At 35.2% G+C, this 41392-nt stretch carries 44 protein-coding genes, 1 pseudogene, 1 riboswitch and 1 other annotated feature; of the genes and pseudogenes, 14 read left to right on the forward strand and 31 right to left on the reverse strand.

The genetic code is table 11. From position 1 onward, the window contains the following. Nucleotides 1-251: 251 nt before the first annotated feature. The 10 genes from CN326_RS20230 to phaZ form a co-directional block, all read right to left on the reverse strand. Complete coding sequence (locus CN326_RS20230) at nt 252-1631, reverse strand: sensor histidine kinase (RefSeq protein WP_098310773.1); 1380 nt, start codon at nt 1629-1631, stop codon at nt 252-254. A gap of 1 nt (nt 1632) precedes the next feature. Beyond that, on the reverse strand, nt 1633-2304 hold the full coding sequence (locus CN326_RS20235; protein WP_098310774.1) for a response regulator transcription factor: 672 nt from the start codon (nt 2302-2304) through the stop codon (nt 1633-1635). Nucleotides 2305-2400: 96 nt separating this feature from the next. Continuing rightward, complete coding sequence (locus CN326_RS20240) at nt 2401-3648, reverse strand: DUF1015 domain-containing protein (protein ID WP_098310775.1); 1248 nt, start codon at nt 3646-3648, stop codon at nt 2401-2403. 93 nt (nt 3649-3741) lie between these two features. Then, nucleotides 3742-4914, reverse strand: a complete 1173-nt coding sequence (locus CN326_RS20245; RefSeq protein ID WP_098310776.1) for a phosphoglycerate dehydrogenase — start codon at nt 4912-4914, stop codon at nt 3742-3744. Nucleotides 4915-4926: 12 nt separating this feature from the next. After that, on the reverse strand, nt 4927-6009 hold the full coding sequence (gene serC, locus CN326_RS20250) for a 3-phosphoserine/phosphohydroxythreonine transaminase (RefSeq protein WP_098310777.1): 1083 nt from the start codon (nt 6007-6009) through the stop codon (nt 4927-4929). A gap of 427 nt (nt 6010-6436) precedes the next feature. Then, nucleotides 6437-6628 carry a DUF378 domain-containing protein gene (locus tag CN326_RS20255; RefSeq protein WP_098310778.1) on the reverse strand — a complete coding sequence of 64 codons (192 nt, stop codon included), beginning with the start codon at nt 6626-6628 and terminating at the stop codon, nt 6437-6439. Between the two features lie 137 nt (nt 6629-6765). Further along, on the reverse strand, nt 6766-6966 hold the full coding sequence (locus CN326_RS20260) for an NETI motif-containing protein (RefSeq protein WP_098310779.1): 201 nt from the start codon (nt 6964-6966) through the stop codon (nt 6766-6768). 4 nt (nt 6967-6970) lie between these two features. Continuing rightward, on the reverse strand, nt 6971-8146 hold the full coding sequence (locus CN326_RS20265) for an MFS transporter (RefSeq protein WP_098310780.1): 1176 nt from the start codon (nt 8144-8146) through the stop codon (nt 6971-6973). A gap of 111 nt (nt 8147-8257) precedes the next feature. After that, complete coding sequence (locus tag CN326_RS20270) at nt 8258-8560, reverse strand: hypothetical protein (protein WP_098310781.1); 303 nt, start codon at nt 8558-8560, stop codon at nt 8258-8260. A 78-nt stretch (nt 8561-8638) separates the two neighbouring features. Then, nucleotides 8639-9535, reverse strand: coding sequence for an intracellular short-chain-length polyhydroxyalkanoate depolymerase (phaZ, locus tag CN326_RS20275; protein WP_098310782.1), 897 nt, complete (start codon nt 9533-9535; stop codon nt 8639-8641). Between the two features lie 199 nt (nt 9536-9734). Here phaZ and CN326_RS20280 point away from each other — a divergent pair, with 199 nt between their 5' ends. The 3 genes from CN326_RS20280 to CN326_RS20290 all read left to right on the forward strand — a co-directional run bounded on the left by CN326_RS20280 (nt 9735) and on the right by CN326_RS20290 (nt 12718). Further along, nucleotides 9735-10151, forward strand: a complete 417-nt coding sequence (locus tag CN326_RS20280) for a MarR family winged helix-turn-helix transcriptional regulator (RefSeq protein ID WP_098310783.1) — start codon at nt 9735-9737, stop codon at nt 10149-10151. A 17-nt stretch (nt 10152-10168) separates the two neighbouring features. Beyond that, nucleotides 10169-11368 (forward strand): MFS transporter, encoded by a 1200-nt coding sequence (locus CN326_RS20285; protein WP_098310784.1) that lies wholly within the window; start codon nt 10169-10171, stop codon nt 11366-11368. Between the two features lie 93 nt (nt 11369-11461). Further along, on the forward strand, nt 11462-12718 hold the full coding sequence (locus CN326_RS20290; protein ID WP_098310785.1) for a serine hydrolase domain-containing protein: 1257 nt from the start codon (nt 11462-11464) through the stop codon (nt 12716-12718). Between the two features lie 45 nt (nt 12719-12763). Here CN326_RS20290 and CN326_RS20295 read toward each other — a convergent pair whose 3' ends face one another. From CN326_RS20295 to CN326_RS20305, 3 genes are all read right to left on the reverse strand, one after another. Continuing rightward, nucleotides 12764-13132: a group-specific protein gene (locus CN326_RS20295; protein ID WP_098310786.1), complete on the reverse strand. Its 369-nt coding sequence runs from the start codon at nt 13130-13132 to the stop codon at nt 12764-12766. Further along, on the reverse strand, nt 13129-13704 hold the full coding sequence (locus tag CN326_RS20300) for an NAD(P)H-dependent oxidoreductase (protein WP_098310814.1): 576 nt from the start codon (nt 13702-13704) through the stop codon (nt 13129-13131). The genes CN326_RS20295 and CN326_RS20300 overlap by 4 nt, the downstream gene beginning before the upstream one ends. A gap of 291 nt (nt 13705-13995) precedes the next feature. After that, a complete protein-coding gene (locus tag CN326_RS20305; protein WP_176524715.1) occupies nt 13996-14295 on the reverse strand; it encodes a hypothetical protein in 300 nt (99 codons plus the stop codon). A 68-nt stretch (nt 14296-14363) separates the two neighbouring features. Beyond that, nucleotides 14364-14462, reverse strand: a riboswitch (SAM riboswitch). A 145-nt stretch (nt 14463-14607) separates the two neighbouring features. Between CN326_RS20305 and CN326_RS20310 the strand changes: the two genes are divergently transcribed. After that, nucleotides 14608-14799, forward strand: coding sequence for a hypothetical protein (locus CN326_RS20310; RefSeq protein WP_098310788.1), 192 nt, complete (start codon nt 14608-14610; stop codon nt 14797-14799). Between the two features lie 66 nt (nt 14800-14865). On the opposite strand, the gene CN326_RS20315 is transcribed toward CN326_RS20310, so the two are convergent. From CN326_RS20315 to rraA, 8 genes are all read right to left on the reverse strand, one after another. Continuing rightward, the gene (locus tag CN326_RS20315) at nt 14866-15588 is read right to left on the reverse strand and encodes a YwiC-like family protein (protein WP_098310815.1); all 723 of its coding nucleotides are present in this window, start codon (nt 15586-15588) and stop codon (nt 14866-14868) included. A gap of 220 nt (nt 15589-15808) precedes the next feature. Next, complete coding sequence (locus CN326_RS20320; protein ID WP_098310789.1) at nt 15809-16273, reverse strand: VOC family protein; 465 nt, start codon at nt 16271-16273, stop codon at nt 15809-15811. Between the two features lie 484 nt (nt 16274-16757). Further along, complete coding sequence (locus CN326_RS20325; protein ID WP_098310790.1) at nt 16758-17444, reverse strand: ECF transporter S component; 687 nt, start codon at nt 17442-17444, stop codon at nt 16758-16760. Beyond that, the gene (locus tag CN326_RS20330; protein WP_098310791.1) at nt 17420-19072 is read right to left on the reverse strand and encodes an ABC transporter ATP-binding protein; all 1653 of its coding nucleotides are present in this window, start codon (nt 19070-19072) and stop codon (nt 17420-17422) included. Before CN326_RS20330 ends, CN326_RS20325 begins: the two co-directional genes overlap by 25 nt. Next, entirely contained in the window at nt 19051-19929 is an 879-nt protein-coding gene (locus CN326_RS20335; protein ID WP_098310792.1) for an energy-coupling factor transporter transmembrane component T, read from the reverse strand. Before CN326_RS20335 ends, CN326_RS20330 begins: the two co-directional genes overlap by 22 nt. Before the next feature lie 6 nt (nt 19930-19935). Next, complete coding sequence (locus CN326_RS20340; protein ID WP_098310793.1) at nt 19936-20721, reverse strand: DUF4430 domain-containing protein; 786 nt, start codon at nt 20719-20721, stop codon at nt 19936-19938. A 55-nt stretch (nt 20722-20776) separates the two neighbouring features. Next, the gene (locus CN326_RS20345) at nt 20777-22429 is read right to left on the reverse strand and encodes a DUF4430 domain-containing protein (RefSeq protein ID WP_098310794.1); all 1653 of its coding nucleotides are present in this window, start codon (nt 22427-22429) and stop codon (nt 20777-20779) included. A gap of 466 nt (nt 22430-22895) precedes the next feature. Next, nucleotides 22896-23381 carry a ribonuclease E activity regulator RraA gene (gene rraA / locus CN326_RS20350; protein ID WP_098310795.1) on the reverse strand — a complete coding sequence of 162 codons (486 nt, stop codon included), beginning with the start codon at nt 23379-23381 and terminating at the stop codon, nt 22896-22898. A 121-nt stretch (nt 23382-23502) separates the two neighbouring features. Here rraA and ybaK point away from each other — a divergent pair, with 121 nt between their 5' ends. Beyond that, complete coding sequence (gene ybaK / locus CN326_RS20355; protein ID WP_098310796.1) at nt 23503-23976, forward strand: Cys-tRNA(Pro) deacylase; 474 nt, start codon at nt 23503-23505, stop codon at nt 23974-23976. Between the two features lie 343 nt (nt 23977-24319). Next, on the forward strand, nt 24320-25618 hold the full coding sequence (locus tag CN326_RS20360; protein WP_098310797.1) for a histidine--tRNA ligase: 1299 nt from the start codon (nt 24320-24322) through the stop codon (nt 25616-25618). Between the two features lie 159 nt (nt 25619-25777). Here the strand turns inward: CN326_RS20360 and CN326_RS20365 are convergent, their stop codons facing one another. The 8 genes and pseudogenes from CN326_RS20365 to CN326_RS20395 all read right to left on the reverse strand — a co-directional run bounded on the left by CN326_RS20365 (nt 25778) and on the right by CN326_RS20395 (nt 32436). After that, nucleotides 25778-26374 (reverse strand): hypothetical protein, encoded by a 597-nt coding sequence (locus CN326_RS20365; protein ID WP_098310798.1) that lies wholly within the window; start codon nt 26372-26374, stop codon nt 25778-25780. Nucleotides 26375-26582: 208 nt separating this feature from the next. Continuing rightward, entirely contained in the window at nt 26583-27377 is a 795-nt protein-coding gene (locus CN326_RS20370; RefSeq protein ID WP_098310799.1) for an SDR family oxidoreductase, read from the reverse strand. 57 nt (nt 27378-27434) lie between these two features. Then, nucleotides 27435-29090, reverse strand: coding sequence for a putative ABC transporter permease subunit (locus CN326_RS20375; RefSeq protein WP_098310800.1), 1656 nt, complete (start codon nt 29088-29090; stop codon nt 27435-27437). Then, nucleotides 29083-29808, reverse strand: a complete 726-nt coding sequence (locus tag CN326_RS20380) for an ABC transporter ATP-binding protein (RefSeq protein ID WP_098310816.1) — start codon at nt 29806-29808, stop codon at nt 29083-29085. Before CN326_RS20380 ends, CN326_RS20375 begins: the two co-directional genes overlap by 8 nt. A gap of 302 nt (nt 29809-30110) precedes the next feature. After that, entirely contained in the window at nt 30111-30305 is a 195-nt protein-coding gene (locus CN326_RS20385; RefSeq protein WP_098310801.1) for a hypothetical protein, read from the reverse strand. A gap of 323 nt (nt 30306-30628) precedes the next feature. Then, nucleotides 30629-30796: pseudogene (locus CN326_RS24370) on the reverse strand (tyrosine-protein phosphatase); the annotation flags it as partial. Beyond that, complete coding sequence (locus CN326_RS20390) at nt 30793-31632, reverse strand: hypothetical protein (protein WP_098310802.1); 840 nt, start codon at nt 31630-31632, stop codon at nt 30793-30795. The gene CN326_RS20390 and the pseudogene CN326_RS24370, both read right to left, overlap by 4 nt. A 51-nt stretch (nt 31633-31683) precedes the next feature. Beyond that, nucleotides 31684-32436, reverse strand: a complete 753-nt coding sequence (locus CN326_RS20395) for a GNAT family N-acetyltransferase (RefSeq protein ID WP_098310803.1) — start codon at nt 32434-32436, stop codon at nt 31684-31686. 337 nt (nt 32437-32773) lie between these two features. Here CN326_RS20395 and CN326_RS20400 point away from each other — a divergent pair, with 337 nt between their 5' ends. The 4 genes from CN326_RS20400 to CN326_RS20415 all read left to right on the forward strand — a co-directional run bounded on the left by CN326_RS20400 (nt 32774) and on the right by CN326_RS20415 (nt 35433). After that, nucleotides 32774-33601 (forward strand): DUF2785 domain-containing protein, encoded by an 828-nt coding sequence (locus CN326_RS20400; RefSeq protein ID WP_483295658.1) that lies wholly within the window; start codon nt 32774-32776, stop codon nt 33599-33601. Between the two features lie 16 nt (nt 33602-33617). Then, nucleotides 33618-34385, forward strand: coding sequence for a GNAT family N-acetyltransferase (locus CN326_RS20405; protein ID WP_098310805.1), 768 nt, complete (start codon nt 33618-33620; stop codon nt 34383-34385). Between the two features lie 25 nt (nt 34386-34410). Continuing rightward, entirely contained in the window at nt 34411-34866 is a 456-nt protein-coding gene (locus CN326_RS20410; RefSeq protein WP_098310806.1) for an NUDIX hydrolase, read from the forward strand. Nucleotides 34867-34965: 99 nt separating this feature from the next. Further along, entirely contained in the window at nt 34966-35433 is a 468-nt protein-coding gene (locus CN326_RS20415) for a GNAT family N-acetyltransferase (RefSeq protein ID WP_098310807.1), read from the forward strand. Between the two features lie 204 nt (nt 35434-35637). Here CN326_RS20415 and CN326_RS20420 read toward each other — a convergent pair whose 3' ends face one another. Continuing rightward, nucleotides 35638-36609 carry a tryptophan--tRNA ligase gene (locus tag CN326_RS20420; RefSeq protein ID WP_483295659.1) on the reverse strand — a complete coding sequence of 324 codons (972 nt, stop codon included), beginning with the start codon at nt 36607-36609 and terminating at the stop codon, nt 35638-35640. Nucleotides 36610-36665: 56 nt separating this feature from the next. Beyond that, nucleotides 36666-36879 (reverse strand) — a binding site (T-box leader). A gap of 140 nt (nt 36880-37019) precedes the next feature. Here CN326_RS20420 and CN326_RS20425 point away from each other — a divergent pair. Next, nucleotides 37020-38174: a 1-deoxy-D-xylulose-5-phosphate reductoisomerase gene (locus tag CN326_RS20425; protein WP_098310809.1), complete on the forward strand. Its 1155-nt coding sequence runs from the start codon at nt 37020-37022 to the stop codon at nt 38172-38174. 63 nt (nt 38175-38237) lie between these two features. Further along, complete coding sequence (locus CN326_RS20430) at nt 38238-38687, forward strand: GNAT family N-acetyltransferase (protein WP_098310810.1); 450 nt, start codon at nt 38238-38240, stop codon at nt 38685-38687. 61 nt (nt 38688-38748) lie between these two features. On the opposite strand, the gene CN326_RS20435 is transcribed toward CN326_RS20430, so the two are convergent. After that, the gene (locus CN326_RS20435) at nt 38749-39270 is read right to left on the reverse strand and encodes a CGNR zinc finger domain-containing protein (RefSeq protein WP_255258171.1); all 522 of its coding nucleotides are present in this window, start codon (nt 39268-39270) and stop codon (nt 38749-38751) included. Between the two features lie 139 nt (nt 39271-39409). Between CN326_RS20435 and CN326_RS20440 the strand changes: the two genes are divergently transcribed. Beyond that, nucleotides 39410-40597 carry an MDR family MFS transporter gene (locus CN326_RS20440; protein WP_098310812.1) on the forward strand — a complete coding sequence of 396 codons (1188 nt, stop codon included), beginning with the start codon at nt 39410-39412 and terminating at the stop codon, nt 40595-40597. Between the two features lie 259 nt (nt 40598-40856). Next, nucleotides 40857-41231, forward strand: coding sequence for a DUF5391 family protein (locus CN326_RS20445; protein WP_255258172.1), 375 nt, complete (start codon nt 40857-40859; stop codon nt 41229-41231). Nucleotides 41232-41392: the final 161 nt, after the last annotated feature.

A 41392-nucleotide genomic window follows, 5' to 3' on the forward strand; every position in this document is an offset into this window, starting at 1 on the left:
CCTTAAGTTGATGGATGTGTGGTGGTACCCCTATCGTATAGAGCAACCTAAATAAAAGGAGCCTATATCGAAAGTTACTTAGTAATTTTCGATATAGGCTTTTAATTATAATACTTAATTGTAGTTATACATCTTTAACCTCATAGCTCCTTTTTTGTTGTTAACTAAGTGTGTAATGCACTGCTAAATTGTACACTTAGTTATTATTTGTATCTTCAAATCAAAACCATTACATAATTTGTAGAATCTTTTTACGCTTTTGGAAGTTGAATTGTAAACGTGGTACCTTCTCCTTTTATACTATGTACAGTAATAGTGCCTTCATGAAGATCAACAATTTTTTTCACAATCGAAAGACCTAACCCACTTCCTTCTATTGTTCTATTTCGCGCTTCATCAGCTTTGTAGAACCGCTCAAAAATCTTTTCTATCTCCTCTTCACTCATACCTAGTCCTGTGTCAGAGATAGTAAAATGCAATTCCGTTTCTTTCTCTTCCCCGTAAAACGAAATGGTCCCACCACTTTCTGTGAATTTAATGCTATTCGTCAATAAATTTGTCCACACTTGATGGAGCAAATTTTCATCTCCATACACTTGTATACTTGGAACATCCAATTCAATCGCGACATCTTTTTCACGCCATTGCCACTCTAACATAAAAATAACATCTCTTATTTGCTTTCCGGCATCAAACATTTTCTTATCCAAAACTTGTTCTTCTTTATCTAGGGATGCAAGCGTTAATAATTGTTTACACAAACTAGACATACGTCTACTTTCAGATTCAATAATTTTCAAATAACGCTTACGTTCTGATTCACTCATATCATTTGTTTGTAACGTCTTTGAAAACCCTTGAATTGACGCAAGAGGTGATTGAAATTCATGCGAAACGTTTGAAACAAACTCTTGCCGCATCCGCTCTAAATCCTTTAAGCTTTTTGCCATTTTACGAAAGCTGACAGCCAGTGTTCCAATTTCATCTTTTCGATATTCCGGCAGGGCTATTTCATACTCTCCATTTGCAATTTTCTTAGTTGCACTCGTAAAAAGTTGAATAGGACGTACAATAAACCGTGCTGCAATTGCAATACAAATAATACTTATCACGACAGTTAAACATATTAATGCAGCAAAGAAAATGCGCATTTCTCCAAATTGCTGTTGAATATCAGGACGAATAAAGAGCGCATAGTTTGTCCCATCATGTTGAATCGGAATCCCAATACTATTTATCAGCTCATTATCAAAAAAACCCGTTATAAATAACCGTGCAGGGTAAGTTGAAATACCATTGTATGTGTGCCCTTTTAATACACTATCTATTGTTTCTTCACTCACATTAATTTTTCGAAATGCATTCCCATATCGCTTTCCTTGTTTATGATCATCTACAACATAAATTTCAAAACCAAGTTTAGAAATAGACTGTAAATACTCCTCTCGACTATGTTCATCCGACTTTTCATATAAATGCTTAACTTCTTGAGCGTATTTTAAAATCTTTTCACTGTTATATGGTTTCAAATAAATATGATAATACACATTCGATAATAAAAAACCAACTATACTACTAACTAACATAATAACAATAGAAATTATAACAAATCGTGAATACAATGATCGCATTTTATTTCAACTCCAATTTATATCCAAGACCACGCACCGTCTTAATTTGAAAATCATCTGTCCGTTTAGAAAAACGATCACGCAATCGCTTAATATGTACATCCACGGTACGTTCATCTCCCGCAAAATCAACTCCCCATACAAGTTCAATCAATTCTTCCCGAGAAAAAATTCGTCCCGGATAACTCGCAAGCTGTGATAGTAACTCAAATTCTTTTAGCGGTAATAAAATAGTTTGTTCTTGACAACGTACTTCATAGCTTTTCCGATCGATTGTCGTTCCATGTAATTGAATAATATCTGCATTTAACATTTGATAACGACGTAACAATGCTTTCATTCGAAATAATACTTCCGCCGGTTCAAACGGTTTTACAATATAATCATCCGTTCCAACAGAAAAGCCCTTTTCCTTATCTATTAACTGATCTTTTGCCGTTAACATAATAACTGGTATATCATAATATTTTCTAATTTCTTCACAAAGTGTATAACCATCCATATGCGGCATCATAATGTCAACAATCGCCAAATGAATTGTTTCTTTCTCTAATATAGACTGTGCTACTTTTCCATCTTCAGCTTCCCACACTGTATAACCTTCTTTTTGAAGGTGATAACGTAGAAGTTCTCTTATATGTAAATCATCATCAGCTAATAAAATATGTATCATATATCTCGAGTCCTTTCCTTCAGTTAGTACGACTTTACATTATAAGATTGATACAAAATATGCAAGAAAAAAAGAGAAAGCAATCTGCCCCCTCTTCTACTCTAACGAATGAATAAATAAACCGCTGCGAAGCTTCGGTTCAAACCACGTTGATTTCGGCGGCATAACTTCTCCTGCATCCGCAATATTCAATAAATCTTCCATTGTTGTTGGATACATGGAGAAAGCAACGGCCCATCCTTCCTCATCAACCATTCTTTCTAACTCTTTCAGCCCTCGTATTCCTCCTACAAAATCAATTCTGTCATTTGTACGAGGGTCATCAATATGTAAAATTGTATGTAACAACTGTTCCTGTAAAATTGATACGTCTAATCTTTTTACAACATCCTCTGCATCAAACATATTTGCTTTTGCAGTCAGCTTATACCATACTTTATTCAAATACATCCCAAATGTATGACGCTCTGCTGGTTTATATGGTACTACATTTGCTTTTTCTACATAAAAAGCTTGAGATATTTCTTGTAAGAATTGTTCTTCTGATAACCCGTTTAAATCCTTTACAATGCGATTATAATCCCAAATCGATAATTCATCTTTCGGGAAAAGTACAGATAAAAAGTAATTAAATTCTTCTTCACCTGTATAACTAGAATATGCTTCGCGGCGCATCATTCCAACTTTCACAGCAGACGCTGAGCGATGATGACCATCAGCAATATATAAAGAAGGTATTTCCTCAAACTGCTCTATTAATGTAGCAATAACTCTTTCTTCATGAATAACCCATGCTTTATGCCTAATTGCATCATCTGCCGTAAATTCATAAACTGGGCTATGCGCTGCTTTCCAATTCGCAATGACATTTGCAATTTCACTTTTCCCGCGATATGTTATAAAGATTGGTCCTGTGTGAGCATTACATACGTCAACATGACGAATACGATCTTTTTCTTTTTCAGGTCTTGTCTTCTCATGTTTCTTAATGGTGTCGTTTATATATTCATCAATTGATGTACAAACAACAAGTCCAGTTTGAGAACGACCATTCATTGTAAGTTCATAAATATAAAAACATGCTTTCTCTTCTTGTATAAGTACGCCTGTTTCAACCATATGTTGTAAATTTTCCTTTGCTTTCTCATACACGGCGTCATCATAAGGTGAAATAGATGAACTTAAGTCAATTTCAGCCTTATCAATGTGCAAAAATGAATAAGGATTATCTTTTGCAATTTCTCTTGCTTCACTACTATTGAGTACATCATACGGAAGAGCAGCCACTTCTTTTGCGCGCTCTTGTACAGGGTGAATTGCCCGAAATGGTTTAATTGTTGCCAATGAAATCTCTCCTTTATCTCGCATTAACAGGTAGTGAGCCCGATTGGTTCAACTACCCATCAGTGGGGATGCCCCACTGATGGAAGTTTCACTTTATACAATCATCCGTACTGCTATGACACCTGCAATGTTTCTAATCGTTGCAATAACATCTTCTTTAATAAACTCATCTATCCCATTATCAATATCAATCATTGTATATGCAAAAGAACCTTTACTACGGTTGATCATATCTGCAATATTAATATGATGCTCTGCCAAACACGCTGTAATTTGGCCCACCATGTTCGGAATATTTTGATGCGCAACTGTAATTCGTTTCTTTCCGATGTAAGGCAGTTCTACATTTGGATAATTAACCGAATTGCGAATATTACCAGTTTCTAAAAAATCTCGCAGCTGCCGGGATGCCATAACCGCACAATTTTCTTCTGACTCATTTGTAGATGCTCCGAGATGCGGCGTTGCAATAACATTTTTCATTTGTAGCACACGTTCATTAGGAAAATCTGTTATATAATGCTTCACAATATCCGCCTCAAGTGCTTGCCCTAACGCCGTTTCATCAACAAGCTCTCCACGAGAGAAGTTTAAAATACGAACTCCCTTTTTCATTACTTGAAATGCATGTTCATTTATTATGCCTTGCGTTTGTTCAACTAACGGAACGTGCAAAGTAATATAGTCACATGTTGCAAAAATTTCCTCTAAACTAAATGCTCGCTGCACTTGTCTAGATAACCGCCAAGCTGTTTCAACAGAAACATATGGATCATAACCAACAACATCCATCCCTAATGATAAAGCATCATTTGCAACAAGAGCTCCAATTGCCCCTAGTCCAATAATGCCAAGTCGCTTTCCTGCAATCTCTGAGCCAACATATTGCTTTTTCCCCTTCTCGACAAGCTGCGGTACCTCTTCCCCTTGCAAGTCTTTTGTCCACACAATCCCATCTACAAGATTACGAGATGACATAATTAAACTTGCAAGTATAAGTTCTTTTACCGCATTCGCATTAGCCCCTGGTGTATTAAAAACAACAATGCCTTTCTCTGTACAGCGCTCAACTGGTATGTTATTTACACCTGCACCCGCTCTAGCGATGGCTTTTAACTGCTCAGAAAACTCCTCATGATGCAATGAATAGCTTCGCAATAAAATACCATCAGGCTGCTCAATTGTTTCTCCTACTCTATATGTATCTGTTGAAAAAGTAGAAATCCCTTTTTCAGCAATTTGATTCAACGTTTGAATATGAAACATTTCTTCATCCCCTTATTTGTGTTTCTTTTCAAATATATGCATAAAATCCACAAGCGCTTGTACGCCCTCTATTGGCATTGCGTTATAAATACTAGCACGCATACCGCCAACAGAACGATGCCCTTTTAATGTTTCAAAACCAAGCTTTTTTGCTTCTTGTATAAACAATGCATCCCGTTCATTTGAAGATGTTGTAAATGGAATATTCATTAAAGATCGATACGTAGCATTTACTGGTGAAGTGAATAAACTTGACTCATCTAAAAAGTTGTATAAAATTGCTGCTTTTTCGTGATTTCTTTTCTCTATTGCCTGCACGCCGCCTTGCGCTTTCAGCCATTGTAAAACTAACTTTGTTACATAAATGCTAAAGGATGGTGGAGTATTATAAAGTGAATTATGTTTACTGTAAGTTTCATAGTTTAACATCGTCGGACAAGCAGAATTTGCAGAGCCAATTAAATCTTTACGAACAATAACAACTGTTAATCCTGCAGGCCCTAAATTTTTCTGTGCTCCGGCATAAATAAGGCCGAATTTTGTTATATCATACTCTTCGGATAAAATATTTGAAGACATATCAGCAACAAGTGGGATTTCTCCTGTTTCAGGAATATTGACATAACGTGTACCTTCAATTGTATTGTTCGTTGTAATATGCACATAATCTATTTCTCGTGAAAAAAGTGTGCTATTTATCTCTGGAATGGATTTAAATTGATCATTTTCTGAAGATGCAACAACCGAAACAGTTCCGATTTTTTCCGCTTCTTGAATCGCCTTTTTTGACCAAGAACCTGTATGTACATATGCCGCTTGCTTATTTCGGTGCATTAAATTTAGTGGAATCATGGAGAATTGTAAAGATGCGCCTCCTTGTATAAAAAGCACTTCATAATTTTCAGGGATATTCATTAATTCACAAAGTAGATCTTTCGTTTCGTCTATAATGTCCTGAAATGCTGTATATCTATGGCTCATTTCCATTATAGACATACCTGTTTCATGATAGTTCAATAGTTCTTTTTGTACCTGCTCTAAAACGGGTATTGGAAGTATAGATGGTCCAGCTGAAAAATTGTATACTCGATGCATCTCATTCTCCTCTTTCTTTTATATTTATAAATTTTTAAACTTTCTGAATTATAACGCATATAAAATACTCGGTCAAACTGTTTTGCTTATTTTATTCTAAGACGTATTGGAACCGTTCGCACAAGTAATTTTTCATAAAGTGAAACTTCCATCAGCAGAGAGTTTTCCTCATCCTCCACCGATAAAAAATCCATCCAATTGGACTCTCACAGCTGTTATCTCTCACTTATCTCCTTTTTCTTCAGATGGGAGCCTTACTCCCCGTTAATGCGAGATAACGCAAAATTCTCCACTAACACTCAGTTGAATCCATCAAACCACACGATCCCTCCATCTTCTATCCTTCTAAACATTGAAGCAATCGAATGAAAATACAAAAAGTGTTAAGCACGTCTGCTTAACACTTTAAATAATAGTTGTATAATTGCTAATTACTTGCAAAAAAACGGTCGTAAATTTGGTACAGAGCAGAAAGACCAAAAAGCCAATAAACGGTGTCAACAAGTGCTGATACAGAACCAAAAAGTTTTTCTACGAGATTAAAATCTAGCGCAACAAATAACCAATTCAAACCGCCAATAATCACCAGAATTGCTGTAAGGTAAGACAAAAATTTCATTATGATTGCCCCCTCGGTGAAAAATGGTGAAAGGCCTTTCGCTATATTATATGTGGTATATTCTTAAATTTGCACATTTTTTCTAAAAACATTTTTAAATATTAAAACAGAAATAGAAAGTTCTTCGCAAGACCTCTTTATTTTACCTTTCCTTCAAATACTATTTTTCGTCCACACGGCTCTACAACAGTTTTCCCCTCTCTTTTCACCTCATGAAAAATAGGCTCTTCCATTCGACGGGAAGGTGTATATCCTTCTTTTTCCATTCTCTCTAAACACTGTGCAATTGTTTCATCTGGTAATACTTCAAATTTTTTCTTTTTTAATTGTTTTGTCATTGTTTTACCTACTTTCTACTTTCCTTACCATTGATTGACTTCTCATATATGTCATATAAATAATCGATATAACTGCCATGACGATCATAACAGCAAGAAAAAAGCTTGTATACTGTATTTTCTCTATAAACAGTCCACCTAATACAGGACCCGTAATGCTTCCGACACTAAAAGCAATTCCGCACAAAATGTTTCCTGCTGGTAGTAAGTGCCTTGGTAATAAATCTGTCATATAACCGAGCCCCAGTGAAAAACATGATCCAATGACCATACCCCCAATTAACATAAACGCAAATACAAACCCATAATACTCATCAAATACAGCTGCTAATAGAAAAATCAATGTACTAATGCTAAACGACCATGTTAGAATACGCTCCCTTCCAAATCGATCGCTAAGCATACCAAGTGGAATTTGCGTAACAATTCCACCAATAGCAAACGCTGGTAATAAAAATGAAATTTGTTCAACTGACCAACCTTTCCGCATTGCATATACAGGCAAATTACTATTAAGCATCGCTTCCAATGCACCATAAGCTAATGGTGCAAGCAGTGCAATCCAGCCAATCATCAACACTTGTTTATAGCGCTGCAAAGAAGATTCACTTTCTTGATTCACTTCACCTTGATCCGGGAATGTATTTTGCGTCGGAATCAATAATAACCAGCCTATTAAACAAAGAACTGTCGATACAATAAACGGAGTTGTAATACCATATTGTACTGTACTTGCTAGGTATGGTCCGATTGCAAAACCGATACCGAAAAATGCTCCGTAAATGGAAACCTGTTTTCCTACTTTATGCGGACTTGCAGTCGTTGTAATCCATGTTTGCGTCCCAACATGAAGCATATGATCTCCTACTCCAACTAAAAAACGAAGAACAAACCACACCCAAAAAGAAAATGTTTGTGTAAATAAAAATAGTGCTCCAACAACAATAAAGCCCCCAATTACAATAAGAGGCTTCATCCCAAACTTTTGCATCGGTTTCTCAAGCCAAGGTGAAATAACAAGAATGCCAATATATAATGCCGTAGCATGAATACCATTAAAACTTGAGCTAATCCCTTCCTTCTCAAAAATCATTGCAATTGCCGGCAACAACATACCTTGTGAAAGTCCAGATATTGCAACAATTCCAATCATAACCCAAAATGTATACCTTCTCCCCATTTTATTACGCTCCCTCTTTGAACTCACATCCTTTATTATAGCTGTTTTATCCATAAATCGCATACTCTCAATTTTCACAAAAATTAAGCTAGAAGTCCAAACTTCTAGCTCTCAGCCGTTCCATATTTGAGCTTTCACATATTTCTGCATATGATTTGAAAATGATTTCAAATTTTGGGTATACACAGCGGGTTGCTGCACAACTACACCTTGTACTGGATTCGAATAGATTACATAATACTTCGTTCCATATACTGGAGGGAATGTTTGAAAATATAATTTCTGAATATGCATATTAGTTCCATTTAACAAAGGCTGCATATGCACAGCTCCATAACGAATAGATGGGTAAACAGATGCTCTTGGAACATTTGGCGATATAAATACAACTGGTTCAATATAAAAAACATCCATAATACTTCTCCTTTTAGAAACCGTAACTCTACATTATATGTTATTTATTCATAAAAGGAAGTGGATAGGAACCATTTACTACCTTTCCAAAAACGTAATCGTTTCATTTATAAATACCCCTAGACAATCAATAAAAGGAGAATGTCCACAATCTTTTAGCACGACTAATTTTGCATTTGGCAGATGCTTTGCTAGCTCTTCACCAACCGCTTTTGGAACAACATAATCACGATCACCTTGGAGAACTAATGTTGGTACTTGAATGCGATTAATATTCCCATTCCCAGCTACAACTCCATTATGTTCATCTGATATATTGAATGTTACAAGCGCATAATTTACATCAACAAAATTACGCTGCGTTAACATATCATCAAGATATTTTTCATACCGCTCTGGATCAGGTTGATGCTTAGTGTAGATAAGCAAATTCCATATAGTGCGATAATATTGCTTATTCATTTGTTTTAAAGCTTCCACAACAGGTACAATTTGAACAGGATCTTGCGAAATTTCTTCTTTTGTTTTCAATAAGTTTGAAACAATTGGCTGACCGTTTATATCCTTCTTAAAAATCGGATATCCTTTCATCCCTACAGATTCAACTAGTATGAGTTTTTTCGCATCCATCGGATAAGAAGCAGCAAACTGCATTGCAACTCCTCCACCCATTGACCATCCTACCAATGAAAAATCTTTCAATTGCAATTCATCCACAAACAGCTTTACATCTTGCGCAAAATCGTTTAATGAATCTATAGGCTGATGGTAAGTTGAAAAGCCAAAACCACGTAAATCAAGAGCAAAAATATGATAAGAATCTTGTAACTGTTCTATAACTAAATCCCAATGCTGTGAAGATGTCATATTCCCGTGAATAAGCACTAATACTTCTGTTCCACTTCCCACTTCTTGATAGGCAATTGTTTCGCCATTTGATAATACTACTGACTTCATAATTGTAGGTTTAATCATCCTCTTTCCCCCTCAAAATTATCAATAACACATAATTTAAAAGACAGAAAATTCTCAACTTTATAATACCATACGGAATATACGTTCTCAATCTAAAAATTAACGTACTTTTAACATAAGCGTGGCGCACAGACTACTAGACAATTCAGAAAAAAAGGGATATAGTTAGCTAGGCAACTAATTAGGAAGGAAGAAATATATGGACGAAAAACAACATTTTTTTCACGTCGTCAGTCAAACTTCTCGGAAATTTTCCAAAAAGTTTAATGAACGTGTTTCTCCAACTGGTTTATACAGTGCACAGTGGGCTGTAATCTTCAGATTGCATCAGACTGGACCTTGCACACAAACTGAACTATGCCAATATTTAAACGTTGAATCACCAACAATGACTCGCACTTTAACACGCATGGAATCGATGGGCTGGATCACTAGAAAAGAAGGAACGGATCGACGCGAGAAGCTCATTTCTTTATCAGAAACAGCACTAGCAATGATTCCAATGTGGCAGGAAGAGGTAGACTCATTTGAGGAAAAAGCACTGCAAGATATTAACGATGAAGAACTTCGTCGTGCTTTTCACGTACTACAAAAAGTAATTCGTAATCTAGATTAGAAATTGGAGGGATGACTATGAAAAGTCAAAGACTTTGGGCGAAAGACTTCATCGGAACATGTTTGAGTAGTCTATTTCTCTTTTTAACATTTTATATGCTCATGACAACCTTACCCATATATGTCATCGACGGACTAAAAGGAAAACCTGGAGAAATGGGTCTTGTTGCAACAGTGTTTCTAATTTCTTCTGTACTATGCCGACCATTTACAGGTAAATGGCTCGATGATTTAGGAAGAAAGAAAATTTTATTTATCTCTCTTTCACTCTTTTTAGCTGCAACAGTAATGTATTTCGGTGCTCAAAGTTTATTTTTATTACTAGCTTTGCGCTTCTTACATGGTATCGGATTTGGGATGGCAACGACAGCTACTGGTACAATCGTAACAGATGTAGCCCCGGCCCATCGACGCGGTGAAGCACTTGGTTATTATGGAGTATTTATGAGTTTACCAATGGTTATTGGTCCTTTTTTAGGATTAACTATCATTTCTAAATTTTCGTTTACAGTTTTATTCATTGTTTGTTCTATATTTTCTATGCTTGCTTTTCTATGCGGACTACTAGTAAATATTCCTGACGAAAAAACAACTGTAAAGAAAGAAAAGAAACATATGCAATGGAAAGATTTAATCGAGCCTTCAACAATTCCAATTGCTATCACAGGCTGCGTACTTTCCTTTTCCTATAGCGGTATCCTTTCATTTATCCCGATTTATGCAAAGGAACTTGGCATGGCTGATATTGCAAGTTATTTCTTTGTCGTATATGCAATTGTAGTTGTTATTTCTCGTCCTTTTTCAGGTAAAATATTTGATCGATTCGGAGAAAATGTTCTCATTTATCCCTCTATTATGATATTTATGATTGGAATGTTCACTTTAAGTCAAGCGCAAACGCCATTTTGGTTACTTGCTGCCGGTGTACTTATCGGTATAGGATACGGAACCTTAATTCCGAGCTTCCAAACAATTGCAGTTAGTGTCGCTCCGCACCATCGACGCGGATCTGCAACAGCTACTTATTTCTCATTTTTTGATACAGGTATGGGTATCGGATCTTTCGTACTAGGTATTATCGCAGCACATTCAAGTTATCATAATATGTATTTTATCTCTTCTATTATCGTTGCATTTACATTACTTATTTATTATGTTCTTCACGGGCGAAAACAAAAGTTCAAAAAGCAAACAACACAAGGGAAATTATCTGCTTAATGTTATAAGAGAGAGTAAACTTCTATGTTTACTCTCTTTTTTTTGCTTATTAAGAAACTTATACATTATAATGAAAGCATAAGGAGGCTTGTTATGAGATTCAAAAAATCCCCTCTAATTTTAATCGTTTTGATTTTTTTATTTACATTAACCTGTATAGGCTTTACGTTATTCAAACAAAATAAAAGTTTTTCCTCAAAACAAATAGTAACAAAAAAAAACTGGTTAAAGGATCCGTATCTTCGTTGGTCGTATACACATATGCGCGAATTTGCTTCCACAAAAGTTGTCGCTAAAAATCCAAATTATGTATCTTCTCTCCCAACTAACTCGCAAAATTTGGATAATTTACATATTACAGATGAAAATAATAATAATACGACAGTTCTTCAATTATTAGAAAAATACAAAACAGATGCTTTTATTGTCCTGCACGATGGTAACGTTGTATATGAACGGTATTTTGATGGATATAAAGAAAATGAACCACACGGTATGGCTTCGTTATCAAAAGTATTTACAGGATTTCTCATTAGCGAACTCATTGAAGAAGGAAAGTTACAACCCGATATAACTGCAGAAACTTACGTAAAAGAATTACAAGGAACACCATTTGGAAAGGCAACAATTCAGCAACTACTAGATATGCAGGTTTCAGTAGAATACCCAACTCACGGCTTTAAACAAGCTGGATTAGATAATCAAGATGCACAATTATATTTAGCGAGCAACCTTCTTCCTCGCGGCAAAAACTATGATGGACCGTTAAAAATTTATGACATGTTACTAGAAGCACACGAAACTGCTGCTCCTGGAGAGAATTTTTCATATGATAACGGTTCCTCCGAAACACTTGGATGGGTGATTCGTACTGTGACAGGAAAATCCCTAGCAGACATGGTAAGTGAACGTTTTTGGTCACAAATTGGAGCAGAAGAGGATGCTTATTATGTTGTTGATGAAACAGGGGTGGAACAAGCCAGCGCAGGATTAAATGCGACTGCTCGAGATATGGCAAGGTTCGGAAAAATGGTTTCAGACAATGGAATATATGATGGAAAACAAATTATTTCTTCTACTATCATTGATGAAATTAAGAATATTAAAAAATATGAACTTCCGGTTGGTGATGGTGAAGCATTTTCTTATCATAATCAATGGTGGATTCCCCATAATGAACATGGTGGATTCGAAGTACATGGAAGTTATGGACAACGCCTATTTATTTATCCACCTGCGCATATGGTTATCGTTCATTTCTCATCAAATGCGAATCATAACGGAGAAATACAATCTGCATATGGAGATATGTATTTACAAATCGCTAAGTATTTACAGCAAGAACACTAAAATTAGACTTAAATCCTCAAAGTTTTTGTTACGAAAAGAGCTGTCTTACGGCAGCTCTTTCTCTATGATCGTAATTATATTTTTCCATTGTTCTTCTGAAAAACATAAAGGTTCTAACTGAAATACCATCGAACACAACTCTTCTATATAATGGACATTTTCCTGTAAAAATTCCCATCGGAGCAACTTAGGTATATATAAATCTGCAACCTGTTTATTTTGTTCTACTAAAATGTCTACTTCTCTCTCACAAATACCCCTTATAAGATATTCTTCTCGCACTTCTTGTTTAACTTTAGAAAATTGCTTGCTATTCTCTTTTATCCTAGATAAACAAGAAAGATAAGAATAAAACAAATCATCTTCTCTTTTAAATACATTCATAATTTTATAAATCTGTTCCTTATTTTTCATAATTTTGCCGCCTTCTCATATATCTTTTGCAGCCATTTCTCTCTTTTTTCTTGTTTACTATTTTTCACAGATTGAAATACAGAACGCTTTATGTTACGTATCCCACAAAAGTATAATATTCCTTTCTTCATTACAATCCATTCAGCTGATCGATATAAAAGAGCTACATACCATAAAGGAGAATCTAATGAATAAATCACCCATGCTTGTTTTCCTGTGAGCAATCCTTTAGGCATTATCCCTTCATATTTATAAGCAAAACCTGAAACAAATACTCGGTCAATAAATCCCTTTAATATCGCCGGCATACTCCACCACCAAACTGGATAAATAAAAATGAAGTAATCTGCCTCTGCAACTAATTCCCTATATTTTCTTGTTTCTTCCTCATGCACTAAATCTCTTCTCTTTTTTGTCTCGTTAAAGGTTAGAACAGGATTAAATTGTTCCTTATACAAATCAAGAACGGTTACAGAGTGATTTGTTTTTTGTAACCCTTGTTCCACATGTTTCAAAATAGCAGCGTTGAAACTTGACGGATTTGGATGCGCGTATACAATCAATATGTTCATTGTAAACAATACCTTTCCTTTAATTACCTTTTGACTTTTCGTGGGCCCACATGCTATTCTAATACATGTCAAAGGGCAAGTCCCTTCGACAAAAACAACGACACCTATTCGGCGATGGTGTCTTTTTATTTGTTAGCCGAGAATGCCCATCTTTCGGGGCACATTTAATTTTTGAACACTACACACTCAGCACCATTTCCTTATAAAAAGACTGCATAGTACAGTCTTTTTATCTACATACCTCAAAAGTAAGTGAATTTTCAAATAAATTATAACATAAAAAAAGAGAGATCAACTCCCTCTTTTCTCTTTTACTATGTAGTAAATCCCCTTATCATCTATATATTTGTGTGGCTCTGCTAAAGTAATTTTCCCATCCAGTTTTAATTCATCAAGTAACCGTAATAAATAAAATTGCTGAAGCATCTTTTTCGCAAATTTCCCTTTATGTTCAGAAGCAATATACTCTTGAATATCCAATAACGTAATCGGCTCTTCTTGTTCTTCCATATATTCGTAAATTGCACTTCGCAATGTAATATATTTCTCGATTGTCACAGCTATGTCCACTCCTTTCTTCTCGTTGTCCATCTTTCATTATCGGTTTTTTTGCAATAAAAAAACCTCTTCGATAAGAAGAAGCGGAACATATCTCTTCCTTCTTATCTTTCAGAACAAAACTGTTCTGCTGGAATTAGCACCTGCATTGCGGTTGCTGGGTTTCATCGGGCCAGTCCCTCCACCTCTCTGGATAAGAAAATATTCACTTTAACCCTCACTATAATGAATATAACCAAAAAAGTCAATTCTTATAAGAATTATCAGGATTTATTTTTTGAAAACTATTATATTTTGTTTCGTTTTGCTCATACTACAAATGTATAGACCAAAGGAGGTGCAATCATGCAAAAAAATGCACGTGGTCATGTTCAAGATTCTTGCCAAGCTTTACATGAAGCAAAAAACTGTTTACAAAGCGCCTTGCAAACAGTCGAGAAATCAGATAATCGTCAACGTATTGAACAATCTTTACAAGCTGTCCAACATGCGCTGCAACAGTGCGATAGTACGGCAGATATTTTATCTCAGGAATAAAAAATTCCCAACAATAAAAAGTAAGCACGTATGAATCATGCTTACTTTTTATTCATTAACTTAATATCAACCCTTTAATTGAAATAATATTGTAGTAGCAATGAAAAAATAAACTGAATTGACGATTTCCCACACACCAACTTTTAAAACAGTTACTTTTTTACCATACAACACAATAGCGCGAATGCAACTTGGAATAAACGCAATGACAAACCAAGGAGACACAATGAACATACCGACTACAAGTGATAAATGGTATCCCCATGAAATCCAACGATATGTTGGATTTTTCTTTTCTCGAATCATCGTTTTCACATAGAACGTACTTCCCAAAAAGTATAAAAATGAAACAAGTGCGATTAGCCATGCTGTTTCATCAATTGTTTTCATTGTGAAATAATAACTGATCATTCCACCAATACAAAAAACGATAATAGCACTAACATCATTCAGTAATGCTCGCTCATTCTTTTGACACGCAAAAAAAATGTTTACAAAAAATAATGGAAGCATATATATTGCAAAAAAAAGAATACGCCATTCGTATGTAAGTGGAACTATACCAAACAAAATAGCAAGACTAAAATAAATGAGCGTCCAGTGTAAATAGCGCTTTTGTCGCTTTTGTTTCATATACATCAAAAAGGGATATGTTGCTAGATAGACAAATAGCCATGCTAAAAAAAGTGGTATGTGCTGCCATGTCGCTTTGCCATTTAAAGCACTAAGCAAAAACGGGATAAGAAGCATCGCCCATGCACCGTGCTGTTTTGGAATCACTGGCTTTATCATATAGACACCTCATCTTCGAAAATCATTCTCAACGTTTATTATATATAATCAATCCTGCTGTTTCTGAGGGAATTTTGTCTATAATCAAACATTTTGTGGGTTAAACATCCTAAAGAAAGGATCAACCCTATTGAACTCGCCAATTGATTCATTGAAAAGTAATTTTATAACACCGTAGCTCCATATTTTTAAATTCTACACCATTAGAATTTTGTTTTTAAACGTTTCGATTAGCAACTTCTTTTTCCCACTCACTTAAGTATGGTACATATCCAAGGTCATTTGGTTCATCTGATAATAAAGAAATAAACTCCAGCTTATTTCCATCATAATCGAGAAAGTAAACACTCGCTGCCGGCATCCAGCTTTGGACAATGGGTTCTTGATTCCCTTTTCCTTGGCTTCCAATCACTTCTATCCCTCTCTCTTCCAGCCATATTTTGGACTGTTTTAAGAAATTCAATTCTACCTCGAAAGCGAAATGATTGAGCTGAATAGAAGCATCTGTTGGCACTTCCCATAATCCCAGCATTTGTCGTCTATCTTCTCCTATCCAAAAAAAGGCCACTTTCCTTTCAGGTGATTTTCTCGCTAGCTTTAATCCAAGTTTATTTTGGTAAAAATCAACTGCTCTCTCTAAATCCCTTACATGTAAATGTGTTTCATATATACTCTTTATCATGTTTTACATCCCTTCTTCGTACTAATGCAATAAATTTCAACTGCTGGCAATGGGGGTTTTCCCCACACGTTAATTAGTTGCAGCGATTATGCCAAGCCAACAGTTATCACGCATCTCCCACCTTGTTTTTACTCAATTTTCCGATAGGGAATTTATATACAGAAGGGGGAAATCTGAAATATCACTCTCTTTATCACTACCAGTATATAGATATATCATTATTGCAACATCCATCTGTTGTATCATCTTTCTATCTATGAGTGTAGTACCATAGTATGAGAAACAAAGTATGAATTGGATTCTAATTCATAAATAGTTAATTAAAAATGCACTTACTTATACATAAAAAAGACACCCCTTACATCATGTAAGAAGTGTCTCAAAAGGCGAACGAATATGTAAGTCGCGATCCTACTGTATATATTTATGTCTTATAAGAAAAACTTATTCCCTATTTACTTGAGAAAATGCGGGTTACATTTCATCATTCTAATATACCGTACTTCTTCTTAAAGCGTGTCAATATTTTAATCCAAGATGTGCTAAACACCAAAAGAAAAAATACATTGGAAAGTGCATGTGCAAGATCAAAATAAAAGCTTGTAATGTATGCCTTTATAAAAGTATCCCATGTTAGTTCTTTCAAAAAACCAATAAGAAACCATAAATTCATAATCCAGTTAAAAGCAAATCCTGCTATAAATCCAAAGAGAACTCTTCCCCATAATGTTTTCATCATCCACGTATGACGCAGCAGTCCAGCTGAAAAACCCATCATACCCCAGCAAAACATTTGCCACGGGGTCCAAGGTCCTTGTCCTAGGAATATATTAGAAACTAACGCAGCTGTTGCACCGATAAGAAAACCCGTCTCACTACCAAATACAATTGCAGATACAATAATAACAAACGAAGTTGGTTGTACACTCGGAATAATAGAAAATGGAACGCGGCTAATCGCAGCAATTGCCGCTAGGACAGCTACAAGTACAATTTCACGCGAAACAAAAGCTTTTTTCTCGAAACGCACATAAAATGGCAACATAATCACAATTAAAAAGAAAAGACTGCACCATATATAATATTGATCCGTCACAAAAGACGTAAATAAAAGTGTAATAATCAACACTAAAAAAACGACTACAACTATACCAACATATCTTTTGGACACGCCTCAAACACATCCTCCCATGTTAAAGCATACGGCAGTTGTTTACGAATAAAACGATTAACAGACGTTGTATAAAAAAAGTTTTCACTAAAAAAGCGTGCCGGTGTGTCTTCCATAATAATTTTCCCATCAAATAACATGATACAGTTATCCACATATTTTGCTGCAAACTCAATATCATGCGTCGCCATAACAATCGTCGTTCCTTCTCTTTGTAATTGCTGAAACAACTCGCCAAGCTCTTCTTTCTTTCCTGGATCTAGTCCCTTTGTTGGTTCATCTAATAATAATAGATTCGGTTTTGATAGCAACACTGTACAAAGCGCAATTAATTGCTGTTCTCCGCCGCTACAATCATGCGGATGCCGCTTACGAATATGCAAGATTGAAAACTTCCGAAGCATTTCTTCTACTTTTTCATTCGCTTCTCTTTTATATAATTCTTGCGCACGGCTAAAAAGCTCGTCCCAAACAGTATCATGTGTAAAATGATAGTGAGGGTGCTGCGATACATAACCGATTTTTTTAAAGCGCTCTGTTACTTCTGTTTTATGGATTAACTTACCTTCCCAGGTCACTTTTCCTCTACGACATTTTTGCAGCCCTGCTAAAAGCATTAATAAAGTTGATTTTCCGGTACCATTTTTTCCAACAAGTGCTGTCCATTGCCCCTGTTTAACCGCCAACATCAAATCCTGTAAAATAAACGATCCATGCTTTTCATATTGAAATGAAACGTGTTTTGCTTGTAATAATACATGTACCTTTTCTGTATGCTGCGATGATATATCATATTGAATTTCATTTAAAATAGGTCGAATTTGTTTCTGTGCATCACGCACTGTAAATGGAACTTGTTCAGCCTTCCATTCTAAAAACAAACGTGGAATTTGCGGGATATATGGGCGAAACTCTTCTACTTTCCACATTTCTAGAATTACTTCACTTGGATTTCCATCATAAACAATTGTACCTTCATCCATAAAAACGATTCGGTCTGCCAGAGGAACCACTTCGTCTAAACGATGTTCACTCATAATGATTGTAATTCCTAATTCTTCATGAATTCGTTTCAATAGTCCTAAAAAATCTTTTGCTGCAATTGGATCTAGCTGTGCTGTCGGTTCATCTAATAGCAACAATTTAGGCTGTAAAACAAGTACAGCAGCTAAATTTACAAGCTGCTTTTGTCCTCCAGATAACGTATGTACAGATTGATGCAACATATCTTGAAACCCTAAAAAACTGATTAATTCAGCAATTCTTTTTTGAATGACCGTTGTTTCATAGCCAACATTCTCAAGCGAAAATGCAAGTTCTTGAATAACAGTATCCATCACAAGCTGATTCTCTGGGTTTTGAAATACCATGCCGATTTCTTGAGCCGATAATAAGTCTGGTATTGTATGTAAAGATTCCCCATCATAATACATGCTGCCTTCTCTCATTCCAATTGGGAGAAGTTCTTTTTTGAAATGTTTTAATAACGTCGTCTTGCCGCAACCAGAACGTCCTGCTAACACGATAAATTCTCCATGGGAAACCGATAAAGATACATTACATAAAGCGGCAGACTCCTCGTCTGAATATGTAAATGAAAGCTGTTTTATTTCTGCATGCGCCACCATAACCACTCCCTTCCTTCTACTAAAATTGGTAGACTTATATACATAAGAAATGGAATAAACAAAAACAGATCATTTTGTTGCAAAAGGAGTGATTCTACTTTTGGATAAATCGTTAAAACACCATATCCTATACTTACTCCGAAAAGGCAATATACAAATAAAATTACTAACAAAGTAAGGACAAGCCAATCTCTATGTTCCATACGGTATCGAATATATGTACTTCGTTTTGTCACTCCAAATCCTCGTGCCTGCATAGAATCGGCGGTTTGAAGGGCTTCTTCTAATGAACAAACTAATAATACTTGCAAAAGCTTCATGCCGTTCTGTGCCCTTTCTTTCAGAGAACCCGCATCCACTTGAACTCCTTTTGTCTTTTGCACAAGTGTAATATTGGTGAGACGTCTCATAAATAAAGGTACGAAGCGAACTGTAATCATTGTAAGCAATGCTACTTTCGGAGAAATACGGGAAAATAAATATAAAAACTTATGACTCGATATCATTTCATTATAAGAAGTAAACGTAAACATAATACCAACCAACGATAACGCCATTGTGCATCCATATGTTACAGCTTCTAATGTAATTGGATTATAACCAATATAAAATAAAATCGTACTGCCTCGATGTGTTAATAACGGATTAGCTATCGTAATAATAAAAGCGAATAAAAGTATACTAGGCAACATTTTTCTCAATTTTTCTCCATTACCTTGTATAATATTTAATATAAGAATCATACAAATTGCACCAATTAAAAAAACAGGGTGAAGACATACCATACATAGTATAATCACCCCTACATAATACAGAAAATTAACGAGCGGATGCATAGAAGAAAACGCTAGTTTCATTGACCTTTACCGATCTTCTTTCCTATAATCTAGCGTATAAAACCATTCAATTTTATCTCCTTGCTTCACTTTATACCTGCCAGCACCCATTTTAACATCAACACCATTTACACTATATTTCCAGCCACTTCCGCTACCTTTATCTTTCTCATATAAATTATTAATCCCTTGAACATATACACCATTTCCTGAACCAGTATATTCCATTTGAATTCCCTTTTGCTTCATTGTACGAGCTAATACTTTAAAAACAGTATCTCCCTCTTGAAGTTCTACTTCCGTTCCCCCTAAGATCGTACTTTGATCATCACGTACGGATATCGTAACCGTCTTTACCTCTTGTTGTGGTTGTGATTCCGTTTTTGGCTCTGGAGCAGGTTGTACCGGTGAAGGAGTCCCTTCAGAATGACCCTGTGCAGACTGTTGGTTTTCAGCTGTTTGTTGTACATTTTCCTGCTTCGGCGTTTCTTTCGGCTCATTTACAACTTTAGATTTTTCTTGAGACTGTGCTTTTTGCTCTTGATTTTGTGATTGTTCTGCATTTTGTTTTTGCGCTGGATTCTGTTCGGTAGATTTTGAATCTGCAGCTTTTTCTTCTTGAGATTTCTCTTCTTGTTTCTGTTCTTCTGAAGATTTCTTTTCTTCTGAAGATTGCTGTTCCTGTTTCTTTTCATCTTTTTGCTCTGTTTGTTTTGCGTCTGTCTTTTTATCTGTCTTTACCTCATTTTGACTACACCCAGTGATTAAACTAAATGAGAAAACAAACAACACAAGCCATTTCAGCATTTTCATAATTTCTCACACCTTTCGCAATAAAATTAGGAGCAAATATTTGCTCCTAATTTTGTCAAGCCGCTTTTCTTCTCCATAATACATATGCAGCGCCAATGCACAGTACGCCAAATGCAGCTGGCATAGCAGTATTTAATCGAGACATACCTGTTTCTGGTAAACTATGTTTTTCTACTTTCGCTTCCTTTTGTTCAGCTTGATCCTCTGCAGCTACAATTGACTGTTTATCCGCTTGTTTTTGAGGTTCCTCTGTTACAGATTGCTCATCACTAGTTGGTTGTTTCGGCTCTTCCGTTGAGTTATCCTCTTCATGGATTGGTGTTGAAGCGTTTGTCCAATCGAAAATAGACCCTTTACCATTTAAATAGTTCTTATACTGAACAAGCGCTAACATCGCTTGCTCAGTTGCCATACTATCTTCCTCAGTATCGTTTGCCAACCATTTAAATCCACCATTCTCTAATTGATAAGATAGTAAATTTTGAACCGCATTATAATTATTTTTTGTATATGTAGTACTTGTTGGATCTATACCAGCTGCTGCAAGTCCAAGAACAACTTCTGCTACACTGTTGGCATTTTCTACACCGCCGGATGTAAATCCACCTTTATCTGTCTGTATACTCGCTAAATATTGCTTCGCTTTATCTAATGCTTGCTTTACTTCCGCTTGATCTTGATATGGTGCTAATGCTGAGAAAACCATTCCAGTTACATCTGCATCACTTGGTTCCTCTAATTTCCCCATATACGCCCATCCGCCATCTGTATGCTGTGATTTTAAAATTGCATTTACTAATGTATCGCGGTTCCATTTCGCATCAGCTGGCACGTCATATTTTTTTGTATCTAATGCAAGTAAACTAAAAGTATATCCTGTAATAGAATCTATTTTCTCAAAGTTATATAATTTTGAAATTAAGTTATTACTAGCAATATTTGTTGGGTCACCTTCTACCGCTGAAACTGCTAAAATTGTACGTGCTAACTCAGTGGAAGAGAATTTATTTTCCTTCTCTTTAATACGCTCTTCTAATGATTGTAAATAGTTTGATTTTATCTCTTTAGAAACTTCTTGACCTGATTGAGTTAGACCAATTACAACCCAGTCACTATCTATACCATCTTTCATCATCTTTTGTGCAGTTTTTACAATTGCTTCATCAACTTTCTTCGTTACATCACCTTTTATAGGTTCTTGCGGTTTTGGTGCATCAGGTTTGTCTGTACCTGGGTTGTCTGTATCAGGCTGTTTCTTACATGTACCAAGTTCATCTAACACTTGCTGCAAAGTTTGTTGACTCATATTGTTCCAGTCTAAAACAAAACGATAAGCCACAACATCTCCATCTTCTAGCTTATAGCTATCTGCACCAACCATCGGTGATTTGTTATTCACTTCATAAGACCAGCCGCTCGTTTCACCAGACATTAATCCATCAATGCCTTTCACGTATACACCATACTTCGTGTTTTCTGCGGTTACTTTACTCCCCATTTCTTTTTGCAGTAAACTATAGGCCGTTTCTCCCTCTTGAATTGCAACTTCTTTTGGACATAGCATAATCCCTTTTTGTGAATCTCCAACAATTGCTAACGTTGCTGTTTTGCCTTCAGCAAAGGCAATGTGTACGGTATTTGCAAAAGACAAGAAAACTAATGCAATCGTCATGAATGACATGAATAACCATTTTTTCATGTTTGCCATACTATTTATTCCTCCCCTTTCCTAAAAATCGCATAAAAAAATACCCTCAAAGGGGCGCGCATAAACACGCTTCAAACAAGCGTTCAACGGATGCACAGCACCTCTATCTCATAGGTTATTGTATTTGCATAGGTAAGGTACCCCGTTTATGAAATAATGACTTTTTGCATCTTCTGATAAAAAAGGTACAAAGTCTTCTCATTTACAGTAGCGAAATAACATTGAAACTCCGCCGAACTTCCTCTTTTTTTACCTAGTGAAACACTATGATCCTATACAATTCACAATATTACAAAATTCTGTACTATTTTACTATTTTTATATTTTTTTGTCTATCATTTATCGTATTTGCTTTTTAAGAATACCAATATTCTTGTAACGCTTTTTTTAAAGCCTTATATTGATGTGCATTTGTATCTGAAAATATTTCTATCATTATTTACATTCGAATTTCCTTTTCTTCACATCATAACTCATGGTGAATTTCTTTTTTACTTAGAATCACACCATCTTCATCAACATAGACATAATCTCCTGGAATCCAAGAAACCCCTCCAAAGGACACAGGAATATTTGTTTCTCCATTCCCTTCTTTCACGCTTCGCTTTGGCATCGTTGTAATCGCTAAAATACCAAGCTCGATTTTACTAAGCTCTACACAATCACGAACACAGCCATATATAATAATACCTGCTAAATTTCGTTCCTTTGCAATGTTTGCTAAATTATCACCAAGTAACGCACAATTTGTTGAGCCTTCTCCGTCCACAACTAATACTGTACCCTCAGGTAACGTTTCTAGCGCTTGCTTCACAAGTACATTATCATCTTTTACTTTCACCGTTGCAATTTTTCCGTGAAACTGCTTTTTCTTTCCGTATGATTGAAACAGAGGCTTACATACTTGTACTTCAGTTTCATATGCATCATAAAGATCAGTTGTTCTCCACATCTTTTTCCCTCTTTCCTTTTCAAAATATATGTTACATATTCTTGTCCTTTCTCATTTTCCCTGTCTTATTTTGCAAAATTTTGTATACTAAAAATAAGAACCAAAAAAGGAAGTGTGGAAAATGAGTAGTAAAACAAACGCTTGTCGTTTATTAGATAAGCATAAAACTCCGTATACAATACATGAATATGAGTGGGACGAAGAGAATTTAGATGCAAAACATGTTGCTGAGCAAGTTGATTTACAATTAGAACAAGTCTTCAAAACTCTTGTCCTTCGCGGAGATAAAACTGGGGTAATTATGGCTTGTATACCTTCACATAAAGAGCTCACTTTAAAAGCATTAGCGTCTGCAAGTAAAAATAAAAAAGTAGAGATGGTTCCAATGAAGGAAATACTAGGATTAACAGGATACATACGTGGCGGTGTTTCACCGCTTGGCGTGAAAAAAAATTATCCGCTCTTTATTGACGAATCTGCTGCAAATTTAAATCCAATCAGTATTAGCGCTGGAAAAAGAGGATTACAAATCTTTATTGATGGTGCAGACTTTATTAAAATAAGTAATGGAACACTTACATCGATTACTTCATGAAAAATCTGTCTCATACATGAGACGGATTTTTTACCCTCACTACATTTTTTAATAAAGTGAAACTTCCATAAGTGAGAAGCTTACTACCCGTCAACAGCGAAACGGAAATTGCTTGATAATTCAAATTAATTTTGGTATGATATAAAAAAATTTAAGGAGAGATTGCTTATGTTAAAACGTAATACTTCTTTCCAACTTCATCATCATATATAACGCCTTGTATCCGAAGAATTTTTTCTTCGTGGGTACAGGGCTATTCCTGTTACCCACGAAGCGACTATAAAGCTATGTGGGTATTTTTATACCTACATAGCTTTTTTTATTTCAAAAAGGAGTGATAAACATGAACTTACAAAACATAAAAGGAACAAAAGACTATTTACCAGAAGAACAAGTACTGCGTAATACAATTAAACGAACTTGTGAAGAAACATTTGAAGCTTACGGCTGTAAGCCATTAGAAACACCTATTTTGAATATGTACGATTTAATGGCTTATAAATATGGAGGAGGTGCTGAAATTTTAAAGGAAATGTATACCCTTCGTGATCAAGGCAATCGTGAACTTGCACTGCGTTATGATTTAACAATTCCTTTCGCAAAAGTTGTAGCTATGAATCCAGAAATCCGTCTTCCATTTAAACGTTATGAAATCGGGAAGGTATTTCGTAATGGTCCAATTAAACAAGGCAGATTTCGAGAATTTGTACAGTGCGATGTAGATATTGTTGGAGTTGAATCCATTATAGCGGAAGCTGAATTAATGGTAATGGCACTCGATATATTTAACAAATTAAACCTAGATGTAACTATTCAATATAACAACCGTAAGCTATTAACAGGAATATTACAAGCTATTCAAATCCCTCAATCACAAATACAAGATGTTATTTTATCTGTAGATAAACTTGAGAAAATCGGCATTGAAGGTGTAAGAAATGATTTAATAAATCGAGGATTACAAGACGAAACAATTGATATATTATGTAAGACGTTGGAAACATGTATGTCTATGCAGCTCTCTGAATTTGATAAAACATTCTCTGATCCACTTGTAAAGGAAGGCGTTACTGAGCTTCAAGAACTTGAGCAATACTTAATTGCACTTGGAATTGAATCTAATACAGTATTTTCTCCTTTTCTCGCAAGAGGTCTTACAATGTATACAGGAACAATTTATGAAATCTTTTTAACAGATGGTAGTATTACCTCTAGTATTGGTAGCGGTGGTCGCTATGATGATATTATCAGTGCCTTTCGAAGCGATAATAAATCTTATCCAACAGTTGGAATTTCATTTGGTTTAGACGTCATTTATACTGCGCTTATACAAAAAGAACGTGCCTCCTCTTCTGTCGATATCTTTGTCATTCCACTCGAAACGCAGGCAAAATGTTTAAAAATTGCACACACATTGCGAACAAATGAAAATTTAAAAGTAGAACTTGAACTAACAAATCGTAAATTAAAACGTGCCCTTAACTATGCAAACAAAGAAAACATTCCGCATGTACTTATTGTCGGTGAAGAAGAAATAAATAACAATGTAGCGGTTTTACGAAATATGAAGGAAGGAACTGAACAAAATATACCTCTTGCTTGTATTGAAAATGGTACGTTAAAACAATATTTATATCGTTAATCGCACCAATCTCTCACATACCATATTTTTTATAAAAAGGTTGTGTTATGTATTTGTTGCAACTAATCATAAAAGGAGAAACGTACACATCTGCTACGTTTCTCCTTTTATTACATAGGCTATATATAAGATAAGATTTAATTTCATCTTCATTTTTTATTAAAGCTTATTCAAAAATTGATTTAAATCTTGCTTTGTTTTCGTAGTTAACGTTTTTAACTTTTTTAAATCCTGCTTTTGTTTTTCCATTTCAACAATTAGTGGGTATAAATTTTGTTCGATTGTTTTATAATCGGATGGATGTTTTGTTTCAACTTCCTTCTCAACTACATCCCATTTATCAGCAATCTGCTTTCCTAGTTTATTTACAGTTTCTTGTTTCGGATTTGCTTTCAATTGCTTGTCCACTTCTTCTATTAACTGTACAACTTCTGTTACTCCACTTTTCATACTAGCATTTTGCTTTGCATTTGTTGATTTTGTTTCTTTTGTTCCGTTTTTCTCATTTTTCGTTTGTTCTGTATTCGTTGATGTCGCTTCAGTTTTCCCATCTGCACTTGTTGTTTTTGAGTCCTTCTCCTCATTTTTACTCGTATTTGTTTGGTCTGCACTTGTTGTTTTCGCTTCTTCTTGAGCGTTTGTTTGTTCCTTTTTACTTTGATTTGCTTGATCTTTTTCTGTTGAGGTACCGCAAGCTGTAATGGAGAGCATCGCTCCAATCGCCAATGAAGCAATCGATATTTTTTTCAAATTCATAATAAGCCTCCTAAAATTACAATTTCACCTCCCAAATAGTTTTCTATATCCTGACAAAAATTCCTTTTATTATTTATTACAAACACAAATTTCTCAATAAAGTGAAACTTCCATCAGTGGGGGTTTTTTCATCCCCAACTGATGGTTAGTTGAACCAATCGGGCTTTTACGGACAGTTAGCCCCCACCTATCTTCTTCGCTTTTTTCTTCATCTTGAGGTGGGGGTCTTACTGTCCGTTAATGCGGGATAAAATCCTCCTGTCGAATGAATAACCTGCCCCGTTACCCATGCTGCTTCTTCACTTACTAAAAAAGCAATCAACTGAGCTGCATCCTTCGGCTCCCCAACTCTTCCTGTTGGAAACCTTGTTGCAAGATATTGTTTCATTTCTTCATTCATCCACCCTGTATTGGTTGGTCCTGGATTAACTGCATTTACTGTAATCCCCTTTTTCGCAGCAGCAGGTGCAACTGAAGCTGTAAATGTTTCGATAGCCCCCTTTGTTACGGCATATGCAAGTTCATCTGGCATCGGCGCTAATGATTGCCCCGACGTAAGGTTAATAATTCTTCCTCCTTTTTCTTTTGTAAAGTGCTTCATAAATAGTGTACTTAACAAAATCGGCGCTCTTATATTTACTGTATAATGCGAATCTAACTTTTCCACATCGATTGAATCATAATTTGTATTTATAGAATACGCAGCATTATTTACTAAAATTGTCGGCTCTCCAAAATGTTCTGATACCATATATAACAAACGGTTCGGTGCATAAGACTGCGCCAAATTAATCTCAGCCATATCACAACGTACGCCAAAACTTTCAACTTCTTCTTTTAATAAAAACGGTTCATCTCTTTCCATCCCCCAAGGCATTGTTTTATCATAGCGAGGCCAATAAGTAAAAAAGATATCTGTCCCTTTCTGAGCTAATTCTTTGCAAACCGCTGCTCCAATACCATTTAACCGAGTTGCACCTGTGACAATTGCAATTTTCCTCATAGCGACTTCTTCCCCTCATATAATAAATCCTCTGTATAGTAACAGAGGATTTACAATTTATTTAATATTTGCTAGGATACGTTCAGCACCCAGTTGTAAACTACGAGATACAATAACATTTACAATAGTAAAAACAACTAGGATACTTAAAAACATACCCCACATTCCAATTCCTAATAAGAAAAATAACGCACATACTCCACCAACAGTAATACCAACTAATAATACATTAACAAGCCAATTCCAAAGCGTAGTATAACGACCTTTAAACATTTTTTGTTCAGAATCCCAATGAATATCAGCTGTTTGTGCATCCCAGCGTGTGCCAATTAAATTGTTTAACCATAACCCATTTGCACAAAGCAAGAACCAAAGTAAGATAAATACTGGCGACACACCACCTACAATGATAAGCACAAGACCAAAGATAGCTAAAATAGTGGTATTAATGAGCCAAGCTGTAAATACTTTCGCAAAGAAAATGCCGTCTGCCTTGACTGGTACATAGCGATTGATAAACCAAGTGCGACCTTCTCTTGAAAAAGATGTTGTCGCAATAACGTTTGATCCCATTAAAAACATACCTGCACAAAAAGCAAGACCAAGCGCAAGACTTGCTGTTTCACTATCTTTTGCAAATTTATTTAACCAAGCTAAGTTGCCGTCTTGCACAAAAATAATAAAGAAAAACATAATTGGCATAACAAATGTTTGCACAATACAGTTAATAAAGAATTGTGGCGTGCGAAACAAAATACGAAACTCTTTTTTCACATATGCTTTCCAATGTGAATTTTGTATAGTAGCTTTATTAAAATTCTCAGAAGAAATTACTTCTTTTTTCGCAGTACTATTCGAAAGTCCAATAACTCCTTTTAAATATGTACGCTCCGCAACATAGAAAAACAGTACATAAAACGCAAATGAAATGGCAGCGAAAAGAAGTAAATATAAAATTCCTTTCCACGAAACACTTTCTATTAACGCCATTGCCCCAAAATATGTTGTCGGAAAATAGTTTGTCATTTCTACTAGAAACGAAGATTGATTATTTGCAAAATAGTCTGCTGCCATTTGTCCGGAAGCAGCACTTCTATTTTTCCATTGAATAAATACATTAATGCCTACAATCATCAACAAAGTAAATAAACCCATTAACATATTACTTCGATCTTTATTTTTTGCGATATTTGTATAACGCATAATTACTGTCATGAGAAGCGAAGCGAGAACTAACGGAATGATCGGGAAAAATATGTAAACAATTAGAGCGTATACATAATATGTAATAAAAGCACTACTTTGCAACCCATATACAATAAAGATTGGAAATAAAACAAAAGAAGCCATCACATATTGTGTAATTAAAACCGTAATAAACTTTGCAGTAATAATATGGGCTGGCTGAAGTGGTAATGGTAATAACATTTCAACGTCATCATTATAATAAAATACTGTTAAAATTGTCGTAATACTAACCACAAACACCCATATACTTCCAATCGATAACCCCATGCCAATAAGTAAATTTTCCTGACCAACTTGTTTTAATCCCCCATACATTCCATATGCAAGCGGACCTATAAACAAAAATCCAACACACATAAGGCCCAAAAATGAAAACAAATATACAGCACGTTTCTTCTTATCGGTTAACATGTCGGCATAATTCATTTTTAATAATATTTTTGTTAACATCCAAATCTTATTCATTTTCTGTCATCTCCAAGAACATTTTTTCAAGAGATTCATTAGATTCAAAATGCTCTCGCATTTCTGCTAAATTCCCTCGAAATTGAAGTGTTCCTTTATTAATAATCGCAACTTGATCACATAACTTTTCAGCCACTTCTAGCACGTGCGTCGAAAAAAATACCGTTTTCCCTTTATCGGCATGTTCACGCATCATTTGTTTTAATATAAATGCTGACTTGGGATCTAATCCTGTCATCGGTTCGTCTAATACCCATACGTCTGGATCATGCAAAAGAACTCCGATAATAATAATTTTTTGACGCATTCCATGTGAATAACTTTGAATTTGATCGGACAATGCTTCGTATAAACTAAAACGTTCTGCTAGTGTTCGAATCTTTTCTTGACGCACATCTTTCGGAACATCGTACATATCCGCCATAAAATTTAAATATTCAATCCCTTTTAAGCGTAAAAACATATCGGGACTGTCAGGAACATACCCAAATAACTTTTTCGCTTCAAGCGGCTCTTTTGTAATGTCTTTTCCATTTACAGAAATCGTCCCGCTATCAAGAGAGTGAACACCCGTTATCATCTTAATTGTCGTTGATTTCCCCGCACCGTTTGGGCCTAAAAAACCAAATATCTCTCCACTCGGCACTGTTAAATCCAAATTTTTTACCGCAAATTTACTACCATTATAGCTCTTTGATACATTAACAATTTCAATCATCATTATCCATTCCTTCCCTGGTTTTCCAATAATCACTACCTAATTATAGCATAATACTTTTTTTAGATTTTTATAACTTTTTAGATTTATTAATTATTAATATCCTAGACTTTTCATTTTCAACTTACATACTTTTTCCCGCATTAAAGGGCAGTAACCCCCCACTGATGGAAGTTTCACTTGATTAAAAATGATAAAAAACGAAGAGGATTATCTCTAAAAAATTCCCATCAACACAAAAAAAGAGAGTGCTTATATGTTGCACTCTCTTATTCTTTATTTTTTCTACTACACCCTATTTTTTATCCATAAAAATATATATACGAAGCTACTCCAACTACTAAAATGACCCCTAAACAAAGATAAATGATAGAAAGTCTCGTTATATTTCCTTTTGTCGAAGTTCCATAATCTTCTTGCTCAGTTTTCCCAACCATTACCGTTCCAATAACCGTTAATCCTACTATTATTAATATTACTAATATCCATAGTAGCATGTCCCTATCCCCTCCCTTAGTTACAGATTTTATACTATTTATAGTGTTAACAACGTGGATATATTTGTAAATGTTTTGACAATTCTTGAAATAACTACAAATACTATTAGCATCTTTTTTTCATAACAATCGGTTTTGTTTGTATCCATTGCACAATCAATCTCGGAAAAATGTGAGTGCGCAAAATTTCTTCGTCCTCATTTCCAGAAAGCCTATACCTATCTTCTTCAACTTCCTAAAATCCTGAGATGAGAGTCTTATAACATAAAGCATACTCTGTCTACAAGTGAAGAAAAAAAAGAGAGCGATTCTAAAAATCGATTTCATCGCTCTTTAGACCCTCTCTCCCTTAAATTTTCTCTTTCTTCTAACTTGTCTTTCGTAAATCCAATCCCTTGTTCAGCATATCGCTCCACAGAACCATAAATAATGTTAATTTCATTAACGACTGCTTGTAAATACTCCACTCTTATCTCGAACATTGCACCTAAAGAGTAAAGATTGCTTGTACTTTTCCAAAGGACGTGCACGGCGTTCCTCGAAATACATAGGTAATTTGTTCATCTCCAAAATCTTGATATACAACTGTACCTCTTTGTGGATGTGTATAGTATTCACAGTTTCCAATCTTTAGCGGGGAACTATAGTTTCTGATCCATGAGGATACAGGGCGATAACTATAATTTGTATGACGACATGCCCATAGCGCATATAACTGCTCTTTTGTATCCCAGTATATATACTGTGTTTCACGATTACCAAAACCAACAGACTCTAGCTTCCAGGAACTCGGAACTAGAAGCGGTAATGATACAAATTCTTTTTCTTCTGGAGAACACCATATAGAACAACGATTAATTTCGCCTACACTATCTTCTATATGAGCCTGAAAGCTTAGACGGTGAAATGGTAATTTCATTTGTCGTTTTGCTGCCTCTAATTCAAATGGCTGTAATCCATACAAAAATTCCTCCATCTGATGTTGTTCTATAACTCCATTATCAATAGAAATTTCAATTTGCATTTTCCACTTAGAAGTTACATAACTATCATTTCCTTTATAATTTATACCACGCCAATATGTTAGTGTGTTATATCGAAAACATTCTCCCTGCGCTTGGCACAGGCAACTATCAGGAAAAGTTGGTTCCATAATATCCAGAAAAAACTGTTTCACACGAAACATTCCTGTGGGTGTTATCACCTGAAACCAAAGCGTTTCCCACTTCCCGCTCTCCTGCCGTTGTGATATGTGTTCTATATGCCAGTCTGGAAATAAAAATTCAGGATATAAAGGAATTATTCTTTTAAATGTTTGTTTTAACATACAATTCCTCCCCTAAACTTATTTCTTTAGTACTTCGAAGGGGAGCTCTATTTATCCTTTTCTAATCACCCTTGTATATTTCTCTATCTTCCCTAACTGTATACAGTTGTTGTTAGAAAACACTCGTTTCATGGCATCGTTCATTTCGTCAGTGCTACCTACATAATATGAGGCACCAATTTCTTTTAAAACGTATAATGCTTTTTCATGAAGCTTTGTCCCGTATCGTTTATCACGCATATTCGGGACAATACCAAGATAGAACAATCTCCCTTCTTCTACCGTACCTGGCTCTATATGCGGCAGAATAACACCTACTGGATCTTTTCCTTGAAAGGCGACTAAACAATGTTCGTTCCATCTGTCGCCAATTTCTGTTTGAAAAGCATATAATAATTGATCTATAGATAACGTTTCTTTCGTATTTAAAGAAAACTGCATAGATTCCAGCCAAATTGTTTTAAATATGTCTTCTCCTACTTCATCTATTGTTTTCAGCGTAAACGGAACTTCCACATCTGTAACATCAGATAAATCTTTCAGTACCATAACACAACTTTTTTGATGCTGAAATTGTAAACACTGAAACACCTCTTGATAATGTGTATAATTTGGACTTTTTGATGAAATAACGAAATGTAAATGTAAAACTCCTTTATCCGATGCTTTTTTTATCCAATCTTGTACAACCTCTGTAACTTGTTCCTTTGTAAAGGAAACTGTATTATTTTCTTCAATCGTAATATAGTGCGGTTCTCCTACTAATACTTTAAAATCTCGTTCCATATTAACCAATTGATTCATTCTTTAACCTCTTTCTGTAAAAATTTTAAAAATAACATGTTTTCTATTGCATGAGCAGGAGTTTTTATGAATATGTAGAATATTAGACATTTAATGTTTAAAACGTAAAGATTCCATATAATAAAGAATTTCTTCACCCTTCATCAATGATTAACCTAAACAATTAGGCCCTTATAAAGTGAAACTTCCATCAGTGGGGTTTTTTCATCCCCCACCTATTTTCCTCGTCTCTTTTTGAATCTTGAGGTGGGGGGCTTACTGCCCGTTAATGCGGGATAGACACTAGAGTGTCTTATCGATAAAGCTATAACGAGGGGGAGCATCATTGAATACCATTATGTTGCAGCAATTACTAGAAACCATTCAGAAAAACGGATATTTACTACCTCAAAATATAGATTTAAATCAATTAAGCTTACATATGCTAGAGCATATCGGAACATTAGACGGCTACTTCCGTGATCAACTGATTTACTCTACCTTTTCTCACCTTATTTCACGTGATTATTTTCCTGAGGCTCAGTTAGAAAAGTTACTTATGCTAACTTTAGAAGAACAATATTTATATTGTGGCATCACTTCTGATAACACGAATAGTGTGTTTACACGTTCTTTTACAACATTATTAATTGCGTTGATATTATGTGCAGATAATAAAACAAACTTTTTAACACAAGAAACTATTCTTACTGTAAAAGAAAAATTAGTAGACTATATGAACCAGGAAATTGATTTGCGAGGGTATGTACAACCTTATGGGTGGGCACATAGCATCGCTCATGCGTCAGATGCTTTCGATGCCCTTATTCATAATCCAAAATTACCGCCACAATATTACGAAGAACTAACCCATTGCCTTTTAAATAAAATATTCGTTTATTCCATTGTATATCATTTTGATGAGGATGAGCGCATTATTACCCCTCTTCTTTCTATGATATCCCTCGGTTTCTCGCAAAAGCAGCTATTCGATACGATTCGCATCAAACTAAACTTGCTGCCAATATATAAAGCGAGACTTCCAATCAATGAATATTGTAATCTATGCTCAAATATAAAAAATTTCTTGCGTAGTTTATATTTTAGATCAGTACATAATATTCAACTAACTTATACAGCCTCGCAAGCAGAGGTGATGTTAAAAGAACTACCAACATTTTATTAATATACGGAGGAAAACAATGGATATCGAAACAATACAAAATGCAATTGAAGCACACCATTGGGATTATCCTGCTCAGCTAATTCCAAATGAAGTTGAGTTTATTCATACAACGGATCTCATTATGATTAAAAATAAAAATATCCCTAGCATTCAAACCAATAAAGTTGTTCGTTTTGCATCACAGCAGCCATTAGAAACGGCATTGCGCTTTTTTCAAAATATACCATTCTCTTGGTGGGTTCCTTCGCAGCAAAAAGAATTAATTACAGCAATAATAAATCATAAATTTGCATGTATTGATGAATACGTTGGGGTCGCTTTACAATTATCAAGCTTTCATATTCCAGATTTACCAAATACATACTCATTCATTGATGTAAAAACAGATGAGGACATCGCAAAGCTTGTTGATGTAAGCATTACGATTTGGGACTATCCTCCCTCCGCAAGAGACAATCTTTTTCAGCAGCGAAAATCGTATATTGAAGCTAGCGGCGAAAGTAGTGGTTATATCATTTGCTGTGACGGGAATGTCGCTGTCGGCTATGCAAACTATAGATACAGTCATGATGGATCTGTAGTTTATTTAAATGGTTCCGGCGTATTACCTACTTATCGCAAGCAAGGGATTTATAAGCATTTAGTTTATAAACGGTTACAAGATGCAAAGGAAAAAGGCGCTATTTTAGCAACATGTCAGGCAAGAAAAGGTCATTCTGCTCCCATTTTAGAAAAGTTAGGATTTACTCCATACGAAACATACTTACAATTTGCACGTATGTAATATGAACAAAGGAAAAGGTGTATATATGGGATATGTCGAAGAAATGCGCAGTTTAGTTGGAAATCGTCCGCTCATTTTAATAGGTTCACATGTGATTATATTAAACGAAAATAATGAAGTACTACTTCAACTTCGCAGTGATTACAATTGTTGGGGCATAATTGGCGGTGCACTTGAATGCGGTGAAACGCTAGAAGAAGCCGCTAAACGAGAAGTCTATGAAGAAACAGGTTTAATCGTTAAACATTTAGAACTATTTCAAAATTTTTCTGGGAAAGAATTCTTCAATGTTTACCCAAATGGAGATCAAGTATACGGTGTTCTCGCTACATATATTTGTCATGATTTTGAAGGAACGTTACGTATCGATCACGAGGAATCAAAAGATTTGCGATTCTTCCCTATTCATAATCTTCCTACCAATTTGGGATCATTACATAAAGTAATTTTAGACGCCTTTTTAAAAAATGTTATAGACTGAACATCGCTGGTCTAATTGAATTTTTCTAATCATTTTCATGAGATTTAGATAATACCTGATTTCCAAAAAATCAAATATAGAAACTGGAGGTTATCACTCATGTCTCAAGTAAGCCTGAAAAAAATAATTTCTGAAAACTGGCGAGAGGCTCTTGGGCTTTCTGTAAATAGTGAGCAACAAGAATTTGTTGCTGCAGTTACACCTCCTGTTGCTATTGCTCTTGCTAAGGCATACATTAGACCAGACGATAGAATTATCGAACCTTATGGGATCTACAATCAGCAGAAAATAGTAGGTTTCTTTAATCTACACTATACACCTGATAGCAAAGAAGACTTTTGGCTTTTTCATTTTTTCATCGATAAAAGATTTCAAAGAAAGGGATTAGGGTCCTCTGCGCTAGAAGTGTTGATAAAGCATATAAAAGATACGCATCCTTCTTGTCATTGCATTCGTTTAACTGTACACCCTAAAAATGATGCAGGTAAGAAATTCTACACAGAATTTGGATTTACCGATGATCAAATTCTTACATACGGTGAGCTGACATATTCCTTGTCCATTTAGAAAATTATCAATCCGGCACGACAACTACCGATAACATTGATTATGTGAATGAAGGTTCTTCAGATCTTCTGAAGGGACTTTTAAAGGTTTTGCGATACATTGATTTTATGTTAACAAAAGGTGCTTTCATGTACAGAAAACACCTTTTCAGTCTACAACTATTTTTTAATAAGACAAAAGGAACTAAATCTTTTCCTTTTCACATTAACACCCAATCCGTTTTTTTATTTTCACTAAATTCTTCTTAGCAATTTCTCTTGCACGTTCTGCTCCTTTTTTGATTGCTTCCTGAAGCAACTGTGGTTCATTCATGTACATTTCATATTTCTTTCTTGGCTCCTCTAACTCGCGATTAATGACTCGAAGTAGCTCTTTTTTTACTTCACCCCAGCCGATGCCCGTCGCATATTGTTCTTTCATTAATGTAACTTCCTCTGCTGTAGCAAACTCTTTATACAACATAAATAATGTTTCAAGTTCCTTCGGTTCACTTGGTAAAGATGAATCCGTTTTAATCTTGAAAATAAGCTTTTTCAACTTTTCTGGCTCTTCAAATAGCGGAATAACATTTCCATAACTTTTACTCATTTTCCGTCCGTCAAGACCTGGTACAATTGCTCCTTCTTCTTGAATAATATACTCCGGCAATACAAAAATTTCACCGAATGCGTTATTAAAATACGAGGCAATATCTCTCGCAATTTCTACATGCTGAATTTGATCTTTTCCGACTGGAACATAGTTTGATTGAAATAATAAAATATCGGCAGCCATTAAAATAGGGTACGTATATAATCCCATGTTTACACCAGTATCTTCATCTACCCCTGCTTCTATATTTTGATCAACCTTTGCCTTATAAGCATGCGCTCGGTTCATTAAACCTTTTGGAGTAAGACAAGCCAAAATCCAGTACAATTCTAAAATTTCCGGTACATCTGATTGGCGATAAAAAATTACATGTTCATCTAAACCTAAAGATAACCATGTCGCTGCTACTTCCTTCGTATATTCACGAAATTTCATTGGATCTTGCACTGCATTTAATGCATGATAATCAGCAATAAAATATAAAGCCTCTCCTTCTCTTTGTTTAGAAAGCTGCAAGGCTGGTTTAATTGCTCCAATATAGTTCCCGAGATGCGGATGTCCAGTTGGTTTAATACCTGTTAACATAACATTTTTATTCACAACTACTCCTCCTTTATCACGCAAAAAAGTCCCTCAATCCTAAAAAGGACGAGGGACTCCCGCGGTACCACCTTTATTAGCTATAATTACATAGCTCTCTTTACGATTCGAATAACGTCGAAACAACCGTCATAACCTACTCAGTTCAGCTTGCAGCTCCAGAGCCCATTCCATATTTTTCCCTCACTGATTCCCACCAACCATCAGCTCTCTGTAAAGGTCAAAACATGTACTCTTCTCTATCATCGCTTTTTCTTATAAATTTCCCTTATTATACCATGATTATTTTTCATACAAAAGAGAACTTTCTGTCTTATTATGCAGGAATTTCCCTTTTTTTGTCTAATTAGATAAAGGTTTACGGAAAGGATTTATACAACTACGGAGGATTTATTATGGTAAAATACATTTCAATTCTTGGATCAACTGGCTCGATTGGGACATCAGCACTAGATGTAGTCGCTGCTCACCCAGAACACTTTCAAATTATCGGTCTAAGCGCAAATAAAAATATTAATATGTTAGAACAACAAATACAAACATTTCAGCCGCTCATTGTAAGTGTGAGTACGAAAGAATTAGCACATACACTGCGCTCACGAATTTCTACTAGAACAAAAGTTGTATATGGAGAAGAAGGATTGATTGAAGTTGCTACGCACCCCGATAGTAATCTTGTCTTAACTTCTGTCGTTGGCGTAGCAGGGCTTCTTCCAACAATTGAAGCTTTAAAAGCAAAAAAAGATATTGCAATTGCTAATAAGGAAACATTAGTAGCGGCTGGACATATTGTTACGGAATTAGCAAAAGAAAATCATTGTCGCCTTATTCCCGTAGATAGTGAACATTCAGCTATTTTTCAATGTTTAAATGGCGAAAATAATAAAGAGATTGAAAAATTAATTGTAACTGCTTCTGGCGGTGCATTCAGAGATAAAACACGCGAAGAAATGGCACTGCTCAAAGCGAAAGATGCACTAAAACATCCAAATTGGCTAATGGGAGCAAAATTAACAATTGACTCTGCAACATTACTAAATAAAGGCTTTGAAGTAATAGAAGCACGCTGGTTATTTGACATTCCTTATGAAAAAATCGATGTTATGATTCATAAAGAAAGCATTATTCACTCTCTTGTAGAATTTGTAGATGGTTCTATTATCGCTCAGCTCGGGGCACCTGATATGCGTATGCCTATTCAATATGCATTCCACTATCCATCACGTTTACCATCTTCCTTCAAAAAGTTAAATTTATTAGAAGTTGGCAGCTTGCATTTTGAAAAACCTGATTCAGAGAACTTTCCTTGCCTCCACTACGCTTACGAGGCTGGGAAAGTTGGTGGTACAAAACCAGCTGTACTAAATGCTGCGAATGAAATTGCAAATGCTTTATATTTACAAGACAAGATTTCATTTTTTGACATTGAAAAAACAATTTATTCTGCATTAGAATCTCACCATAATATTGCTAATCCTTCATTAGAAGAGATATTAGAAGCTGATCACTGGGCACGTCAATATGCCAATGAATTGCTTGTAAAAAATTAGAACTAGTTATACGAAAGAGTGAGAATCCTATATTCTCACTCTTTTCATAAAGGGGGCCTCCACTTGATACGAAAATTATCTCCTTCTTCTATTGAAGAAGCTGCGGAAATTTTAGAAGTTCAAATTTCCGCATATAAAATTGAAGCACAGTATATTCAAAACAATTCAATTCCTCGATTGTATGACACTATTTTGGATATTCAAAATTGTAATGAAATCTTTTATGGATACTTTATTGATGATACTTTAGCTGGGTTTATTTCATTTCTATATGAGGATGATGTTGTTGATATTCATCGCCTCGTTGTTTCACCTACATATTTTCATAGAGGAATTGCAACGGAACTATTGCAACATCTATTTCAACTACATGAAGAAACAACACCTTATATTGTACAAACTGGTAAAAAAAATACACCTGCTATTGCTTTATATAAGAAACATAATTTTATAGAAACGAAAGAAATTACATTACCAGATGGACTCGTTCTTGTACAGTTGAAAAAATCATAGCATACTGTTCAACTTAGAAAGCAAGAGAATAGCCGAAACTTTGCAGCACTGCAAGCTTCGGCTATTTGATATAACTTGAATTTGCTTTTCTCTTCGCACGATGCCTCTTCACTTTTGCAATTGTCCCGCAAGCTCTTCCCCCTTCTCCTTCAGCGTACATGCCGCACCAACGTTTACTACCGTTACGAGATTGATCGTAAAACACCCACTGACAATCCGGACAAGCTTTCAATCTTCCCCACTGTTTATTTACAATAGCAGAGGCAATAATCCGTAACAAAAATGTATATAAATTTTCCTCACCAATTGCTTGATATGTAATCACATCTTCTCCATCCACAGTCATTACTTGTAATGGATATTTCTCGAACAACGGCTTTAAAGACTTCTGCTGTTCAACCGCCTCTCGAATAGTGCCGCGGAAACTTTTTACTTCCTCCACCGAACCAAAAGGTAACTCTTCATTCCATTGTTCATTCATAAACAAATATACATTTTCTTCTATTTCAAAAAAATCAACCGGTTTTCTTGTTTCATTTGGGATTCTCCATGTATTTAAAAACGCTCTTATACTTTCTAACATCTCTGGTGCAGTTTGGTTGCTACTCAAAATCACCACCAACTTTCCATAGTTTACTTTTTTTCTTATTTTCAGTATAATCATAACATAAAAATGTTAACCATTAAAATAAATAGAAGGTTAACAAAAAGAGGTGGACATTTTGAAATCTTTTTCATTACCTATTCGTTTTGTATTATTTTCTACTTTTTTTATGACGCTTGGTCATTTTGCAGTAATGGCTTTTCTAGCTATCTATTTATCTAATTCTTTACATTTTTCCGCTATGCAAGTTGGCACAATTTTAACAGCGCTTACAATTACCTCTCGAATATTTCCGTTATTTACAGGAATACTTGCAGATCGGGTTGGTTATATCATCATGATGATAACCGGAACCATTTTACGAGGTATTGGCTTTCTTTCTCTAGGGATATTTTCTGGATTTTATACTATTATGCTTGCAACAATATTCATTGGATTTGGAACTGCTTTCTATGAACCATCTGCACGTGCTATTTTTGGTTCTCAACCTGCTCATATAAGAAAGGATACATTTACATACTTAAATCTCTTCCTTAATGGAGGAGCAATCATCGGGCCAATTGCAGGTAGTGTATTGCTTCATTGGGATCCACTATATCCATTCTTATTTACAGGATCACTCATGTTCGTTCTAGCATTCCTTTTCTTTCTTCTTAGATCTCACTTTCATGTTACTGTACACGAAACACAACTGTTAACGGGAATAAAAGTGGCTGTGCAAAACAAGCTCTTTTTATCTTTTTCACTCATCATGGTGTTTTTTTATACGATGTTTACACAACTTACGGTTGCATTACCACTTCATATGAATAATATAAGCCGCGACCAAGACTTAGTAGGACTCGTCATTACAATAAACGCCATTACAGGTTTTTTATTTATGATTGCATTTAAATATCTCTTCAAAAAATATCATGCACTTTCTCTTGTAAAGTATGGTGTATTACTAATGGGACTTTCTTTCCTTCTCATTCCAATCTCTTTTCATCCATATTGGCTATTGGTGTGTGTCATTTTATTTACTATCGGAGAAACACTCGTACTACCTAATACGGATATTGCTGTGGCAAACTTTAGTAACGAACAATACACAGCAACCTATTTTGGTTTCTTTCAACTATCGCTTGCCCTAGGATTTACTATTGGAAACTATACAGGGACTTTCTTTACGAAATATTGGAAAGATATGAGTTTTCCTTGGATTATTTTTGGTCTGTTAGGCGTGGTTGGATTTTCACTCCTTCATTTTTTGAAACCAAATGTTAAAAGGAATGAAGATCCATTGAATATAAAACAGAGTATGTAATGTTCTTACATACTCTGTTTTCATCTTCACACGTTTTAAATTAATCTACTATCAATCCAAAAATAACCTTTTTTTCATATTTTTGTTATAATATAAAAATAGAATACTTACTCTAAATGAATAATGGAGGAGCTATTCACAACTGCTGACGTTCTCAACTTTAGGATACTATTCTATAACCCTCTTAATTTTACGAACGATTTTGAAAGGAATGAAACATATTATGACAAAAGAAACAAACAAATCTCGTATTATTTTCATGACTTTAGTTTCCGCATTGCTCTTCTGCTCTTTATTGGTTACAGCTTCACTTTCCCCACTCGCTAATTCCGGACCTAGTGCTAATAAATTGGGCACGATGGGTATGTGGACAGCGATAGGCATGGCTCTTGCCACCTATCTCCTCCCTTTAATTCTATATATAGTAGGATTGAATGTAATGAAATTCGTTATGGCAGTCTTTTGTGGATTAGGACTGCTTATAAACTCCGCAATACTCATAGTCGCTTTAACGATGGGTGGATTTCCTATTTTACTAGGACTTTGCATAGCTACATTAATCGTTAATGTTATGTGGTATTTCGTAGCTTTTCGTTCGTCATCAAAGCTTAATCACCAAAAACGTTTTATCTAATATGACGAGTTAATTAAATTAAAACCTGTTTTAAGGAGCTAGAAAATGAATGGTGAATAACCCCTCCTTATCTACCTTCCGGTCTGATTGAAGAAGGGGCTTCCTGTTTCATTGACTGTTGCATAGCAGGGTGTCCCACTGCGTCTTACACAGTCTCCACA

This window comes from Bacillus sp. AFS018417, assembly GCF_002560985.1.
In the GTDB taxonomy this organism is placed as follows: Bacteria; Bacillota; Bacilli; order Bacillales; family Bacillaceae_G; genus Bacillus_A; species Bacillus_A rhizoplanae.

What these genes read in the sequence shown, in the direction of transcription:
- CN326_RS20230 (WP_098310773.1), bottom strand. Translation starts at nt 1,631, where the DNA reads ATGCGATCATTGTATTCACGATTTGTTATAATTTCTATTGTTATTATG.
- CN326_RS20235 (WP_098310774.1), bottom strand. Translation starts at nt 2,304, where the DNA reads ATGATACATATTTTATTAGCTGATGATGATTTACATATAAGAGAACTT.
- CN326_RS20245 (WP_098310776.1), bottom strand. Translation starts at nt 4,914, where the DNA reads ATGTTTCATATTCAAACGTTGAATCAAATTGCTGAAAAAGGGATTTCT.
- serC (WP_098310777.1), bottom strand. Translation starts at nt 6,009, where the DNA reads ATGCATCGAGTATACAATTTTTCAGCTGGACCATCTATACTTCCAATA.
- CN326_RS20255 (WP_098310778.1), bottom strand. Translation starts at nt 6,628, where the DNA reads ATGAAATTTTTGTCTTACCTTACAGCAATTCTGGTGATTATTGGCGGT.
- CN326_RS20260 (WP_098310779.1), bottom strand. Translation starts at nt 6,966, where the DNA reads ATGACAAAACAATTAAAAAAGAAAAAATTTGAAGTATTACCAGATGAA.
- CN326_RS20265 (WP_098310780.1), bottom strand. Translation starts at nt 8,146, where the DNA reads ATGGGGAGAAGGTATACATTTTGGGTTATGATTGGAATTGTTGCAATA.
- CN326_RS20270 (WP_098310781.1), bottom strand. Translation starts at nt 8,560, where the DNA reads ATGGATGTTTTTTATATTGAACCAGTTGTATTTATATCGCCAAATGTT.
- phaZ (WP_098310782.1), bottom strand. Translation starts at nt 9,535, where the DNA reads ATGATTAAACCTACAATTATGAAGTCAGTAGTATTATCAAATGGCGAA.
- CN326_RS20280 (WP_098310783.1), top strand. Translation starts at nt 9,735, where the DNA reads ATGGACGAAAAACAACATTTTTTTCACGTCGTCAGTCAAACTTCTCGG.
- CN326_RS20285 (WP_098310784.1), top strand. Translation starts at nt 10,169, where the DNA reads ATGAAAAGTCAAAGACTTTGGGCGAAAGACTTCATCGGAACATGTTTG.
- CN326_RS20290 (WP_098310785.1), top strand. Translation starts at nt 11,462, where the DNA reads ATGAGATTCAAAAAATCCCCTCTAATTTTAATCGTTTTGATTTTTTTA.
- CN326_RS20295 (WP_098310786.1), bottom strand. Translation starts at nt 13,132, where the DNA reads ATGAAAAATAAGGAACAGATTTATAAAATTATGAATGTATTTAAAAGA.
- CN326_RS20300 (WP_098310814.1), bottom strand. Translation starts at nt 13,704, where the DNA reads ATGAACATATTGATTGTATACGCGCATCCAAATCCGTCAAGTTTCAAC.
- CN326_RS20305 (WP_176524715.1), bottom strand. Translation starts at nt 14,295, where the DNA reads ATGGACAACGAGAAGAAAGGAGTGGACATAGCTGTGACAATCGAGAAA.
- CN326_RS20310 (WP_098310788.1), top strand. Translation starts at nt 14,608, where the DNA reads ATGCAAAAAAATGCACGTGGTCATGTTCAAGATTCTTGCCAAGCTTTA.
- CN326_RS20320 (WP_098310789.1), bottom strand. Translation starts at nt 16,273, where the DNA reads ATGATAAAGAGTATATATGAAACACATTTACATGTAAGGGATTTAGAG.
- CN326_RS20330 (WP_098310791.1), bottom strand. Translation starts at nt 19,072, where the DNA reads ATGGTGGCGCATGCAGAAATAAAACAGCTTTCATTTACATATTCAGAC.
- CN326_RS20335 (WP_098310792.1), bottom strand. Translation starts at nt 19,929, where the DNA reads ATGAAACTAGCGTTTTCTTCTATGCATCCGCTCGTTAATTTTCTGTAT.
- CN326_RS20340 (WP_098310793.1), bottom strand. Translation starts at nt 20,721, where the DNA reads ATGAAAATGCTGAAATGGCTTGTGTTGTTTGTTTTCTCATTTAGTTTA.
- CN326_RS20345 (WP_098310794.1), bottom strand. Translation starts at nt 22,429, where the DNA reads ATGGCAAACATGAAAAAATGGTTATTCATGTCATTCATGACGATTGCA.
- rraA (WP_098310795.1), bottom strand. Translation starts at nt 23,381, where the DNA reads ATGTGGAGAACAACTGATCTTTATGATGCATATGAAACTGAAGTACAA.
- ybaK (WP_098310796.1), top strand. Translation starts at nt 23,503, where the DNA reads ATGAGTAGTAAAACAAACGCTTGTCGTTTATTAGATAAGCATAAAACT.
- CN326_RS20360 (WP_098310797.1), top strand. Translation starts at nt 24,320, where the DNA reads ATGAACTTACAAAACATAAAAGGAACAAAAGACTATTTACCAGAAGAA.
- CN326_RS20365 (WP_098310798.1), bottom strand. Translation starts at nt 26,374, where the DNA reads ATGAATTTGAAAAAAATATCGATTGCTTCATTGGCGATTGGAGCGATG.
- CN326_RS20370 (WP_098310799.1), bottom strand. Translation starts at nt 27,377, where the DNA reads ATGAGGAAAATTGCAATTGTCACAGGTGCAACTCGGTTAAATGGTATT.
- CN326_RS20375 (WP_098310800.1), bottom strand. Translation starts at nt 29,090, where the DNA reads ATGAATAAGATTTGGATGTTAACAAAAATATTATTAAAAATGAATTAT.
- CN326_RS20380 (WP_098310816.1), bottom strand. Translation starts at nt 29,808, where the DNA reads ATGATTGAAATTGTTAATGTATCAAAGAGCTATAATGGTAGTAAATTT.
- CN326_RS20385 (WP_098310801.1), bottom strand. Translation starts at nt 30,305, where the DNA reads ATGCTACTATGGATATTAGTAATATTAATAATAGTAGGATTAACGGTT.
- CN326_RS20390 (WP_098310802.1), bottom strand. Translation starts at nt 31,632, where the DNA reads ATGTTAAAACAAACATTTAAAAGAATAATTCCTTTATATCCTGAATTT.
- CN326_RS20395 (WP_098310803.1), bottom strand. Translation starts at nt 32,436, where the DNA reads ATGAATCAATTGGTTAATATGGAACGAGATTTTAAAGTATTAGTAGGA.
- CN326_RS20400 (WP_483295658.1), top strand. Translation starts at nt 32,774, where the DNA reads ATGTTGCAGCAATTACTAGAAACCATTCAGAAAAACGGATATTTACTA.
- CN326_RS20405 (WP_098310805.1), top strand. Translation starts at nt 33,618, where the DNA reads ATGGATATCGAAACAATACAAAATGCAATTGAAGCACACCATTGGGAT.
- CN326_RS20410 (WP_098310806.1), top strand. Translation starts at nt 34,411, where the DNA reads ATGGGATATGTCGAAGAAATGCGCAGTTTAGTTGGAAATCGTCCGCTC.
- CN326_RS20415 (WP_098310807.1), top strand. Translation starts at nt 34,966, where the DNA reads ATGTCTCAAGTAAGCCTGAAAAAAATAATTTCTGAAAACTGGCGAGAG.
- CN326_RS20420 (WP_483295659.1), bottom strand. Translation starts at nt 36,609, where the DNA reads ATGTTAACAGGTATTAAACCAACTGGACATCCGCATCTCGGGAACTAT.
- CN326_RS20425 (WP_098310809.1), top strand. Translation starts at nt 37,020, where the DNA reads ATGGTAAAATACATTTCAATTCTTGGATCAACTGGCTCGATTGGGACA.
- CN326_RS20435 (WP_255258171.1), bottom strand. Translation starts at nt 39,270, where the DNA reads ATGTTAGAAAGTATAAGAGCGTTTTTAAATACATGGAGAATCCCAAAT.
- CN326_RS20445 (WP_255258172.1), top strand. Translation starts at nt 40,857, where the DNA reads ATGACTTTAGTTTCCGCATTGCTCTTCTGCTCTTTATTGGTTACAGCT.